General features: G+C 60.9%; 49 protein-coding genes (2 of these 49 cut by a window edge). 41 read left to right on the top strand and 8 right to left on the bottom strand.

Annotated elements, in window-relative coordinates; genetic code table 11:
- Nucleotides 1-936: the 3' portion of a protein kinase domain-containing protein gene (locus tag HBJ55_RS03310; RefSeq protein WP_422674165.1), read on the top strand. Its footprint begins 720 nt before the window's first position; 936 of the gene's 1656 nt are visible here — the last part of the coding sequence; the start codon falls outside the window, past its left edge; its stop codon occupies nucleotides 934-936.
- Between the two features lie 80 nt (nucleotides 937-1016).
- Here the strand turns inward: HBJ55_RS03310 and HBJ55_RS03305 are convergent, their stop codons facing one another.
- Nucleotides 1017-2276, bottom strand: coding sequence for a 6-phosphofructokinase (locus tag HBJ55_RS03305; RefSeq protein ID WP_167111015.1), 1260 nt, complete (start codon nucleotides 2274-2276; stop codon nucleotides 1017-1019).
- 185 nt (nucleotides 2277-2461) lie between these two features.
- Between HBJ55_RS03305 and mpl the strand changes: the two genes are divergently transcribed.
- The 3 genes from mpl to HBJ55_RS03290 all read left to right on the top strand — a co-directional run bounded on the left by mpl (nucleotide 2462) and on the right by HBJ55_RS03290 (nucleotide 5159).
- Nucleotides 2462-3841, top strand: coding sequence for a UDP-N-acetylmuramate:L-alanyl-gamma-D-glutamyl-meso-diaminopimelate ligase (gene mpl / locus HBJ55_RS03300; protein ID WP_167111013.1), 1380 nt, complete (start codon nucleotides 2462-2464; stop codon nucleotides 3839-3841).
- A complete protein-coding gene (locus HBJ55_RS03295) occupies nucleotides 3834-4451 on the top strand; it encodes a flavin prenyltransferase UbiX (RefSeq protein WP_167111011.1) in 618 nt (205 codons plus the stop codon). The genes mpl and HBJ55_RS03295 overlap by 8 nt, the downstream gene beginning before the upstream one ends.
- An 84-nt stretch (nucleotides 4452-4535) precedes the next feature.
- Complete coding sequence (locus HBJ55_RS03290) at nucleotides 4536-5159, top strand: LysE family translocator (protein WP_206022173.1); 624 nt, start codon at nucleotides 4536-4538, stop codon at nucleotides 5157-5159.
- Between the two features lie 18 nt (nucleotides 5160-5177).
- On the opposite strand, the gene HBJ55_RS03285 is transcribed toward HBJ55_RS03290, so the two are convergent.
- From HBJ55_RS03285 to HBJ55_RS03275, 3 genes are read right to left on the bottom strand one after another with little or no spacing between them, the layout of a single operon-like run.
- Nucleotides 5178-6575 carry a bifunctional DedA family/phosphatase PAP2 family protein gene (locus tag HBJ55_RS03285; RefSeq protein ID WP_167111009.1) on the bottom strand — a complete coding sequence of 466 codons (1398 nt, stop codon included), beginning with the start codon at nucleotides 6573-6575 and terminating at the stop codon, nucleotides 5178-5180.
- Nucleotides 6576-6618: 43 nt separating this feature from the next.
- Nucleotides 6619-7551 carry a diguanylate cyclase domain-containing protein gene (locus HBJ55_RS03280; RefSeq protein ID WP_167111007.1) on the bottom strand — a complete coding sequence of 311 codons (933 nt, stop codon included), beginning with the start codon at nucleotides 7549-7551 and terminating at the stop codon, nucleotides 6619-6621.
- The gene (locus tag HBJ55_RS03275; protein ID WP_167111005.1) at nucleotides 7544-8413 is read right to left on the bottom strand and encodes a hypothetical protein; all 870 of its coding nucleotides are present in this window, start codon (nucleotides 8411-8413) and stop codon (nucleotides 7544-7546) included. Before HBJ55_RS03275 ends, HBJ55_RS03280 begins: the two co-directional genes overlap by 8 nt.
- An 89-nt stretch (nucleotides 8414-8502) precedes the next feature.
- Between HBJ55_RS03275 and HBJ55_RS03270 the strand changes: the two genes are divergently transcribed.
- The 11 genes from HBJ55_RS03270 (at nucleotide 8503) to lipB (ending at nucleotide 18934) form a co-directional block, all read left to right on the top strand.
- On the top strand, nucleotides 8503-9804 hold the full coding sequence (locus HBJ55_RS03270; protein ID WP_167111003.1) for a glutamate-5-semialdehyde dehydrogenase: 1302 nt from the start codon (nucleotides 8503-8505) through the stop codon (nucleotides 9802-9804).
- Between the two features lie 68 nt (nucleotides 9805-9872).
- Nucleotides 9873-10502 (top strand): nicotinate-nucleotide adenylyltransferase, encoded by a 630-nt coding sequence (gene nadD / locus HBJ55_RS03265; RefSeq protein WP_167111001.1) that lies wholly within the window; start codon nucleotides 9873-9875, stop codon nucleotides 10500-10502.
- A 66-nt stretch (nucleotides 10503-10568) separates the two neighbouring features.
- Entirely contained in the window at nucleotides 10569-10931 is a 363-nt protein-coding gene (rsfS, locus tag HBJ55_RS03260) for a ribosome silencing factor (protein ID WP_167110998.1), read from the top strand.
- On the top strand, nucleotides 10928-11395 hold the full coding sequence (gene rlmH / locus HBJ55_RS03255) for a 23S rRNA (pseudouridine(1915)-N(3))-methyltransferase RlmH (protein WP_167110996.1): 468 nt from the start codon (nucleotides 10928-10930) through the stop codon (nucleotides 11393-11395). The genes rsfS and rlmH overlap by 4 nt, the downstream gene beginning before the upstream one ends.
- A gap of 41 nt (nucleotides 11396-11436) precedes the next feature.
- On the top strand, nucleotides 11437-13344 hold the full coding sequence (gene mrdA / locus HBJ55_RS03250) for a penicillin-binding protein 2 (protein ID WP_167110994.1): 1908 nt from the start codon (nucleotides 11437-11439) through the stop codon (nucleotides 13342-13344).
- 3 nt (nucleotides 13345-13347) lie between these two features.
- Nucleotides 13348-14508: a rod shape-determining protein RodA gene (gene rodA / locus HBJ55_RS03245; protein WP_167110992.1), complete on the top strand. Its 1161-nt coding sequence runs from the start codon at nucleotides 13348-13350 to the stop codon at nucleotides 14506-14508.
- Between the two features lie 61 nt (nucleotides 14509-14569).
- Nucleotides 14570-15634 carry a lytic murein transglycosylase B gene (gene mltB, locus HBJ55_RS03240; RefSeq protein ID WP_167110990.1) on the top strand — a complete coding sequence of 355 codons (1065 nt, stop codon included), beginning with the start codon at nucleotides 14570-14572 and terminating at the stop codon, nucleotides 15632-15634.
- Entirely contained in the window at nucleotides 15631-16608 is a 978-nt protein-coding gene (locus HBJ55_RS03235; protein ID WP_167110988.1) for a septal ring lytic transglycosylase RlpA family protein, read from the top strand. Before mltB ends, HBJ55_RS03235 begins: the two co-directional genes overlap by 4 nt.
- A 51-nt stretch (nucleotides 16609-16659) precedes the next feature.
- Nucleotides 16660-17865 (top strand): D-alanyl-D-alanine carboxypeptidase family protein, encoded by a 1206-nt coding sequence (locus tag HBJ55_RS03230; protein ID WP_167110986.1) that lies wholly within the window; start codon nucleotides 16660-16662, stop codon nucleotides 17863-17865.
- A 67-nt stretch (nucleotides 17866-17932) separates the two neighbouring features.
- Nucleotides 17933-18241 (top strand): HP0495 family protein, encoded by a 309-nt coding sequence (locus HBJ55_RS03225; RefSeq protein ID WP_167110984.1) that lies wholly within the window; start codon nucleotides 17933-17935, stop codon nucleotides 18239-18241.
- Nucleotides 18242-18934, top strand: coding sequence for a lipoyl(octanoyl) transferase LipB (gene lipB, locus HBJ55_RS03220; protein WP_167110982.1), 693 nt, complete (start codon nucleotides 18242-18244; stop codon nucleotides 18932-18934).
- 95 nt (nucleotides 18935-19029) lie between these two features.
- On the opposite strand, the gene lipA is transcribed toward lipB, so the two are convergent.
- Nucleotides 19030-20082: a lipoyl synthase gene (gene lipA, locus HBJ55_RS03215; RefSeq protein ID WP_167110980.1), complete on the bottom strand. Its 1053-nt coding sequence runs from the start codon at nucleotides 20080-20082 to the stop codon at nucleotides 19030-19032.
- Nucleotides 20083-20265: 183 nt separating this feature from the next.
- A complete protein-coding gene (locus HBJ55_RS03210) occupies nucleotides 20266-21255 on the bottom strand; it encodes a LysR family transcriptional regulator (protein ID WP_167110978.1) in 990 nt (329 codons plus the stop codon).
- Nucleotides 21256-21288: 33 nt separating this feature from the next.
- On the opposite strand from HBJ55_RS03210, the gene HBJ55_RS03205 reads away from it, so the two are divergent.
- The 8 genes from HBJ55_RS03205 to HBJ55_RS03170 all read left to right on the top strand — a co-directional run bounded on the left by HBJ55_RS03205 (nucleotide 21289) and on the right by HBJ55_RS03170 (nucleotide 31782).
- Nucleotides 21289-22317, top strand: a complete 1029-nt coding sequence (locus HBJ55_RS03205; RefSeq protein ID WP_167110976.1) for an ATP-binding protein — start codon at nucleotides 21289-21291, stop codon at nucleotides 22315-22317.
- Between the two features lie 141 nt (nucleotides 22318-22458).
- The gene (locus HBJ55_RS03200) at nucleotides 22459-24957 is read left to right on the top strand and encodes a DUF3141 domain-containing protein (RefSeq protein ID WP_167110974.1); all 2499 of its coding nucleotides are present in this window, start codon (nucleotides 22459-22461) and stop codon (nucleotides 24955-24957) included.
- A 277-nt stretch (nucleotides 24958-25234) separates the two neighbouring features.
- On the top strand, nucleotides 25235-27862 hold the full coding sequence (gene topA, locus HBJ55_RS03195; RefSeq protein ID WP_167110972.1) for a type I DNA topoisomerase: 2628 nt from the start codon (nucleotides 25235-25237) through the stop codon (nucleotides 27860-27862).
- Nucleotides 27859-28323 carry a DUF6586 family protein gene (locus HBJ55_RS03190; RefSeq protein ID WP_167110970.1) on the top strand — a complete coding sequence of 155 codons (465 nt, stop codon included), beginning with the start codon at nucleotides 27859-27861 and terminating at the stop codon, nucleotides 28321-28323. Before topA ends, HBJ55_RS03190 begins: the two co-directional genes overlap by 4 nt.
- Nucleotides 28324-28565: 242 nt before the next feature.
- Complete coding sequence (locus HBJ55_RS03185) at nucleotides 28566-29024, top strand: GIY-YIG nuclease family protein (RefSeq protein ID WP_167110968.1); 459 nt, start codon at nucleotides 28566-28568, stop codon at nucleotides 29022-29024.
- Nucleotides 29025-29213: 189 nt separating this feature from the next.
- Nucleotides 29214-30455 carry an ATPase, T2SS/T4P/T4SS family gene (locus HBJ55_RS03180; RefSeq protein WP_167110967.1) on the top strand — a complete coding sequence of 414 codons (1242 nt, stop codon included), beginning with the start codon at nucleotides 29214-29216 and terminating at the stop codon, nucleotides 30453-30455.
- A 255-nt stretch (nucleotides 30456-30710) separates the two neighbouring features.
- Nucleotides 30711-31325 (top strand): L,D-transpeptidase family protein, encoded by a 615-nt coding sequence (locus tag HBJ55_RS03175; protein ID WP_167110965.1) that lies wholly within the window; start codon nucleotides 30711-30713, stop codon nucleotides 31323-31325.
- A 193-nt stretch (nucleotides 31326-31518) separates the two neighbouring features.
- Nucleotides 31519-31782, top strand: coding sequence for an Lpp/OprI family alanine-zipper lipoprotein (locus HBJ55_RS03170; protein WP_167110963.1), 264 nt, complete (start codon nucleotides 31519-31521; stop codon nucleotides 31780-31782).
- A 137-nt stretch (nucleotides 31783-31919) separates the two neighbouring features.
- On the opposite strand, the gene HBJ55_RS03165 is transcribed toward HBJ55_RS03170, so the two are convergent.
- The gene (locus HBJ55_RS03165; RefSeq protein ID WP_167110961.1) at nucleotides 31920-32996 is read right to left on the bottom strand and encodes a L,D-transpeptidase family protein; all 1077 of its coding nucleotides are present in this window, start codon (nucleotides 32994-32996) and stop codon (nucleotides 31920-31922) included.
- A gap of 192 nt (nucleotides 32997-33188) precedes the next feature.
- Nucleotides 33189-36638, bottom strand: coding sequence for a transcription-repair coupling factor (gene mfd / locus HBJ55_RS03160; RefSeq protein ID WP_167110959.1), 3450 nt, complete (start codon nucleotides 36636-36638; stop codon nucleotides 33189-33191).
- 235 nt (nucleotides 36639-36873) lie between these two features.
- Here mfd and HBJ55_RS03155 point away from each other — a divergent pair, with 235 nt between their 5' ends.
- The 18 genes from HBJ55_RS03155 to HBJ55_RS03070 form a co-directional block, all read left to right on the top strand.
- Complete coding sequence (locus HBJ55_RS03155; protein WP_167110956.1) at nucleotides 36874-38337, top strand: glyceraldehyde-3-phosphate dehydrogenase; 1464 nt, start codon at nucleotides 36874-36876, stop codon at nucleotides 38335-38337.
- A 367-nt stretch (nucleotides 38338-38704) separates the two neighbouring features.
- Entirely contained in the window at nucleotides 38705-40054 is a 1350-nt protein-coding gene (locus HBJ55_RS03150; RefSeq protein WP_167110953.1) for a Na(+)-translocating NADH-quinone reductase subunit A, read from the top strand.
- Nucleotides 40054-41280, top strand: coding sequence for an NADH:ubiquinone reductase (Na(+)-transporting) subunit B (locus tag HBJ55_RS03145; RefSeq protein ID WP_206022171.1), 1227 nt, complete (start codon nucleotides 40054-40056; stop codon nucleotides 41278-41280). Before HBJ55_RS03150 ends, HBJ55_RS03145 begins: the two co-directional genes overlap by 1 nt.
- Entirely contained in the window at nucleotides 41280-42092 is an 813-nt protein-coding gene (locus tag HBJ55_RS03140; RefSeq protein WP_167110951.1) for a Na(+)-translocating NADH-quinone reductase subunit C, read from the top strand. Before HBJ55_RS03145 ends, HBJ55_RS03140 begins: the two co-directional genes overlap by 1 nt.
- Before the next feature lie 11 nt (nucleotides 42093-42103).
- Nucleotides 42104-42772 (top strand): NADH:ubiquinone reductase (Na(+)-transporting) subunit D, encoded by a 669-nt coding sequence (locus tag HBJ55_RS03135; protein ID WP_167110949.1) that lies wholly within the window; start codon nucleotides 42104-42106, stop codon nucleotides 42770-42772.
- 1 nt (nucleotide 42773) lies between these two features.
- On the top strand, nucleotides 42774-43391 hold the full coding sequence (gene nqrE / locus HBJ55_RS03130; protein WP_167110947.1) for an NADH:ubiquinone reductase (Na(+)-transporting) subunit E: 618 nt from the start codon (nucleotides 42774-42776) through the stop codon (nucleotides 43389-43391).
- A gap of 69 nt (nucleotides 43392-43460) precedes the next feature.
- The gene (gene nqrF / locus HBJ55_RS03125) at nucleotides 43461-44693 is read left to right on the top strand and encodes an NADH:ubiquinone reductase (Na(+)-transporting) subunit F (RefSeq protein WP_167110945.1); all 1233 of its coding nucleotides are present in this window, start codon (nucleotides 43461-43463) and stop codon (nucleotides 44691-44693) included.
- Between the two features lie 65 nt (nucleotides 44694-44758).
- On the top strand, nucleotides 44759-45466 hold the full coding sequence (locus HBJ55_RS03120) for a hypothetical protein (RefSeq protein WP_167110942.1): 708 nt from the start codon (nucleotides 44759-44761) through the stop codon (nucleotides 45464-45466).
- 19 nt (nucleotides 45467-45485) lie between these two features.
- The gene (gene nqrM, locus HBJ55_RS03115; protein ID WP_167110940.1) at nucleotides 45486-45752 is read left to right on the top strand and encodes a (Na+)-NQR maturation NqrM; all 267 of its coding nucleotides are present in this window, start codon (nucleotides 45486-45488) and stop codon (nucleotides 45750-45752) included.
- Nucleotides 45753-45841: 89 nt separating this feature from the next.
- The gene (gene sthA / locus HBJ55_RS03110; protein WP_167110938.1) at nucleotides 45842-47233 is read left to right on the top strand and encodes a Si-specific NAD(P)(+) transhydrogenase; all 1392 of its coding nucleotides are present in this window, start codon (nucleotides 45842-45844) and stop codon (nucleotides 47231-47233) included.
- A 421-nt stretch (nucleotides 47234-47654) separates the two neighbouring features.
- On the top strand, nucleotides 47655-49757 hold the full coding sequence (locus HBJ55_RS03105; protein ID WP_167110935.1) for an acyltransferase family protein: 2103 nt from the start codon (nucleotides 47655-47657) through the stop codon (nucleotides 49755-49757).
- On the top strand, nucleotides 49757-50806 hold the full coding sequence (locus HBJ55_RS03100) for an NAD-dependent epimerase/dehydratase family protein (protein WP_167110933.1): 1050 nt from the start codon (nucleotides 49757-49759) through the stop codon (nucleotides 50804-50806). Before HBJ55_RS03105 ends, HBJ55_RS03100 begins: the two co-directional genes overlap by 1 nt.
- A gap of 54 nt (nucleotides 50807-50860) precedes the next feature.
- Nucleotides 50861-51637, top strand: a complete 777-nt coding sequence (gene rfbF, locus HBJ55_RS03095) for a glucose-1-phosphate cytidylyltransferase (RefSeq protein WP_167110931.1) — start codon at nucleotides 50861-50863, stop codon at nucleotides 51635-51637.
- 52 nt (nucleotides 51638-51689) lie between these two features.
- Nucleotides 51690-53024, top strand: coding sequence for an NAD(P)H-dependent oxidoreductase (locus tag HBJ55_RS03090; RefSeq protein WP_167110929.1), 1335 nt, complete (start codon nucleotides 51690-51692; stop codon nucleotides 53022-53024).
- On the top strand, nucleotides 53021-53569 hold the full coding sequence (rfbC, locus tag HBJ55_RS03085) for a dTDP-4-dehydrorhamnose 3,5-epimerase (protein WP_167110927.1): 549 nt from the start codon (nucleotides 53021-53023) through the stop codon (nucleotides 53567-53569). The genes HBJ55_RS03090 and rfbC overlap by 4 nt, the downstream gene beginning before the upstream one ends.
- A gap of 38 nt (nucleotides 53570-53607) precedes the next feature.
- Entirely contained in the window at nucleotides 53608-54636 is a 1029-nt protein-coding gene (locus tag HBJ55_RS03080) for a glycosyltransferase family 2 protein (protein WP_167110925.1), read from the top strand.
- Between the two features lie 149 nt (nucleotides 54637-54785).
- Nucleotides 54786-56549 (top strand): ABC transporter ATP-binding protein, encoded by a 1764-nt coding sequence (locus tag HBJ55_RS03075; RefSeq protein WP_240935964.1) that lies wholly within the window; start codon nucleotides 54786-54788, stop codon nucleotides 56547-56549.
- A gap of 148 nt (nucleotides 56550-56697) precedes the next feature.
- A protein-coding gene (locus tag HBJ55_RS03070) for a right-handed parallel beta-helix repeat-containing protein (protein ID WP_167110921.1) crosses the window boundary here: on the top strand, nucleotides 56698-57671 show its 5' portion. The gene runs 109 nt beyond the window's last position; only the first 974 of its 1083 coding nucleotides appear in the window; the start codon lies at nucleotides 56698-56700; its stop codon lies beyond the right edge, outside the window.

The raw sequence follows: 57671 nt of genomic DNA, 5'->3' as shown, positions 1-57671 counted from the left end.
CCGGGAGAGCGTATCGACGGCCTGGAGGTGCAGGAAGTGCTGTCGCGGACCGCCCAGTCGCGTGTCTACCGGGTTCGCGATAGCCGCACCGAGCGCGAGATGGTAATGAAGGCACCGAGCCCCGAACTGTCCAATCGCAATGCCTATCTGGAGCACTTCCTGCTCCAGCAATGGGTCGTGGAGCGGGTCAAGTCACCGTTCCTGGCTCGGGTCATGGAGTCCTCTCGCCCGCGGCGCTACCTCTACTACCTGATGGCTTATGTGGAGGGCATGACGTTGACCGAGTGGGCCCGGCGCCACCCCCAGGCCAGCCTGGCCCAGCGACTCGATATCGCGGCGCAACTGGGCAAGGCGGTCCAGGCCCTGCATCATCGCGAGGTGCTTCACCAGCGCATCCATCCCGACAATGTCCTGATCGACGCCCATGGCCAAGTGGTACTGACCGACTTCAGTGCCTGCCACATGCGCGACCTCGACGGTCATCGACGCTCACGCGAACTGGCCCGGCAGACCGGCTTGTCCGAACACAGTGCACCGGAATATGCGCTGGACGATAACGTCGGCCGGCGCAGCGACCAGTATTCGCTGGCCTCGACGGTTTACTGGCTGCTGACCGGGGAGCTCCCCTATGAGCTGAGCCCGGATCGCTTGCGCAGTCATACCGATCTCGAGCGTCTCAGCTATCGCAGCTCCAGGCTGTACAATCCCGAAATCACCGCTCAGCTCGACGATACCCTGCGGCGCGCGCTTGATCCCCAGCGCTCCTTGCGCTTCCGGCGCATGTCCGAACTGCTCTATGCGTTGCGGCACCAGAATGGCAGAGGCGAGCCACAGCGCCGCGACCCGCGCCGCTTGTTGCGCGAGCCGGCCAACTTCTGGCAGGGCGTGGCCGGGATTCTGCTGCTGTTGCTGGTGCTCTCCTGGTTGCTGCGATAACTAAGTGGTTGCGCCGAGTGCTACCCGAAACGACGAAGCCCCCGCCGATGCGGGGGCTTCGTCGTTAGCTGGGCTGCAACTCAGAGCTTGAATTCGGGCAGCTTGCGCTCGGCCTTGGCCAGCTTGAGACTTGCCACCTTGGGCAACCCATTCTCGAAGGGCGGGTAGTCTTCGCCCTGGATCAGCGGCGACAGGTAGCGGCGACAAGCGTCGGTGATACCGAAGCCGTCTTCGCGGATGTACTCGCGCGGCATGAACTTCTCGCGATTGGCCACCTCGGCCAGGGGGGCGGGTTCGATGCGCCATTCATAGGGCTCTTCGCTGACCCGCTTGATGGCCGGCATCATCGCATTCTTGCCGGCAACGGCCAGTTCCACTGCCTGCTGGCCCACGGCATAGGCCTGTTCCACGTCGGTGCGCGAGGCCAGGTGGCGTGCCGCCCGCTGCAGGTAGTCGGCCACCGCCCAGTGGTACTTGTAGCCGAGGTCCTGCTTGACCATGCCGGCCAGCGTCGGCGCCACGCCGCCCAGTTGACGATGGCCGAAGGCGTCGGTATTGCCTGAATCGGCCAGGAAGGTGCCGTCTTCGTAGCGCGCGCCCTCGGAAACCACGATCACGCAGTAGCCGTACTTCTTCACGCACTCCTCGACGCGGGCCATGACCTTGCCGCGCTCGAAGGGCACTTCGGGAAAGATCACCAGGTGAGGAGGCTGGCCTTCGCCTTCACCGGCCAGTGCGCCTGCGGCGGCGATCCAGCCGGCGTGGCGGCCCATCACCTCGAGCACGAACACCTTGGTCGAGGTGGCGCACATCGAGGCGATATCGAGAGAGGCCTCCAGCGTGGAGGTGGCGATGTACTTGGCCACGCTGCCGAAACCTGGCGAGTTGTCGGTGATCGGCAGGTCGTTGTCCACGGTCTTGGGCACGTGGATGGCAGTCAGCGGATAGCCCATCTTCTCGGAGAGCTGCGAGACCTTGAGGCAGGTGTCGGCACTGTCGCCGCCGCCGTTGTAAAAGAAGTAGCGAATGTCGTGGGCCTTGAAGACTTCGATCAGGCGCTCGTACTGGGCGCGATGGCTCTCGATGTCCTTGAGTTTGTAGCGGCATGAGCCAAAGGCGCCGCCGGGCGTATGGCGCAGCGCGGCAATCTCCTCGACCGACTCCTGGCTCACGTCGATCAGGTCTTCGGTCAGGGCACCGATGATGCCGTTGTGTCCGGCATAGACCTTGCCGATGTGGTCGGAGTGTTGGCGGCAGGCTTCGATCACGCCGCAGGCGCTGGCGTTGATCACGGCGGTGACACCGCCTGACTGGGCATAGAAGGCGTTATGCTGGGCCATGGGGCTTATGTGCTCCTGGGGAATGTCCATTTCATGCTTCATTCACGACAAGGCGAAACATTTTAGACGAAAGGCGGCGAACCTGCACGCCGCTGGAGGGGGGCCATCAGGCCGTGCTAGTCTGCCGGTTCCTTTCCGGCGGGCGCTGCCTGCCAGCTCTACCAGGTGATTAAGGTCGGAACTCCATGCACCTTCATATTCTCGGTATCTGCGGCACCTTCATGGGTAGTCTGGCCCTGCTGGCGCGCGACCTGGGGCATACCGTCACCGGTTCGGATACGGGCGTTTATCCGCCGATGAGCACTCAGCTCGAAGAGGCCGGCATCGGCCTGTATGAAGGCTATGCCGAGGCCAATCTGACGCCGCGCCCCGATCTTGTGGTGGTGGGCAACGCGCTGTCGCGAGGCAATCCCGAGGTCGAGGCACTGCTCGACCAGGGCATCCCCTACACCTCCGGACCGCAATGGCTGGCGGAGCATGTGCTGTGCGGACGTCGTGTCATCGCCGTGGCCGGTACCCATGGCAAGACCACCACGGCGAGCCTGGCCGCCTGGTTGTTGGAGTCGGCCGGGCTCGAGCCGGGTTTCTTGATCGGCGGTGTGCCGCGCAACTTCGGTGTGTCGGCCCGCCTCGGCGCTGCGGGATCTCCCTTCGTGGTCGAGGCCGACGAGTACGATACCGCCTTCTTCGACAAGCGCTCCAAGTTCGTCCATTACCGCCCGGAAATCGCTATCCTCGGTAACCTGGAGTTCGACCACGCCGACATTTTTGCCGATCTGGCCGCTATCGAGCGTCAGTTTCACCATCTGGTGCGTACCGTCCCGGGTCGCGGCCGGCTGCTGGTTGCCGATGGCGAGCCAGCACTCGACCGCGTGCTGGGCATGGGCTGCTGGACGCCGGTGGAGCGTTTCGGCGATGGTGCCGCGAGCCCCTGGCGGCTGGTGCTGGAGCGCGATGACGCCTCGCGCTTCCGGGTGGTGCACCAGCAGGGGGAGGTGAACGAGGACGCCGTGGTCGACTGGTCGCTGACCGGCACCCACAACGCACGTAATGCCTTGGCGGCACTGGCTGCAGCCCACGCCTGCGGCGTCGATCTGGCGCGAGGCTGCGCCGCGCTGTCTCGCTTCGAGACGCCGCGTCGACGTCAGGAGGTGCGCGGTGAGGTCGCCGGGATTCAGATCATCGACGATTTCGCCCATCACCCCACGGCTTTCGCTGCCACCCTCGAAGGGTTGCGTGCCGCCACGCCGCGCGGACGCCTGCTGGCGGTGATCGAGCCACGTTCCAATACCATGCGCCTGGGTACCATGCGCGCGCGCCTGGCGGCGAGCGTCGCCGCCGCCGACCTGGCTTTCTGGTACCAGCCGCCGGGTCTCGACTGGTCGCTGGCTCCGGTGGTGGAGGCCAGTCCCGTGCCGGCACGGATCGAGGAGGATATCGACGTCCTGGTAACGGCGCTGGTGGCCGAGGCGCGCCCACTCGATCGGATCGTGGTGATGTCCAACGGCAGCTTCGGCGGCATTCACGAGAAACTGCTCGCAGCGCTCGAGGTGGCCCATGGCTGAGCAGGCGCTGCGCCGACCGGTCACGGTGGCGATCACCGGAGCTTCGGGCGCCCAGTACGGCCTGCGCCTGGTCGAGGCGCTGGTGGCGGCCGGCCACGAGGTGTGGGTGATGATCTCCAAGGCCGCCCACCTGGTCATCGAGACCGAAACCGACGTTACCTTGCCGGCGAGACCCGAGCGGATGGCCCAGGCGCTCATCGAGCGCAGCGGGGCCGCCGAGGGTCAGATTCGTTGCTTCGGACGCGAGGACTGGATGGCGCCGGTGGCGTCGGGCTCAGGCGCGCCTTCTGCGATGGTGATCTGCCCCTGTTCCACCGGCACGCTCTCGGCAGTGGCTACCGGCGCCAGCAACAACCTGATCGAGCGCGCCGCCGACGTGGCGCTCAAGGAGCGCCGTCAACTGATCCTGGTGCCGCGCGAGACGCCGCTGTCGGCGATTCATCTCGAGCACATGCTGAGCCTGACCCGCATGGGGGCGGTGATCCTGCCGGCGGCACCTGGTTTCTATCACCGACCAGCGACGGTCGACGACCTGGTCGACTTCATCGTGGCTCGGATCCTCAACCAGCTTGGTATCGAGCATCGCTTGCTGCCGCGCTGGGGGGAGTGAGCGTCGCACCCGCACTGACGCCACCCGAGTGTCATCGAATCCTGGCAGGCTGGGTGCACAAGGACGAGACCTGAGACCCTTCTCATGATCAAGCTATCGCTGCTGACGGTGTTCGTGCCGACCTTTCTGTTCGTCTCGCTGACGCCGGGCATGTGCATGACCCTGTCGATGGTGCTGGGCATGACCCAGGGAGTGAAACGCACGTTGTGGATGATGAGCGGCGAGCTCGTCGGCGTCGGCCTGGTGGCGGCCGCGGCCGGCGCCGGCGTGGCTACCCTGATGCTGCGTCAGCCCGGGCTCTTTGCCGTGTTCAAGTGGGTCGGCGGCGCTTACCTCTGTTATCTGGGAGTGATGATGTGGCGCTCGCGCGGTCGCATGGCCATTCCGCTCGAGAGCATCGAGCTGGCGCCGGCCACGCGTGGCCAGCTGGCACTGCAAGGCTTCGTCACCGCGGTGGCCAATCCAAAGGGCTGGGCTTTCTTCGTCGCCCTGTTGCCACCCTTCCTCGACGCCTCGCGCCCGCTGGTAGGCCAGCTGAGCGCGCTGATTGCAGTGATCCTCACCATCGAGTTCCTGAGTCTGTTGCTGTATGCCGCTGGCGGCCGCGGCCTGAGGCGCGTGCTTGGCGAGAGCGGCAACATAAGGCTGCTCAATCGCATTGCCGGCACGCTGATGGTTGGCGTCGGCCTCTGGCTGGCGTTTGGCTGAGATCCGCGGCGGCGCTCGTCACACGGCCGGCAGCAGCGCCACCCGGGCGCTGAGCAATACCAGCGAGGCGACTGTCAGCCAGGGCCACGGACAGGGTGAGAGCGGAGCGTGAGGCTTGCGCTGCCAGGCCAGCCGCACCAGCGCGCAGACCACCAGCCCCAGCAGGCCGCCGCCGATCAGATCGGTCAGCCAGTGCACGCCGATGACCAGGCGCGACAGCGCCATGGGCAAGGTCAGGGCAATGGCCAGCCAGTAAGCCCAGAAGCGTCGCTGTGGTGGCAGCTCCTGGGCGATGAAGGCGGCAGCCAGGCCATACAGCACCACGGCGGACGAGGCGTGGGCGCTGGGGTAGGCCAACGAGCCGGTCAGGTAGTCGGGCGTATCCGGGCGTGGACGGCCGATCAGCGCTTTGCCCAGAATATTCAGCACGGCGATACCGCCGAGCCCGGCGCCGACATGGGCCAGGGCGGCCAGGTGTCGGCGGGCCAGCAGCCAGGCGCCCCAGGGCAGTACCAGGGCCAGAATGCCGACGATATCGCCGACGCGTGCCAGCAATTGACCCGCTTCGGGCAGCATCGGTACCACCAGGGCGTCGAAGAAAGCGTACACCTGTAGGTCGATGGGGAAGGGGCCGCGCTGGCGAATGACCGCAATGGTCAGGCCTGAAAGCCCACCGAGCGAGAAGATCAGCAGCAGCCAGCTGGCCAGCGGTATCTCGCCCTGCCAGCTACGTTTCAGCCAGGTCCGGCGCAGCAGGGGATGGCGCCTTGCACCGCGCGCCAGCATTCGGTAAATGCGTCCGGAACGGCTCACCTGATGACGCAGCCACGAGAAGGCTACTACCATCACCACGACGATCACGGCCAGTGTGATCAGCAACGCCTCCAGCCCCGCCGGGATCGTCAGCAACTGCTGCCAGGTCTGCCCGAGCAGATACCCGGGCAGCACATAGGCCGGCGCCCACAGGGCCGCCGAGGCCAGGTTGGCCCACAGGAAGGCCCGCGGAGACATGTGCAGCATGCCGGCGATCAGCGGAATGATGGGGCGAACCGGGCCGACGAAACGCCCGAAGAACACCGACAGGCTACCGTAGCGCTGAAAGAAGCGTGCGCCTCGAGCCAGCCACTCTGGATGGCGCGAAAGCGGCCACATTCGGGTGACCCGCTCGCGCTGGGTATAGCCCAGGGTAAAGCTGAGCCCGTCGCCGAGTATGGCACCGCCGAAGGCTGCCAGCAGTAGCGATGCCACGGACATGTCCTGATGGCCGGCCAGCGAGGCCGTTGCCGTGATCAGAACCACGCCGGGCAGCAGCAGGCCGATCAGGGCCAGCGACTCGAGCAAAGCGATGGCGCCCATGATGAACAGCAAAATTTCGGGAGAAGGGGCGAGTTGCAGCAGGGTTTCGGTCAGGCTCAAGCATCGGCTCCTTGGTTACCAGCTCCTGTACACAGCGATCGCTTCAGTTGTTGCTGAGATGTCGCGTCATGGTCAGCAGGCGCTGCTCAAAGCGCGGCCAGCTTTCCCCCGGAAGGCGCTGGCAGTGGGCAATTCTCACCTGCAGCGGCCCGGTATCCACCAGTACCGTGGTTTCAAGTGCTTGACCGACGCGTTGCTGCACCATCTGGACACCGCTCTGGCTGGTGTCCGGCAGTACCAGCCAGAAAGTGGAGGCGCTCTGCCGGCCGAGGAAGTCGTGGCGCCGCGAAAAGCGATTGACGACCAGACAAAGCGCATCGAGCAGAGCCTGACGCGCCCGGTTGCCGAACTGCTCGCTGGCCATCTCCAACTGAGGCAAGTGAAGCGTAAGTACGGCAAAGGGCTGGCCGAGGAACTGGGTGCGCTTGTATTCACTGGCCAACAGCTCATGCATGGCCTCGCGAGCCAGGGCGTTACAATGAGGGTCGCGGGGGTTGGTGGCATCCAGTAGCGCCTGCTGGCGGCGCTGCTCCCAGGGTACCAGAGCTGCCACCAGTGCCATGGCGACATAACTCAATGCCAGGTGAACATCCAACTGCGTGTCGCTGAGCAGGAGCCAGACCGGAGCCAGCAGAAGGTTGAGCAGCATGGCGGAGGCAAGGGGCAGCAGCAGCACCGTGAGCAAGGGGGCGAACCCTAGCCACATGATTCCCGCCTCGTCCAGCTGTGGCAGTTCCAGGGCCAGCATCAGATAGCCGGCTATCAATGCCAGATAGGCTGACAGCCGGGCCTGGCTGGCGCTGGCGATGCACATCAGGCAGGCCACCAGCATGACCAGGGCAAGCGATGCCGGCAGCAGGATGCGATTGTAATCGCCCATGAGATAACGCCAGATCGAATAGCCGCCCAGCAAGAGAGTGGCAATGGCATAGGCAACGACGATACGTGTCATATGGGTGCGGTTGTCGTCAGCCATGAGAGCTCTCCGTCTCGATCTGGAGGTCTTCGCGCTGGCGCTCGAAACGCTGCACCGCTTCCTCCAGCGTACCCAGGTCGCTCAACGGGGCGAAGCGGACCTTGGCGCTGGGGCGTAGCCCCTTGAGTAGCGCATGGCGCCGTTCGCTCGCCTGTTTGCCGTCCCGGCTGAGCAATAGCGTGGCCAGGGTGCGGTGATCGAGGCGGTAGCAGTTCTCGAATTCGTGAGTCAGGCGGCACAGGTCCTGGGCCAGCGGCCAGAGCTGGCGTCGCGAAGTGCGTAGCAGCATCAGTTCGGCGTGCACCCCTTCGCGCCTGCAGCGTGCGCGCTCACGACGCAAGTCGGTGGAAAGCTGCTGGCCGCTCCACAAGGGGAGCCCCGGCACCAGGCGCATACGTTGTCGTGCGGTGGAGCGTGTCGGCAACAAGTGACGGTTACGCGCCAGCCCAAGCAGCATCAGTGGCAGCAGTACCAGACCGGAGAACAGCGTCTGCTCGATCCCCAGCAAATCCGCCAGCATCCACCATGTCAGTACCGCCAGCGTACAGGTAAGGGTCAGCACCCAGCCGGGCTGTGGCAGCATCAGCAGGGCGGGCCAGACCCACAGCCACAGCGCGTGCCGTTCCGGATCGGCGGCGAGCAGGCCGGCCAGCAGCAGGCTGGGCAGCAGCTGCCAGGGCACGGTGGCGGGACGCCGGTGGCTCATTTCGAGCAGGCTGGCGGTCACCATCAGCCAGACGCTGGCCAGGACCAGCAACAAGGCGCTGGACAGCCGTTCCGACAGGTACGCCAGCAGGATCAACAGTAGCGCTGCGGCCCACAGGTTCAGGCGCATCAGCCCGACTTTGTACTTGCTCTGCATGGTGCCTTACTATGGAGGTCGACGTGGAGTCGCGCCAGTATAACGCCCGCAGCGCCATGTGGCGCTCTGCCAGGAGAACTTCGTTCAGCATGTCCGCTCACGCCTCCCAAACCGAACGTACCGAAGCCGCTATCGGTGATGTCACCGCCTACATGACTCGCCTTGGCCAGGCGGCACGTATTGCTGCCACCCACATGCGCCGTGCCGTCACGGGCGACAAGAACCGCGCCCTGCTGGCCATGGCCGAGCAGCTCCAGCATCGCCGCAGCGACGTGCTGGCTGCCAACGCCGCGGACATCGCACGTGGGCGTGACAACGGTCTGGAGCCTGCGCTGCTGGATCGCCTGGCACTGGATGAGGGCCGGCTCGACGCCATGGTGGAGGGGTTGCAGCAGGTGGCGGCACTGCCCGACCCCGTCGGAGAGATCGAAGGATTGCGCTTTCGCCCCAGCGGTATTCAGGTGGGTCAGATGCGAGTACCGCTCGGCGTGATTGGAATCATTTACGAGTCAAGGCCTAACGTGACCCTGGAGGCCGCCAGCCTGTGCCTGAAATCAGGCAACGCCAGCATTCTGCGTGGAGGCTCCGAGGCGTGCGACTCCAATGCCGCGATTGCCGTCTGCATACGCGAGGGGCTGCGTGTGGCCGGTTTGCCGGAGGATGCCGTACAGGTGGTGGCTACCACCGACCGTGCGGCGGTAGGGCAACTGATCGCCATGCCGGAATATGTCGACGTCATCATTCCCCGCGGTGGCAAGTCGCTGATCGAGCGTATCTCGCGCGAAGCGCGGGTGCCGGTGATCAAGCACCTGGACGGGGTATGCCATGTCTATGTCGACGCCACGGCGGATCCCGAGAAGGCCTTGGCGATAGCCGTCAATGCCAAGACGCAACGCTACGGCACCTGCAATACCATGGAGACGCTGCTCATCGATGCGCCCGTCGCCGCAGCGTTGTTGCCGCAGTTGGCCGACGCCTATGCCGAGCACGGCGTCGAGCTGCGCGGCTGCGATCGCACCCGGGCGATTCTGCCTGGTATGGCCGCCGCGGGCGAGGATGATTGGCATGCCGAATATCTAGCGCCGATCCTGGCGGTTCGCGTAGTCGACGGTATCGATGCCGCCATCGAGCATATCGAGCGCTACGGCTCGCACCACACCGATGCCATCGTCACGGAAGATTACGGACTGGCGCGTCGCTTCATGGCCGAGGTCGATTCCAGTTCGGTGATCGTCAATGCCTCGACCCGTTTCGCCGACGGCTTCGAGTACGGCCTGGGGGCCGAAATCGGCATTTCCACCGATAAGTTGCACGCCCGCGGGCCGGTGGGGCTCGAGGGCCTGACCACGCGCAAGTACGTGGTGCTGGGCGACGGCCAGGTTCGCCGGTGACTTCGCACCAGACCAGTACGCTACCTGCCCAACGTGCCGCGGTTCCTCTGGAACCGCCGCGAGTGGCCATGCTGGGGGGTACCTTCGATCCCGTGCACCTGGGGCACCTGCGTAGCGCCTTGGAGCTGCTCGAAGTCCTGCAACTGGATCGGGTGCACATGGTGCCGGCCAAGGTGCCGCCCCTACGTGACACGCCCCAGGTTACGCCCGAGGAACGCCTGACGCTGCTGCAACTGGGTATCGGCGACACGCCGGGGCTGGTCGCCGACCCCCGGGAGCTCGAGCGCGACGGGCCATCGTACAGCGCCGATACCCTGGCCAGCCTGCGCCGCGAATATGGCGATCAGGCAAGACTCGTCATGGCGCTGGGCCATGACGCCTTCCTGCGCCTGGCAGACTGGCACTCACCGCAGCGCCTCTTCGAGTTGGCCCACTTGGTGGTGATAGATCGTCCCGGCTGCGAAGCGCCGTTGACGACTGCCTTGGCCGAGCTGATCGAGGGGCGAGAAGTCTTTAGCCCCGGCGCATTGATGCGGCGCCCCGCGGGCGGCCTGTTGCGCCTTGCGTTGCCTACACGCTTGTCGATCTCGGCGACCGAGATTCGTCGGCGCCTCGCGTCGAATAGGAGCGTCCGCTTTCTGCTGCCAGAGGCCGTTGAAGGGAGAATTCTCGACAACTTGCTTTATCGACGTCGTTGAGCGCTGCCAGCGGCTTCCCAAGACGCTACAATGGCGGCGACCAAGACTTCCCGTTGATGAGGGGCTATGCAGAACGATTCGCTCAAGACTCTGGTGGTAGAGGCGTTGGATGACCTGAAGGCCAAGGACGTTGCGCAGCTGGACGTATCCCGGCTGACCAGCGTTACCGACCTGATGATCGTGGCCAGCGGTACTTCCACGCGTCACGTTGCTGCGCTTGCAGAGCACGTGGTCCATCAGGCCAAGGCCAACGGTGTCCAGCCGCTGGGAGTGGAGGGGCAGGCCGGGTCCGACTGGGTCCTGGTTGACCTGGGCGATCTGGTCGTCCATGTCATGCTCCCCGAGACCCGCCAGTTGTACGACCTGGAACGGCTGTGGGCCGATTTGCCGAGCGACTCGGAGCAGCAGCAGGAACACGGTGGCGCATGAGGATCCGCCTGCTGGCGGTCGGCACACGCATGCCTGGCTGGGTCACCGAAGGTGTCGAGGAGTATCGCAAGCGTCTGCCTCGCGATTTTGCAATGGAGGTCGAGGAGATCGCTCCCGGTCAGCGTGGCAAGAACGCCGACACGGCCAGAGCCGTGGCGCTCGAAGCCAAGCGTATTCGCGAGCGGCTGCGTGGTGATGAACTCACGGTCGCGCTCGAGGTCGATGGAAAGAGCTGGAGCACCGAGCAATTGGCCCGGGAAGCCGAAACCTGGCGCCATGAGGGACGCGATGTGGTGTTACTGGTCGGTGGGCCGGACGGGTTGGCCCCGGAACTTTCGGCGGCGGCCGACCGACGCTGGTCGCTGTCACCGCTGACCCTTCCCCATCCGCTGGTCAGGGTGATTTTGGCCGAACAGCTCTACCGCGCCTGGACCCTGATGGTAGGGCACCCCTACCACCGCTGAACGGCGGCTTTACGACAACCTGAGTCGAGACAATTTTCGGCATGCGCGACCGCCGTGACACTTTGAAGAACCCCGAACAAGAGCTACGCATCTTTCGTGTGCGGGCGTTTCTTGCCGTATTGACGATCCTGCTCTTGACGGGATTGTTGATGGGGCGGCTGGTGTATCTGCAGGTGGTCCAGCACGAGGTCTACAGTACCCGTTCCGAGAAGAATCGCGTAAGGGTGGAGCCGCTACCGCCCACTCGTGGATTGATCTACGACCGCAACGGCATACTGCTGGCCGAGAATCGCCCCACCTATAACCTGACCCTGACGCGCGAACGGGTCGAGGATCTCGATGCTACCCTCGATCGGCTGGAGGAGTTGCTGGCGCTGACCCCCGAAGAGGCCGAGGGCTTTCGCATTCGCGCACGTCAACGTCAGCGGCCGTTCCAGCCAGCCCTGCTGATGAGCGATCTCGACGAGGCGCAGATCGCCCGGCTGGCAGTCAACCGGCATCGCCTCCCCGGGGTCGAGGTCGAGGCCCAGCTACTGCGCTACTACCCCGATGCCCAAGTCATGGCGCATGCCCTGGGCTATGTCGGTCGCATCAACGCCGACGAACTCAAGGAGCTCGATCCCGGGCGTTACGCCGGTACCCATTTCATCGGCAAGACCGGGGTGGAGCGCTTCTACGAGGACGTGCTTCACGGTCAGGCCGGGCTGCGTCAAGTGGAGACCAATGCCCGTGGCAGGGTGCTGCGCGAACTGGGCCGTACCGACCCGGTCCCGGGGCAGAACCTGACGTTGACGTTGGACAAGGAGTTGCAGCTGCTGGCCTACGAGCTGCTCGACAACCGCCGCGGTTCGATCGTCGCCATCGCCCCCCAAACCGGCGAGATCCTGGCCATGGTGTCGGCGCCCGGGTTCGACAGCAACCAGTTCGTCACCGGGATCGATTTCGCCTCCTACCGCGCGCTGCAGGAGGATATCGACCTGCCGCTGTTCAACCGAGCCATTCGCGGCCAGTATCCGCCAGGCTCGACGATCAAGCCATTCCTGGCGCTGGCCGGTCTGGCCGAGGGGGTCATCACCCCGGAGAAGACCATCAACGACCCGGGGTTCTACCAGTTGCCCAATGACAGCCGTCGCTACCGCAACTGGTTGCGCTGGGGACATGGGCGCGTCGACATGGAGCGCGCCATTGCCGTCTCCAACAACACCTACTATTACTCGCTGGCGCATGAGCTGGGCATCGACCGCCTGCACGAGCAGATGAGCGCCTTTGGCTTCGGCCAGCGCGTCGGCCATGACGTTTTCGGAGAGAGCAGTGCGCTGATGCCGTCGCGGGATTGGAAGCGGGCTCGCTTCAACCAGCCCTGGTACCCCGGGGAAACGCTCTCGGTCGGCATCGGCCAGGGCTATTGGCAGGTCACTCCGCTGCAACTGGCAACGGCCACCGCGGTGCTCGCCAATCGCGGCCAATGGGTGAGGCCGCGTCTGGCGAGGCGGATCGGTGACGATGAGGTGCCGACGGAGCTACCGGACACCCCCGACGATATCGTGATCAGCAATGAAGGCTGGTGGGACCGAATCTTCACCGGCATGGAGAAGGTTCTCAGCGGGCAAGAGGGAACGGCCAGGCGCACCGGTGTGGATCTCGAATACAGGATGGGTGGCAAGTCCGGCACCGCCCAGGTCTTTTCGCTGGGGCAGGACCAGCGCTACAACGCCGAAGAGCTGGCGGAGCGACTACGCGACCATGCGCTGTTCATGGCCTTTGCCCCGCTGGAGAATCCGCAGATCGCCGTTGCCGTGATCGTGGAGAATGCCGGCGGGGGAAGTACTCATGCTGCACACCTGGCACGGGCCATGACCGACGCCTGGTTACTGGAAGAGGAGGCCCCGGACGTCGAGGAGGTGCGTGAGGTGATGGAAAACGACACCGGCAGCGTGGCGGGGAACTGACAGATGACGTTGATGGGATTGACACGGGGGCTGCGGGCCCGGCCGGTGCGGGCTCCGGAAAGTGGTATTTCGCGGCGCAAGAGCATCTGGGAACGGACGCACCTCGACCCCTGGCTGCTGCTGCTGCTGCTGGTACTGCTGGTCGCTGGGCTGGGGGTTCTCTACAGTGCCAGCGGTCAGCGCATCGAAGTGGTCATGGCGCAGGGAACGCGCTTTCTGGTCGCGGTCGTGGTGATGCTGGTATTGGCACAACTGCCGCCTGGTACATTGTTGCGCTGGGCACCGCTGGTCTACGGCGGCGGCCTGCTGATGCTGGTGGCCGTCGAGCTGGTGGGGGATATGGGCATGGGGGCGCAGCGCTGGCTGGAAATCCCCGGTGTGATCCGCTTCCAGCCCTCCGAGCTGATGAAGTTGGCCATGCCTCTGATGCTGGCGGCATGGCTGGGCCGGCGCGCACTGCCCCCGCGCTGGAAGGACCTGTTGGTCTGTGCGGTGATACTCGGCGTGCCCATCGTGCTGATCGCCAAGCAGCCGGACCTGGGCACCTCGCTGCTGGTGGGGTGTGCCGGGATCTTCGTCGTGTTGATGGCGGGGCTCTCGTGGCGCTTTATCGGTCTGCTCTGCGTCGCGGCGGCGGCGGCGCTGCCGCTGCTGTGGATCAATCTGCACAACTACCAGCGCCAGCGGGTATTGACCTTTCTCAATCCCGAAAGCGACCCTCTCGGAGCCGGTTGGAACATCATTCAATCGACCACGGCCATCGGTAGCGGTGGACTGTGGGGCAAGGGGTGGTTGCAGGGGACCCAGTCCCAGCTCGAGTTCCTGCCCGAGCGGCACACCGACTTCATCGTGGCAGTGCTAGGCGAAGAGTTCGGTCTGGTGGGTATGCTGCTCATACTGCTGCTCTATCTTTTGATCGTGGTCCGCGGACTGTGGCTTGCCACCGCCGCGCACGATACCTTCGGGCGCTTACTGGGTGGCAGTATCATTCTCACCTTCTTCATCTACATCTTCGTCAACGTGGGCATGGTCAGCGGAATTCTACCCGTGGTCGGGGTGCCTCTTCCGCTGGTCAGTTACGGTGGGACCTCCAGCGTGACCTTGATGGCGGGATTCGGTATTCTCATGTCCATTCATGGGCATCGCCGCCTGCTGCCGCGATAATGGCTGGGTGCAGAGTGTGCGAGCCCGGACGATGTGGCCCCGATCAGGGAGTGGCGCAAGCATGAAGCCATCGAGAAAGTGGAAAGGGGCTGGCGGTGTGCTGGTGGCCACGACGCTATGGATGCTGGCGCCGGCCTTGCATGCCGCGGATTTTGCCCCTGCGCAGCACGAGGGGGCGAGGGGGCTGGTCAGCGAGCTCACTGAGCGCGGTATCGAGCGCGACTGGTTGGAGGCGGCACTGCAGGATGCCGTCTTCCAGCAGGGCGTGCTCGATGCCATGGCAGGCGCGGCAGAGCGTCGGCTACGCTGGGACGAATACCGCGAGATCTTCCTTCAGCCGGAACGAATCGCCCGTGGTGTCGCCTTCATCGAGGCTCATGACGACGCCTTTTCCCGCGCCCGAGCAGAGTACGGCGTGCCGCCGGAAATCATTGCCGCCATCATCGGCGTCGAAACCAGCTACGGCCGCTTCACCGGACGTCATCGCGTACTCGATTCCCTGGCCACGCTGGCCTTCCATCACCCGGCTCGCGGCAATTTCTTTCGCGGCGAACTGGCCGCTTTCCTCGAGATCAGCCACGAACAGGGTGTCGACCCCGCTAGCCTCATGGGCTCTTATGCCGGCGCTATGGGCTACCCCCAGTTCATTCCCACCAGCTACCGCGCCTACGCGGTGGATTTCGATGGCGACGGCCAGCGTGACCTGTGGACCAACCCGGTCGATGCCATCGGCAGTGTGGGCAACTATTTCGCTGAGCATGGCTGGCGTCGCGACGAACCCATCTATGCCGAAGCCGAGGGGCCCGATATGCCTCCCGAGGCGGTCGAGTTCAACCGCACCCAACGGCCTTACCTCGACCTGAGCGAGTTGGAGCAGGCCGGCATCGTGCCTCGAGCAGAACTCGACGCCGCGACGACGGTCATTCCGCTGGCGTTGGAAGCTGACGATACGGCCTGGCGTTATCGCCTGGGGTACGAGAATTTCTATGTCATTACCCGCTACAACCATAGTCATTTGTATGCCATGGCCGTGACCGAGCTGGCCGAAGCGATAGCGGATCAGCGCGCCCTCGAGCCCTTTCCGCTGTCCGCGTCCGTAGCCGCCGAGCAGGAGGAGTCGCTGTGAGAAAGGTGTGGGCGGCATTGATCGTGACGACGCTGGTGGCTGGCTGTGCCGGCAGCGGTTCGAACGCCCCGGCGCAGCGCAGCGGCGTGTCGCAGGGGCCCGCCGCAACGTCGGCGGAAGGGGAGCGCTACGCCATGAGTGGCGATGCCTACCCGGAGGACCCGCCGGACGTGAGCCAGATTCCCGATGCCGTACCGCGTGTCGAAGCGCCCTCGCGAGGAGGCAACCGTCCGGTCTACGAGGTGTGGGGCAAGACCTATCGTGTGCTCCCGGATGCCCGCGGCTATGCGCGGCAGGGCACGGCATCGTGGTATGGCGAGAAGTTCCACGGTTATGCCACGTCCAACGGCGAGATCTATGACATGTACAAGATGAGCGCGGCGCACCGCTCACTGCCGTTGCCGACCTACGCCCGGGTCACGAGTCTCGACAATGGCCGTTCGGTGATCGTGCGTGTCAACGATCGTGGCCCCTTTCACAGCGATCGCGAAATCGACCTTTCCTATGCCGCTGCGGCAAGACTCGATATCCTTGACCGTGGCACCGGCCGGGTGAAGGTCGAGGCCATCGATCCTGTTGTCTGGCTGGCTGAAAATGGCGGCGGTGAAGCGAACCGATCAGCAGCGGCTCCAGCCCGACCGGAGAGCGTTACGACGCCACGCAGCGACACGGCAGCGACGACGGCGAGTACCGATACGGTCTCGGAGACCGCTGCTGGCGACAAACCCGACGAGGCAGGCGGCTCGGTGCCGATCTATCTGCAGATCGCAGCGCTGGGCTCGGCCGACAATGCCCAGGCGCTCAAGGCTCGTCTCGAGCGTGAATTGTCGCATCCGGTGCGTGTCGCGGATGGCACCGGTATGTACCGGGTCCAGGTGGGTCCTCTGGCCCATGCCGGGCAGGTCGAGCCCGTTCGCGATGAACTGAGACGTGCCGGCTTCGACCAGGCCTTTATCGTCAACGGCGCCAATTGATTGGCGCACTTTCCCTTGATACTTCTCGACGCAGCAATGAGATCCATGCCCATGCGAGTACTGCTTTCCCGTTTCCGCTCACGGCTCCTGCCGTTGACGCTGCTGAGCCTGCTATTGGTCGTTTCCCAGGTCCTGGCCCAGACGGTGCCGACACCACAACCTCAAACCTTGATACCCGCACCACCGCAGGTTGCGGCCAAGTCGTGGATATTGATGGATGCCGATAGCGGCAGGGTACTGGCGGAGCACAACGCCGACGAGCGCCTGCCGCCGGCGAGCCTGACCAAGTTGATGACCGCTTATCTGGTCGAGCGCGAGCTGAATCGCGGTAACATCAGCATGGACGATAGCGTGCGTATCAGCGAGAACGCCTGGCGTACGGGCGGCTCCAAGATGTTCATCGAAGTCAATACCGACGTCTCGATCCGTGACCTGCTGTACGGAATCATCATTCAGTCCGGCAACGATGCCAGCATCGCCGTAGCAGAACACCTGGCTGGTGGCGAGGCGCCCTTCGCCGACATGATGAATCAGCACGCGTCGCGGCTTGGCCTGAGCAACACCCATTTCGTCAATGCCACGGGGCTTCCTCACCCCGAGCACTACTCCTCGGCTCGCGATCTGGCGCTGCTGTCCCAGTACATCATCGACGACTATCCCGAGCATTACGCCATCTACGCCGAGAAGTACTTCACCTACAACGATATTCGTCAGCCCAATCGCAATCGGTTGCTGTGGCGCGACCCGACGGTGGATGGACTGAAGACGGGCCATACCGAAGAGGCCGGATATTGTCTGGTGGCTTCGGCCGTACGCGATGACATGCGCCTGATCGCGGTAGTGATGGGCACCAGCTCCGAGGAGGCCCGTGCACAGGAGACCCAGAAGCTGCTCAGCTACGGATTTCGCTACTTCGAGACCCTCAAGCTCTATGAACAGGGGGCGGTATTGAATACGCCGCGAATCTGGGGGGGCGAGAAGGATGAGCTGCGCGTTGGCGTCGACAGCGATGTCGCCATGACACTGCCGCGCTCGCGTAACCATGAACTAAGCGCTCGCCTGGACATACGTCCGGACCTCACCGCACCGATCAGTCTCGGCGATCGAGTCGGGACCCTCGAGGTGCGTCTCGGCGAGGAGGTCGTGGGCGAACAGGAGCTGGTGGCTCTCGAGTCGATCGAGGAGGGCGGACTGTTCAAGCGACTTTTCGACCAGGTACGGCGCTTCTTCAGCAACCTGCTCAGCGGCTGGCTCTAGGGACGGCTTGGTCGACGGGAAATAGTTGAGTAAAATGCTCGGAAATTGTCTTCGAGACCTTAGAGCCATGACAGACAACAAACTGCGTGATTTGCGTCAGCCAGCGGCAGCAAATGTCGCTGCACCGACGATCACCTTCCCCTGCGATTACCCGATCAAGGTGGTGGGGGACGCTGCCGAGGATTTCACTGCTAGCGTGTGTCAGGTGGTGCTGCGTCATGACGCCAGCTTCGATGCGTCAAGCATCGAAGTGGTGGAGAGTCGCAATGCTCGCTTCCTGTCGGTGAGACTGACTCTGCGCGCCACCGGCGAGGCCCAGCTCAAGGCGCTTTTCGCCGATCTCAAGGCTACCGGCCGCGTGCACATGGTGGTGTGAATGACCGAGGATGGCCGTGCCTCACCAATCGCTCTGCTGGACTTGGGGCGGCGCCCCTATCTGCCAGTGTGGCAGGCCATGCGCGAGCTTACTGACAACCGCGGCGAAGCGACGCCGGATCAGTTCTGGCTGGTGGAGCATGAACCGGTTTTCACCCAGGGCCAGGCGGGTAAGCCCGAGCATCTGCTGATGCCGGGCGATATTCCGGTGGTGCAGACGGATCGTGGCGGGCAGGTGACCTACCACGGCCCGGGTCAGGTGGTGCTCTATCCGCTGCTCGACGTACGTCGGGCACGGCTCGGCGTGCGCGAACTCGTCTCGGCGCTCGAGAATGCCGTCATTGCCGTGCTGGCCGAACAGGGTGTCGTGGCACGGGCGCGCCCGGACGCGCCTGGGGTCTACGTCGGCGAGGCCAAGATCGCCTCGCTGGGCCTGCGTATCCGGCGTGGTGCGAGCTATCATGGCGTGGCGCTGAACGTCGAGGCCGACCTGGCGCCGTTCCAGCGCATCAACCCCTGCGGCTATGCCGGCATGGCCATGACCCGCCTGGCCGACCTGATCCCCGAGCCGCCCTCCACCCAACGGGTCGGCGTGCGGTTGGCCGAGTGCCTGGCACACCAGCTGGGGCGCAGCCTGATGCGGGTCGATGCAGAGGAACTGTCTGGGTGGCCGGCTACTGCCGGCGTCGATTGAAATGCCGCCGTAATACGTAGCTACCAGGCAGCGACGACGAAGGCGACCGAATAAGGTCGCCTTTGTCATGTTGGGCTATCCGGTTGCGGCGTGTTTCAGCCGACATTGACCGCCTGAATGCGATCGGGGTCGGGTGCCTGACCCGGCACTTTGGCCGGTGCGGCCAGTCCCAGATTGTTCTTCTCGAATACCCGATCGGCACGGTAGCTGGAGCGCACCAAGGGGCCGGAAGCCACCTCCATGAAACCTTTCTCCAGGCCGAGCCGGCGATAGCGTTCGAACTCGTCCGGCGTGACCCAGCGCTCGACCGGCAGGTGGTTGCGGGTGGGACGCAGATACTGGCCGAGGGTGACGATATCCACATCGATGGCGCGCAGGTCGTCGAAGGTTGCGAGTATTTCTTCGTCCGTCTCTCCGAGTCCCAGCATCAGGCTGGTCTTGGTCAGCACATCGGGGCGATAGCGCTTGGCATGGGCCAGCACGTCGAGAGTCTTGCGATAGCCGGCCCGTGGGTCTCGCACATAGTGTGTGAGCCGCTCCACGGTTTCGACGTTCTGGGCGAACACCTCGAGGCCGGAATCGACCACTCGCTCGATGGCGGCAGGGTCACCGTCGAAGTCGGGCGTCAGCGCCTCGACCACCACCGCCGGCGTATTGGTCTTGATCGCCCGGACGCACTCGGCATAGTGGGCAGCGCCGCCGTCTGTCAGGTCGTCGCGGTCGACCGAGGTCAGTACCACGTAGCGCAGCCCCATCAGCTCCACCGACTTGGCGGTGTTGGCCGGTTCCTCGCTATCCAGCCAACCACGGGGGTTGCCGGTATCGACGGCACAGAAGCGGCAGGCGCGGGTGCACACCGAGCCCATCAGCATGATGGTGGCGGTGCCGTTGCTCCAGCACTCGCCCATGTTGGGGCAGTGCGACTCGGCGCACACGGTGCTCAGGCGATGCTCGTTGACATTGCGCTTCACCGCCTCGAAGCGGCCGCCGCCGGGAATCTGGGCGCGCAACCATTGCGGCTTGCGTCCCGGTTCGGGGCGCTCCTCGGCCTGGTCGCGCTGCTTCATGCCGTCCTTGATGGCGGCAAAGCCATGCTCGGTGCGGAACTTCGCGCCGCTTGGCACGCGTTTTGAGGTGTTGTCGCTCATAGGGTGTGAGCCCCTCCACTCGGCGGCTGCCACAACCATGCCTGGGTGCCGCGGTACGTCGTGTACCGGGGCAGCACCAGCCCGCATGGCCGGCAATTGATACGATGGTCGCAGGCCCGTAATCTATCATATTCGCGCCTGCCTGGCACAGCGGCCGGAGTCGCCGCTCGGCCAGTCAAGCCTTCAGCCGGGAGGTATCGGCAGGCAGACCACGCCATGATCGGGCATCGGCTGCGGTGTCGCCTTGAAATGCGCCTCGATCTCGCCCAGTCGCTCGCGTACGAAGCGCAGGAACAGCTCGGTCACCGGGGTGGGAAAGCGATCTCTGGGGTAGACCGTGCACCAGGAGCGGCGCAGGGGAAAACCCGGCAGGGACAGCTCGGCCAGTAGTCCCGCGCCGAGTTCCAGGCGTACGGACAGCCGCGGCAGCACCGTCACGCCCAAGTGCGCCATCACCCCTTGCTTGATCGCCTCGTTGGTCCCCAGCTCCATGGTATGCTGAAGCGCAACGTCCTGTTCGGCGGCGAGCTCTTCGAAGGCGGTGCGCACCCCCGAGCCTGACTCACGCATCAGTAGATAGTGTCGGGCCAGATCCTCCAGAGTGGGGGAGTGAGCCTCGAGCAATGGGTGGCCGGGCCAGACGATGGGAATCAGCTCATTTTCCAGGAACGGCATGAAAACCAGGTTGTCGTCATCCTCGGGAACCATCGCCATGATCACCAGGTCGTCGCGGCGAGCCGCCAGCCGCTCCAGTGCCTGGCTGCGGTTGCACACCTGCAACCGAACCTGAACGTTGGGATAGTGGGCGCGGAAGCGGGCGATCAGGTGCGGCACCACGTACTGGGCCGTCGAGACGGCTGCCAGGTTGAGTTCGCCGGAAATCGTACCGTCCATGTCCGACAGCGCCATCTGCAAGCGCGAGACCTGGCCAAAGATAGCCTGTGTCGATGCCGCCAGTGCATCGGCGGCCGGCAACACATGTAGGGTCTTGCCGGAATACTTGAACAGCGGTTGGCCCAGGGCTTGCTCGAGCTGGCGGATCTGCGCGCTGACTGCCGGTTGGGTCAAGCCCAGCCGTTCGGCAGCCCGCGAATAGGACTGTTGGCCATGCACGGCCTGGAACACCTGCAACTGGCGAAAGGTCAGGCGGTTCAGCAGGCTAGGCGTCGTCATCGATCAATCCGCTAGAAGGGTCGGGGAGGCCCGTTGAAGAAGCTTATCCATGCTATCACTGCCGGCGACCAGGGTCATGCCGATAGCCTCGGCCGGCAACGGCAGTTGCCAACCGCCCCTTATCTCGATGCTCTGCGCCAGGGGGGCTGGCGCGGTGTCTTGCTGGCGGGTAGCGGGCTGGCTGCGCTGCGTGCCGGCCAGGCCTGCGCTGAACTCGAGCTGGCCTGGTGCGACAGCGCTGGTGCGACCGGCGATACCTTGGTGGAGCGAGCCCAGCGGCTGGGCTGCGACGCTGTGCATCCCGGGGAAGCGACCGCCGAGGAGCAGTGGCGTCTCGCCCGTGGTTGTTCGCGTGCCGGACTGGCCTTCATCGGTCCGCCCGAAAGCCTTGTCGCCGTCATGTGCGACGACGGTGCCTCCCGGCAGCTGATGCGTGAAGCGGGGCTGCCCTTGGGCGAGGCGTCGGCGCCGCGGGTACACCTGCCGGTACTGGCTGATTGTCGCGGCCAGGCACTGGCTCTGGTCGAGCATGAGCTGCTCGGCGAAGGGTTCGCCATGGCACCCAGTGAGCGACTGACCCCGGAGCAGCGCGCCTATCTCGGGCAGCTTGCCGTGCAGGGTGCTCGCTCGCTCGGCCTGGTCGGCCTGGCAACGCTGAGTTTCTCGCTGACCGACAATCGGCTGGGTTTTGTTGGCATGCGCCCTGGCCTGACGGGCTACGAGGGTCTGGCCGAGGTCCTGACCGGTCTCGACTTGGCGGTGGAGCAAATTCGGCTGGTGGCGGGTGAACGCCTCAGGCGTCCGCGGGTCGGGCACATGGGGCATGGCCCGGGGCGGCCAGGCCAGGCACGCTGGCGCCTGCTCTCTTCGATAACGGGCCAGTTGTGCGGTGGGCCGGGGGTCAGGCTCGATCGGTCCTCCCAATCTATTGCCGAGACTGAAGTGCGGCTGTTGACCTGGGGGCGAGATGGGCCGGAGGCTGGCCGTCGCGAGCGACGCGCGCTGGCCGAGTGGCGTGGCGATCCAGGGGGCGTGGGGGGCGCTGCCGGTGAACAGGGCTGAGCGAAACCACCGTCCAGTCACAAAAAATCGACAAAACGGCTGCGTCGAGACGGCGCAGGGGGTACTATGCTTGTTGCACCGCAGCATATTTACTCCTCCCGATGTCGATGCGTTTGCCATCGGAGAAACCTGGAGCCGAACATGAACTCACTCTTGCCGACACCCTCCAAAGAAGCCTTCAGCTTCCTGGACCCATTCGGTTTCGGCCGTGCCGCCTTCGACTACTGGCGAGACGCCGTCGAACGCAGCGTGCTGTACATGGACGTGATGCGCGAGCGTGGCAATCAGTACCTTGAACATATCGAGAAGACCAAGCCCAACGTGCTTGGCTTCGACGCCGAAGTCGTGATGGATGGCCGCAGCCTGCCGCGGCCGGTGAACTACGAGCTGATGCGCATCCTGCCTCCGCCCGACGTCGAGATCGATCTCCAGTCGCGGCCCTTCGTGGTCGTCGACCCGCGAGCCGGACACGGTCCCGGTATCGGCGGCTTCAAGCCGGACAGTGAAATCGGCGTTGCCCTGCGTGCCGGCCATCCCTGCTATTTCATCGGCTTTCTGCCTTATCCCGAGCCTGGCCAGACGGTCGAGGACGTGGTGGAGGCGGAGATCGCCTTCCTGCGTCGGGTGATCGAGGATCATCCGCAATCGTGCGAAAAGCCCATGGTGGTGGGCAATTGCCAGGCGGGTTGGCAGATCATGATGGCAGCTTCGCTCGAACCCGACTGTTTCGGGCCGATCCTGATCGCCGGTGCGCCTCTCTCCTACTGGGCTGGCGAGCGGGGCAAGGCTCCCATGCGCTACACCGGTGGCATGACCGGCGGCAGCTGGATGACGACCCTGGCCAGCGACCTGGGCGACGGCCTGTTCGATGGCGCCCTGCTGGTGCAGAACTTCGAACGTCTCAACCCGGCCAACACCTGGTGGGGCAAGCAGTATCGACTCTACGCCAACGTCGATACCGAGGCCGAACGCTATCTCAACTTCGAGCGCTGGTGGGGTGGCCACGTGGTACTGGGCGGTGAGGAGATCCAGTACATCGTTGACAACCTGTTCGTGGGCAACCGGCTCTCCACCGCGCAACTGGTCACCTCGGACGGACGCCGCATCGACCTGCGCAACGTGCGCTCGCCGGTGGTGGTGTTCTGCTCCCAGGGCGACGACATCACCCCGCCGCCGCAGGCGCTGGGCTGGGTGCGGGATCTCTACGGCGATACCGACGATATCGTTGCCAGCGAGCAGACCATTGTTTATTGCGTGCATGACAGTACCGGCCACCTGGGCATCTTCGTGTCGAGCAGCGTGTCACGCAAGGAGCATGCCGAGTTTACCGCCAACATCGACTATATCGACGTGCTGCCGCCGGGCCTCTACGAGACCACGGTGACTAGTGCTGCCGAGCGCGATGATGCCGAGCTGATCGAGCGCGACTACCTGCTCGAGTTCAAGGCGCGCTCCATCGAGGGGCTCAATCGGGACGTATTGCATCATCGCGAGGACGACGACGCGCGCTTTGCCACCGTGGCGCGCATCTCGGAGATCAATCTTGGGCTCTATCGCCAGTTCATCCAGCCCTGGATTCGTGCGGTAATCACGCCGGAAGCGGCACGCCTGATGCGCCGCATGCACCCGATCCGCCTGGGCTACAAGCTGCTGTCGGATCGCAACCCCCTGTCGGTGCCGCTCCCGGTGCTCGCCGAGTGGGTGCGCGAGGATCGCCATCCCGTCTCCGAAGACAACGTCCTGCGTACCATGGAGAGGGCCGTTTCCGAGCAGATTACCCGTGGGTTGGACACTTGGCGCGAGATTCGCGACCAGAGCACCGAGCACCTTTTCCTGGCGGTCTATGGCCAACCACTGCTGCAGGCCATGGTCGGACTGGGCGGCGACGCCCATGTGCATCGTCGCCAGCCCGGCAGCGAACCCGAGCATCGTCGCTTCCTCGAACGGCGCCAGGACGAACTGCGCCAGCGGGTAGCCGAGGGTGGCATCCATGAGGCCGTGATGCGCTCGGTGATTCACGTGCTGGGCGGCGCCCCCACGACCGACGAGCGCAACTTCAAGCGTCTGCGGGCCTCGCGCGCCGAGCTGGAGCCGGGCAGCAGTCTCTCCGACTTCAAGCATCTCGTGCGCGAGCAGTTCTTCATTCTCAAGCTGGATCGCGACGCTGCACTGGCAGCAATCCCCCAGTTGCTGGCTGGCGAACGGGCCGAAGCGATTCGTGCTTCCCTTGAGCATATCGACCACGTGCTGGCAGCCAGCGGTGAGCTTTCCGAACACGCACGCAAGCGCTACGAGCACATTCGTGAACTGTTCGGCGAGGCGCTGGAGCGTGTCGACCCGGTTGAGCATCGCCAGGCGCTGGCCGAGCTTCACGACGAGGTGGCGATGGGCGCCAAGGCCGAGACTGCAGCCCGCAGCGAGGTAGCGAAACTGCTCAAGGCGGAACCCGCACCACCCAAGCCCGAACCCGCGGCACCCAGGTCCGAACCCGCGACACCGAAGCCCGAACAGCCCAGGCAATCCGCTGGCGAAAAGGCGCGGAAGCAGGCTTCCAGGCCCAAAGCCGTTAGCCAATCCGACGCTAGCAGTAGCGAGGCAAGCAACAAGCCGGGCGCTTCGCGCAAGCCGCGCAAGCGCTGAGCGAGAGGTTTGCCAGCACGTTTCAGCGCCCCTGCCGCAAGCGGCAGGGGCGCTGGTCGTTTGGCAATCGTGAAGTTGCGGCAACGGTATGACCGACTTGATGCTACTTTCACATTGCTGCTTTACTGCCGCCATGGCGGAAGCGACTGGCGTGAAACGGGTTGCTGGGGTAGGGTAAGCGGATTTTTCACCCCGCGAGGATCGTCCGCCGAGGACAGGCGGGCCGGAACCGTTCAGGTGGGGCTCCAGAACCCCGCCGTGCAGAATGTGGAGCACTATGGGCAAGTCATTGGTCATCGTCGAGTCGCCGGCCAAGGCCAAGACGATCAACAAGTATCTCGGCAGCGAGTTCATCGTGAAGTCGAGCGTGGGTCATATCCGTGACCTGCCGACCAGCGGCTCGGGCAAGGCGGCTTCCGATCCCAAGGAGCGCGCGCGCCAGGCAGCGGCAACGCGCAAGATGTCGCCCGAGGAGAAGGCCGAGTACAAGAAGCACAAGGCCAAGGATCAACTCGTTCGACGCATGGGCATCGATCCGGAGCATGGCTGGAAGGCCCACTACGAGATTCTGCCCGGCAAGGAAAAGGTCGTCTCCGAGCTGCAGAAGCTCGCCGAGAAGGCCGATACCGTCTATCTCGCTACCGATCTCGATCGCGAAGGGGAGGCCATTGCCTGGCACCTCAAGGAGACCATTGGCGGCGCCGACGAGCGTTATCGCCGTGTTGTCTTCAACGAGATCACCAAGAACGCCATCAAGGAGGCGTTCAAGGAGCCCGGCACACTCAACATTCCCCGCGTCGAGGCTCAGCAGGCCAGGCGCTTCCTAGACCGCGTGGTGGGCTTCATGCTGTCGCCGCTGCTGTGGGCGAAGATCGCCCGCGGCCTCTCGGCCGGCCGGGTACAGTCGGTGGCGGTGCGCCTGATCGTCGAGCGCGAGCGCGAGATACGGGCCTTCGTTCCTGAAGAGTTCTGGGACGTGCATGCCGATCTCGTCTCGAAGGATGGCGAGCCGGTGCGTTTCGAGCTGGTACGCCAGGAGGGCAAGGCCTTCCGGCCCACTTCGGAAGCCGAGACGCTCGAGCGTATCGAGCGCCTGCGCAAGGCAAGCCTCTCCATTACGGCGCGGGAGGACAAGCCCACCCGTTCGAAGCCGAATGCGCCCTTCATCACCTCGACCCTTCAGCAGGCCGCCAGCGGGCGACTCGGCTTCTCGGTGAAGAAGACCATGACGTTGGCCCAGCGCCTCTACGAGGCGGGCTACATCACCTACATGCGTACCGACTCCACCAACCTGTCGCAGGATGCGGTGGCCATGGCACGCGAGCACATCGAGCAGGAGTACGGCAAGCGCTACCTGCCCGAGTCGCCCAACCGCTACTCGAGCAAGGAGGGTGCTCAGGAAGCGCACGAGGCGATCCGCCCCTCCGATGTCAATCGCATGGCTCCCGACTTGGCCGGTATGGAGCGTGACGCAGAGCGCCTTTACGAGCTGATCTGGCGTCAGTTCGTGGCTTGCCAGATGACCCCCGCCGAATACCTCTCCAGCACCCTGACCGTGGAGGCCGACGGCTATGAGCTCAAGGCCAAGGGGCGGGTACTCAAGTTCGACGGCTACACCCGGGTGATGAAGCCGGCCGGCAAGAACGAGGACCAGGCGCTGCCGGACCTCGCCGAGGGTACGCCCATGCGGCTCGAGGCACTCGACCCCCAGCAGCACTTCACCAAGCCGCCGGCCCGCTATACCGAGGCGAGTCTGGTCAAGGAGCTGGAGAAGCGGGGTATCGGCCGCCCCTCGACCTATGCCTCGATCATCTCCACCATTCAGGATCGCGGCTACGTCAAGCTGGAGAGCCGGCGTTTCTATGCCGAGAAACTCGGTGATATCGTCACCGAGCGGCTCAAGGAATCCTTTCCCGACCTGATGGATTTCTCCTTCACCGCGCGCATGGAAGATAGCCTCGACGAGGTCGCCGAGGGCGAGCGCAACTGGCGTGAACTGCTGGATGCATTCTACGCCGAGTTTCGCGAGGAACTCGAAGCGGCCGAGAGCGAGGAGGGCATGCGGCCCAACCAGCCGGTGCCCACCGATATCGACTGCCCAACCTGTGGGCGCAAGATGCAGATCCGTACGGCATCCACCGGCGTGTTCCTGGGCTGCTCCGGCTACAACCTGCCGCCCAAGGAGCGCTGCAAGACCACCATCGACCTGCTGCCCGGCGATGAGGCGGTACCCGCCGATGCCGGCGAAGAGGCCGAGACCCAAGCGCTGCGCGCCAAGCATCGCTGTCCCAAGTGCGGCACGGCCATGGACAGCTACCTGATCGACGAAAACCGCAAGCTGCACATTTGCGGCAATAGCCCCGACTGCGATGGCTATGAGATCGAACAGGGCAAGTTTCGTATCAAGGGCTATGAAGGTCCCACCATCGAATGTGACAAGTGCGGCAGCGAGATGCAGCTCAAGTCGGGCCGCTTCGGCAAGTATTTCGGCTGCAGCAACGAGTCGTGCAAGAACACTCGCAAGCTGCTGAGAAGCGGCGAGGTGGCCCCGCCCAAGATGGACCCCATTCCGATGCCGGAGCTGGCATGCCAGAAGGTAGACGATCATTACGTGCTGCGTGATGGCGCCAGCGGCCTGTTCCTGGCAGCGAGCAAGTTCCCGCGCAACCGCGAAACGCGTCCTCCGCTGGTACAGGAACTGAAGGCCCATGCCGAAGAGCTGCCGGAGAAGTACCACTATCTGCTCGAGGCGCCGAGCGAGGATCCCGAGGGGCGTCCGGCCCAGATCCGCTATTCGCGCAAGAGCAAGGAGCAGTTCGTCATGACCGAGGAGGAGGGTAAGGCGACCGGCTGGCGGGCGACCTATGATAACGGTAGGTGGCAAGTGGAGGACAAGCGCAAGTGAGCCCACGAGCCCGTACCAATCAGCTGCTCTATCAGGCCGAGCTGATTCTGGACATCCCACCGGGTAACGACGAGCACGGTGAAGCGCGGCGCATGGCTTCCGAGGAGGCCGCACTGGCGCTGACCGAGCTGGCGCTGGAGTCGCTGCTGCGTGAGGTTACCGAGCATGCTCAGCTGGAGCGTCATGACTGGCGCGAGCTGTTGGATGCCGAGGGGAGTGGAATTGCCGAACTGCATCGCTTGCGTGAGCTGGCGATGCGTCCCGAAAGCTGGCTTTGCTGGCTGTTGCAGCGCTTCGATGCGCTACATGACAGTGCCGGCGTAGCGCGTCGGCGTAACCCTGCTCAGCAGGGACTCATCGCGGTGGGCAGCAGTGCTGCGCTAGGCGACGAATTGCGCGCTTGCCTGCGTGAGGCCAAGCGGGAGATAGCGTCGCTGCGCGAAACCAGTGAAGAGTGGTAGTTCCATTGTGCGTGGCCTTTCGTAGGGCGGCAACGCCGTCAACCCGACCGACTGACTGGCGGATCGCCTTCCGTTGATATATGTCAAGCGCCGGCGACTGGCTTTGGCTAGGATGAAGGCAAGAAGCCCTGATCAAAGGACACGAGGGGAGGTGCGCCGCCTCGTGATGAGATGCAGCGGCTCGTAGATAGTTGAGTTTATGTGCCAGACTGCAGATAGGCCTCACGATCAAGGAGACCGCCATGCCGGAACGATTCATGTTGAGCTCCATCTCGAACGATCTTCTTTCCCCCCAGATGCTCGGTTACTGGAACGATGAGTCGCTGCGTGAAGTGCCGGACGACTCCGGCATCTATTGCGTCTTTCGTGCGGCTGCGGATCCGGAGACGAACGTCATGGAGGTCCAGCAATTGCTCTATGTGGGCGAGCATCGCAACGTGCGTTACGGCTTGCAGCACCATCCCGACAAGGAGAAATGGCGTGCCATCCTGCAGCCCGGCGAGGAGTTATGGTACTCGATGGGGTTGAGTGGCTACGTGAATCGAGAGCGTCTGGCTGCTGCCATGATTCATGCCCACAAGCCCCGTTTCAACGGTGAGAGCGAGTACCTGGATCGCTATCCGTTCCCCGAGACCACGGTGCATATCTATGGCAAGAAGGACAAGCTGCAGAGCATTTTCACCGTGGAGCATCGCGCCTAGTTCGGTGGGTGAAAAACATCCGAGGACCCGGTAAGTGAGCGCCCCCGACAGGCTTGTCTGTCGGGGGCGCTGTGCTTGAGGGCGTCGTGACGGCCGCCGAGCTGCGGTGTGTCACTCTTGGACTAGACTGCTTCCATCGGCAGGCTCCCACCGTTAGCGTGCCGGGGAACAATCAGGGAGGAGCAGATCGTGTCCGAGGAGTCCTACAATCGCCACTTGCTTCCCGCACTGTGGCCGTTGCTTGAAGCGGAGCAGTCGACGAGGGGCGCGACCCTCGAGGCATTCGCGTTACTCGGTGATGCCCTGCGGTCCAGGGCCACCGACGTGCACCTGGATCCCGAGCATGAGGCCTATCGAATCCGTCTGCGTATCGATGGGCGTATCATCGATGCGCTGCGAATCGATGCGGCGCAAGGTGCGCGCCTGGTGAACCAGTTCAAGGTGCTGGCCAAGCTCAATCCGGTACCTTCCCTGCTCACCGCAGAAGGCAGTTTCCACTGGTCGGAGGAGGGCGACGAAGAGGAGATCTTCCTGCGCGTCACGGCGGTGCACTGCGTGGCGGGTGAGAAGCTTGCAGTTCGCTTCCTGGCGCCGCCGCAGACCTTCGACGACATCGTGGCACTGGGTATCGGCGAAGAGGGAGCGCTGGGCATAAGGCGCTGGATGGATGCTACTGGGAGCATGCTGCTGGTGGCCGGGCCAACCGGTGCAGGCAAGACCACTACGCTCTATACCCTGCTTGGCCAGTTGCAGTTGACCGACAGTCACGTCGTCACTCTGGAGAATCCCGTCGAGTACAGCATCCCCGGCATCAACCAGATTCAGGTGGATCTCGACCATGGACTGGATTTCGCCAATGGTACCCGCTCGCTCCTGCGGCTCGACCCCGATTATGTGCTGATTGGTGAGATCCGCGACCGCGAGTCGGCACTTGCGGCGCTCAGCGTAACCAGTAGCGGGCGTTCGCTGATGGGTACCCTGCATAGTCGCGATGCAGTGGGAGTGGTGACCTCGATGCGTCAGCTTGGCCTTACCGATGGAGAAATCAGCGCCAACCTGGGGCTGATCATCGCCCAGCGGCTGGTACGTCGGCTGTGTCAGCACTGCCGCGAGCAGGTGCCGCCTGAGCGGAGCGACTGCGAATGGCTGGAGGCGATCGGTCATGCTCCGCCAGCGCTGACCTGGAGCGCCAGGGGCTGTCCGCAATGCGATGGTCTTGGCTTCCGCGGTCGCATTGGCGTGTTCGAAATCTGGCAACTTTCTCCCGAGGACCATGCCCGGATTCTGCGTCATGCCGATGAATCCGAGCTGCGCCGCAGCCTGCTCGAGCGAGGCGTCGAGCTGATGCTGGCCGATGGGCTGGCCAAGGCTGAAGCGGGCGTCACCAGCCTGCGAGAAGTGTTCCGCATGGGGGCCATTCTATCGGCTTGAGTCATGGCGTTTCTCGCAGGCATTGCTTTACATATCCAGCAAGAAACTTGTGCACAATAAACTCTTGCGCCTTCAAAAGGCGGCAAAGTCATACTGGCTGGTTTCTCTCGAATTTCCTGCGATAGCCTGCCGCTTGGGTAACGTTCATCCTGGCTGCCACTCGCGCCAAGGCTCGGTTACGTTAAGCGAACTGACAGTCGTCAAGCGATACGTTATAAAGCACCTGTAGCGTACCAATCTGTCCGTGAGGAGCCGATGAGATCCGTTTCCCGCCGTCGCTTCGGCCAGCTTGCCTTGCTGGCGCCCTTCACTCTGTTGATGGGACATGAAGCCCAGGCCAACCTGATAGAGACCATGCTGGCGCGCGCTCATCTGCCTCGTCATGCTGACGAAGTGTGGATCCTGGTCGACGATCGTGAGACCGCGTTGAGCCTCTATCGCGGTGACAGGCTTCTCGAGCGCTTCGCTCCCATCTCGCTGGGACGGTCCGGTGCAAGCATAATGCGGACTCAGGGGGGCAACATGACGCCGAAAGGTGAGTTTCGCGTCAATCGGTTCAATTGGGAGAGCGATTGGCACATTTTCATCGGGCTTGACTACCCAACCCCTTCCCATGCACGCATGGCATTGGAATCAGGGCTTTACACGGAGCAGGATTACGCCGATTATTTCGCCTACTATCGGCACCACGGTTACCCACCCCAGCGAACCGTGCTTGGCGGCTTCATCGGTATCCATGGTGTCGGTAAGGGGGACCCAGAGGTTCATGCCAGCTATCACTGGACTCAGGGATGTGTGGCGGTGACCGACAGGCAGATCGAAAGGCTTTCTGAGCTAATCGACATTGGCACTCGCGTCGTCATCCGCTAGGCTCAAGATACGCAAGGGACGTTTCGAGCTATAGACAAGCGCCGTGTGTTATTATAAAACAGCGTTTGACTCTTGTGCTTGGCAGCAGTCGCTGCAAGAATCCTGCACTGAGCAGGGGAGCCTGGACCACAGGCAACATCAACGCCGCTGTACTTAACTCGTGCAGTACCAAGGAAGACTCAAGGAGAACATCATGACTCTGAAGACCACCCTGAAGCTGACCGCCGCTGCTGCTTCTATGGCCATTCTGGCTGGTTGTGCCAGCAACGCCGCTCTGGATGAGGTTCGCCAGACTGCTGAAGCCGCCCAGGCCGACGCTGCAGAAGCTCGCAGCATTGCCACTCAGGCTCAGAACACTGCCAACCAGGCGCAGCGTGACGCCCAGGCGGCTCTGCAGATGTCCGAGCAGAACCGCGAGGAAATGAACCGCATGTTCCAGCGTTCCATGCAGAAGTAATTCTGCCGGAGCGCCGCGTCGCCTTCGGGCGATGGTGGTTCTGCAACGAGAAAACCCCGCCTCGGCGGGGTTTTCTCGTTGCTCGGATTGAAAACCGCAACGGAGAGGCACGTGGCGCCTCCCCGTTGTGGGTCAGGCTAGAGATGGCTGACTTCCAGCTCCGAGAACAGGCCAGTCTGCTGGCTGATTTCCAGCTCGGAGAACAGTCCGCCGTCGAGCGACTCTTCCTGACGCTCCGAGGCCGGTTCTTCCTCGGCGACCCGGAGCAGCGAAACCAGGCGGCCGTCGGGCTGCTCCACGACTTGACGCAGTTGGGCATAATCGATCGGTGCGGGCTCCTCGCCGAAGGCGCCGGCTACGGTTTCCATGGCGTTGAGAATCGGCTCGAAGGTACCGAGATTTTCCTCGAGCTGAGGGAACGATTGCGCGTAGAGAACCCCGTCGGCGGACCAGGCGACCTTGAACGGCTGATCGATGATGTTGACCTGAGTGCCGCTGGGGACGCGCTCGTAGAGCGACTCGATGTCCTCGGGGAACATGCGGATACAGCCTCGGCTGGCGCGCATGCCGACGCCATCGGGTCTGTTGGTGCCATGGATCAGATAGCTGGGCAAGCCGAGCAGGATGGCGTGGCGGCCCAGTGGGTTGTCAGGGCCAGGTGGAACGATGGCGGGTGCCGGTTCGCCGCGAGCGGCCGCTTCTTCACGCATGGAGCGCGGTGGCGACCAGTGGGGATCCTTTACCTTGACGGTGGTGCGGGTTACGCCTACGGGAGTCGCAAAGCCGTCGCGGCCGATGCTGATGGGGTAGGTCTCGACGATACCGGGGCGCGAATAATAATACAGGCGCAGCTCCGAGAGGTTGACCACGATACCTTCCCGCGGTGCGTCCGGGAGAATGTACTGGGCCGGAATTACCACCTCGGTACCGGGGCGAGGTGCCCAGACGCTGACCTCTGGGTTGGCCATGCGCATCCCCTCGTAGCCCACGTTGTGGCGGCGTCCGATATCGAGCAGGGTCTCGCCTTCCTCGACGGTCACGGTATAAGCCTCGCCGATCACGTTGCCCTCGTCGGGCAGATGGAAGTGGCCTCGGGGCAGCTCCTGGGGAGCTTCTGAGCCGTCTTCGGCAAGGGTCGTCGTCGCCAGCATGGCGGCTATGCCGAACAGGGCAGCGCCAAGGCCGATACGCCTGGCCAGTGTCGGGTTCTTCATCTACGTCAGGATCTCGTCTCAAGGTCGCCTGAAGGACGCATATCGACATGCGTGATCACTCGGCGACGGTCATGCGCCCTCCGGTTCGGGGGACGCCAGGTTCGTGAAAGGCTGCGATAAGACATGTGTATAGTATAGCGTTCCCGGTCATTGCGGGAGTCCCGCCGCACCTTGCGGGGGAGCCCTCTCCGCTCAGGCGGCCTGAGCCTTGAGATTGAGCGTATCGAGCAATTGCTCCACGGCTTGAAAGCGGGCCTCTTCCTTTTCCATCTCCGCTTCGAAGCGCAGGGTATCGGCGCCGTCGAGGCGATAACGCTGTGGCTCTGCCTGGATCATCTTGACCAGCGTCAGTGGATCGACCCGGGTCTGGCCGCCAAAAATGACCCGGCCGCGTGCGGCGCCAGCCTCCAGACGTACGATGCCGAGACGCTCTGCGCGCTGACGCAGGCGTGTCTGGCGAATCAGGGTTTTGACCGGTGCCGGCAGCAGGCCGAAGCGGTCTATCATCTCTACCTGCAGCTCCTTGAGCTCGGCTTCGTCGGCGGCGCTTGCGATGCGCTTGTACATCACCAAGCGCTGCTGGACGTCGGGCAGATAATCGTCGGGGATCAGTGCCGGCAGGTTGAGACTGATCTCGACGCCGTCGCTGAGCGGGGATTCGATATTGGGCGTCTTGCCGGCGCGTATGGCGGCTACCGCGCGGTCGAGCATCTCCATGTAGAGGGTGTAGCCGATGGCTTCCATCTGGCCACTCTGCTCCTCGCCGAGCAGCTCGCCGGCGCCGCGGATCTCCATGTCATGGCTGGCCAGCGTGAAGCCGGCACCGAGATCCTCCGCGGCGCCAATGGCCTCCAGGCGCTTGACGGCGTCCTTGGTGATCGCCCGCGGCGGCGGCGCGAGCAGGTAGGCATAGGCCTGGTGGTGGCTGCGGCCCACGCGGCCGCGCAACTGGTGCAGCTGGGCCAGACCGAACTTGTCGGCGCGTTCGATGACGATGGTGTTGGCGCTGGGCACGTCGATGCCGGTTTCGATGATGGTGGAGCACACCAGCACGTTGTAGCGCTTGTGGTAAAAGTCCGACATGACCCGCTCCAGGGCGCGCTCGGGCAATTGGCCGTGGGCCACCGCCACGCGTGCCTCCGGCACCAGCGAGCGGATCGTCTCGGCGGCGGTCTCGATGGTCCTGACCTCGTTGTGCAGGTAATAGACCTGCCCGCCGCGCAGGATCTCGCGCAGGATGGCTTCCTTGATGATCGAGTCGTCGCGCTGCTGGACGAAGGTCTTCACCGACAGTCGGCGCGCCGGGGGGGTGGCGATGATCGACAGATCGCGGATGCCGCTCATGGCCATGTTGAGGGTTCGCGGTATCGGTGTGGCGGTGAGAGTGAGGATGTCGACCTCGGCACGCAACTCCTTGAGTCGCTCCTTCTGGGCGACACCGAAGCGGTGTTCCTCGTCGATGATGAGCAGCCCCATATTGGGCAATTTCATCGACTTCGACAGCAGCTTGTGAGTGCCGATCACGATGTCGGCCTGGCCGTTTTCGATACGCTTGAGCGAGGCCGCCTGGCCCTTGCCTGCGGTGAAACGGGAGACTAGTTCAATTTGCACAGCGGTATCGGCGAAGCGGTCGCGGAAGTTCTCGTAATGCTGGCGCGCGAGCAGGGTGGTGGGCACCAGCACCACTACCTGACGCTCCGAGTGCACGGCGAGGAAGGCGGCACGCATGGCGACCTCTGTCTTGCCGAAGCCGACATCGCCGCAGACCACGCGGTCCATGGGGCGTGGTGCAGTCATGTCACCGATCACTGCACTGATGGCAGCGCGCTGATCCGGGGTCTCTTCGAAGGGGAAGCTGGCCGCAAAGCGGGCGTACTCCTCGTCGGGAAGAGCGCAGGCGAAACCTTCGCGCGCCTCGCGACGGGCATAAACGTCGAGCAGCTCGGCGGCCGTATCACGAATCTTCTCCGCCGCTTTGCGGCGCGCCTTGTCCCACTGTTCTGAGCCGAGCCGGTGCAGCGGGGCAAGCTCGTCGTCGGCGCCGGCGTAGCGCGAGATGAGATGCAGGTTATCCACCGGTACGTAGAGCTTGGCCTCATCGGCGTATTCCAGGGCGACGAACTCTGCCGCCTGGCCGCCGGCCTCCAGCCGCTCCAGGCCACGATAGCGCCCCACGCCATGGGTCTGGTGCACCACCGGGGCGCCCGGGCGTAGCTCGGCAAGGTGGCGAATGGCCAGCTCGCCCATATCGGTGGCCTTCTCGCGGCGCCGGCTCTGGCGCACCACATCACCGAACAGTTCCGTCTCGCTGATCACGGCAAGGCTGGGCTGTTCGAGCCATAGCCCGCTGCTGACCTCGCCCTCGGTAAGGGCCAGTCGCGAGCCGCCTTGGCAAAAGACGTCGAATCCCTCGGCGTGGGGGAGTTCGAGGTGCAGCGGCGCCAGCATCTCTTCCAGCGCCTCGCGTCGACCGCGCGATTCGGCGACGAATAGCACCCGCGTGTCGCGGTGCTCATCGAGGAACCTCTCCAGTGCCGCCAGCGGCTGCTTGGCACGGGCATTGATCGCTATTTCAGGCAGTGCCCTCGCAGCGGCTTGATGGGCATGGCGGTGCTCTGGATCGGCGGTCAATTCCACGCGTGGATGACGCTTGATGGCGGCGAAAACTTCGGCGACGGGCACGAAGGCACGGTGGGGAGGCAGTAGCGGCCGGGTAGGATCGACGCCGAGGTTCTCGTAGCGGCTCTCGATGGCTTGCCAATGGTGCTCGGCTGCCGCAAAGGTGTCAGGCAGCAGCGCCACGCGTGTGCCTTCGGCCAAGTGCTCGAACAGCGTCGCCGTCTCCTCGAAGAAGAGTGGCAGGTACTGCTCCAGGCCCGGGGAGGGAATTCCCTTGAGCGCATCGACATACAGCGGGCACTGGCGCGGGTCGACGTCGAACAGCGTCTCGAAGCCTTCGCGGAAGCAAGCGATCGCCGAGCGTGACAGAGAATATTCGTGAGCTGGCAGCAGCTCGACCCGCTCGACCTTGTCCTCGCTGCGTTGGGTGTCGGGGTCGAAGCGCCGCAGGGTGTCGACCTCGTCATCGAACAGGTCGATGCGAAGCGGGCTTTCACTGCCCATGGGGTAGAGGTCGATCAACGCACCGCGCAGGGCATACTCGCCCGGTTCGTAGACGGTCTCCACGGCCCGGTAGCCGGCGCGGGACAGGCTTTCGCGGAAGCCCTCGCGATCCAGGCGCATGCCCACCTCGAGGGTGAGTACGCGCCCGGCGATGTACTCCACCGGGGGGAGTCTTTGCATCAGGGTATTGACCGGCACCAGCACGATGCCATGCTCACCGTTCTGGAGGCGGCGCAGGGTCCTCAGGCGCTCCGAGACGATGTCCTGATGCGGCGAGAAGCTGTCGTAGGGCAGGGTTTCCCAGTCGGGAAAGGGCAGTACCGGTACCTTGGCGAAGAAGTTCAGGTCGTTTTCCAGCCGCTGGGCGCTGGCGGTGTCCGGCGTAACGACAAGTAGCGGCGCGTCGCCGGCAAGGTGAGCCAGCGCCAGGGCAGCCGAACTGCCCGGCGGTGTCTGCCAGTAGAGGGTATCGCGAGTCCCCGTAGGGCGGGGCGGATCGAGCGGCGAGAATTTGGGCATGATGTCGTCGGACGTTTCGTCGGTCGTGGGTGCTGGTCGTCGAGGCCGCATGCAATGCCTGATTGGAAGTCACTGCATCCGCTAGGTGAGCGATCATACCAGCCCGACGCGGCGCTTGTAGTCAACCATCGATTTCTGTAATCCCCCTACATCGCCTGCGACCATCCTGCGATTGCCCCAGCGAAGCGCGGACGGGATAATGACGACGAATTTACGACTATTAGAGAGGCTTCACGTGAGTCAGCAACCCCTCGAGACCGTCTTCCAGGAATGGCACGACAATCAGGCGTTTGCCGAACAAATGATCCCGCTGATCGGCAGCCTCTACCGCCACAACAACGTGGTCACCACCCTCTATGGACGCTCGCTGTTCAACCGCTCGGTGATCCGTATCCTGAAGGATCATCGTTTCGTCAGGAAGGTTGAGGGCACCGAGCTCTCGGTGCAGGATACCCTGCCCTTGGTCCAGGCCATGACCGAGCTCAATCTGGGGCCGGCTCATGTCGACGTAGGCAAGCTGGGCGTGGCCTTCAAGAAGCGTGGTGGGGGCGACGCCAAGGCTTTCCTGCGCGAGGAGCTGGCCGAGATCGTCGATACCCACGATCCCAGCGGCAGCAACGGTCAGTCCAAGGACGTGGTGCTGTACGGCTTCGGTCGCATCGGTCGCTTGCTGGCGCGGGTACTGGTAGAAAAAGCCGGTGGCGGCAACCTGCTGCGTCTGCGTGCCATTGTCGTGCGTGGCCGGGGTGACATCGCCAAGGATCTGGAGAAGCGCGCGAGTCTGCTGCGCCGTGATTCGGTCCATGGCCCGTTCGACGGCACCATCAGCGTCGACTACGAAGCCCGCACCATTACGGCAAACGGCAACGTGATCCAGGTGATCTACGCCGACAAACCGAGCGATATCGATTACACCGCCTACGGCATCGACAATGCCGTCGTGGTCGACAACACCGGCATCTGGCGCGACGAAGAGGGCCTCGGCCAACACCTCGAATGCAAGGGTGTCTCCAAAGCGCTGCTCACGGCACCGGGCAAGGGCGATATCAAGAACATCGTCTTCGGTATCAACCATGGCGATATCGTGGCGGAGGACAATATCCTGTCGGCGGCCTCCTGTACCACCAATGCCATCGTGCCGGTGCTCAAGGTGCTCAACGACGAGTACGGCATCGAGTGTGGCCACGTCGAGACGGTGCACGCCTATACCAACGACCAGAACCTGATCGACAACTATCACAAGGGCGACCGCCGCGGGCGCAGTGCACCGCTCAATATGGTGCTGACCGAGACCGGTGCAGCCAAGGCGGTGGCCAAGGCATTACCGGAGCTGTCCGGCAAGTTGACCGGCAATGCCATCCGTGTGCCGATCCCCAACGTTTCCATGGCCATCCTCAACCTGACCCTGGGGCGCGAGACCGATGCCGAGGCGCTCAACGACTACCTGCGCCGCATGTCGATCGATTCCTCCTACCAGAAACAGATCGATTACGTCGATTCGCCCGAAGTGGTGTCGTCCGACTTCGTCGGCAATCGCCATGCCGGAATCGTCGATGCCAAGGCGACCATCGCCAGTGGCAAGCAAGCGGTACTCTATGTGTGGTACGACAACGAGTTCGGCTACAGCTGCCAGGTGGTGCGCATCTTGCAGCATATCTCCAACGTGCATTTCCTGAAGTTACCCCGCGCTCAGGGCTGACCTCGTGCCGCCGGCCATTTCCGACCCACGGGGTCGGGAATGGCTGATCCAGGTCATCTTCATGCCATTCCGAGCGACACCTGCGTACTGTCGACCTGCTCCATCAGGGCCTGTCCAACCCTTGATACGAGTGCCTTTCAACGCCTGTTGAACCCTGTCGAAGCCAAGCGCAGAGCGGTTTTATGCCCCCTTTTGCGACCTTAGGCCGTGTGGTCTTTGGTCGCGCTTGTCTTTATAATACTGTGGATTTTTTCGGGGTGGTCCGAAGTGCCTTCGGGCCTGACTGGTAACGTACTGACCCAACAAGAATTCGAATCCATTCGAACCCCTTTCCTTCGCATTTCCGATCCATCAACTGGGCGAGACTATGATCGAAGTCAAGAAAGGCCTGGATCTCCCCATCATGGGGACGCCCGAGCCGCGCATCGAGGATGCGCGAGCCGTGCGTCACGTGGCTGTCCTGGGCACCGATTACGTCGGCATGAAGCCGACCATGGAGGTCCGGGAAGGGGACAAGGTGAAACTAGGCCAACTCCTCTTCACCGACAAGAAGAACCCCGGCGTGCGCTTCACGGCACCGGCTGCCGGCGAAGTCGTCGCCATCAACCGTGGCGAGAAGCGCAAGCTGCTCTCGGTCGTGATCCAGGTCGACGAGAACGAGGACGCGGTCGAGTTCACGGCCCATGGGCGCGACAAGCTCGAGTCCCTCGAACGCCAGGTCGTCGTCGATCAACTGGTCGAATCGGGGCTGTGGACGGCGCTGCGCACGCGCCCCTTCTCACGCAGCCCGGCCATCGACAGCGAGCCGGCTGACATCTTCGTCACCGCCATCGACACGCACCCCCTGTGCGCGAATCCTGTCGACGTCATCTCCGAGCAGGCCGAAGCCTTCGAGGATGGGCTCAAGGTTCTGTCCAATCTAACCCAGGGCAAGGTTTTCCTGTGTACTGCGCCCGACGCGCAGATTCCTGGCGGCGACGTGGCGGGTGTGCAGGTCGAGACCTTCGGCGGCCCGCATCCGGCCGGCCTAGTCGGTACGCATATCCACTTCCTTTCTCCGGTCGCTCTGCACAAGCGTGTCTGGCACATCGGCTATCAGGACGTGATCGCTTTCGGCAAGCTGTTCGCCGAAGGCAGGCTCGACATGGCGCGGATCGTCGCCGTGGGTGGGCCGCGTGCCGAGAAGCCACGCCTGCTGCGCACGCGAATTGGTGCCAGCACCGAGGAACTGTTGGCGGGAGAAATCCTCCAACCCGAAGATACGCGCGTGATCTCCGGCTCGGTGTTCTCCGGCTTCACCGCTGAGGGCAGCCTGCGCTACCTGGGCCGCTTCCACAATCAGCTCACTCTGCTCGAAGAGGGCAACAAGCGTGCCTTCCTGGGTTGGCTGTCGCCGGGCAACAACCGGCACTCGGTGCTGGGGATCTACCTGTCGAAGTTCAAGGGGCTCACCAACTATGCGCCCAATACCTCTACCAACGGTTCCGAGCGGGCCATGGTGCCGGTAGGTGTCTACGAGGAAGTGATGCCGTTGGACATTCTGCCGACCCAGCTGCTGCGTACGCTGATCGTCGGGGACATCGAGGCGGGTATGCAGCTTGGGTGTCTGGAGCTGGATGAAGAGGACCTGGCGCTGTGCACCTACGTGTGCCCGGGCAAGTACGAGTACGGTCCCATCCTGCGTGACAACCTCACCATGATCGAGAAAGAGGCCTGATGATGGGTATCCGACAGACGCTCGACAATCTCGAACCGCACTTCCACAAGGGTGGCAAGTACGAGAAGTGGTACCCGCTGTACGAGGCGGTTGATACCATCTTCTATTCTCCGCCCAGTGTCACCAAGACCACGGCCCACGTGCGCGACGGTATCGATCTCAAGCGCATCATGATCACCGTGTGGTTGTGTACCTTCCCGGCGATGTTCTTCGGTATGTGGAACGCCGGCTGGCTGGCCAACAGTGCCATTGCCGACGGTTATGCCTCAATGGACGGCTGGCGCGAAGCCATCCTCATGGTGCTTGCCTCCGGCCACGACCCGGACAGCTTGTGGGCCAACTTCGTACTCGGTGCCACCTACTTCCTGCCGATCTACCTGGTGACCTTCATCGTCGGGGGGTTCTGGGAAGTGCTGTTCGCCGTCAAGCGCGGCCATGAGGTCAATGAAGGCTTCTTCGTGACTTCCGTGCTCTATGCCCTGGTCCTGCCGGCTACCATTCCGCTGTGGCAGGTGGCACTGGGTATCACCTTCGGTGTGGTGATCGGCAAGGAGATCTTCGGCGGCACCGGCAAGAACTTCCTCAATCCGGCACTGACCGGCCGTGCCTTCCTGTATTTCGCCTACCCGGCGCAGATTTCGGGTGACGCAGTATGGGTCGCGGCCGATGGCTATACCGGTGCGACGCCGCTCTCCATCGCCTTCCAGGAAGGCATGGTAGAGCTGACCTCGCAGTACAGCTGGTGGGATGCCTTCATCGGTTATCTACCCGGCTCCGTCGGTGAGGTCTCGACGTTGGCCATCTTCATCGGGGCCGCAGTACTGCTATGGACCAAAATCGCCTCCTGGCGAATCATGCTGGGCTGCATGATCGGCATGGCGGGTACCAGTGTGCTGTTCAATCTGGTCGGCTCCGAGAGCAATCCGATGTTCGCCATGCCCTGGTACTGGCACTTGGTGATCGGCGGCTTCGCCTTCGGCATGGTATTCATGGCGACCGATCCGGTGTCCGCTTCGATGACCAACCCGGGCCGCCTGATCTTCGGCATCCTGATCGGCGTGATGACCGTGCTGATCCGCGTGGTCAACCCAGCGTTCCCTGAGGGGATCATGCTGGCGATCCTGTTCGCCAACCTGTTCGCGCCGTTGATCGATCACTTCTTTGTTCAGGCCAACATCAAGCGCCGTATGCGGCGTGTCGGTGCACCGGCCGAGGAGACTGCCTGATGGCACAGAGCAATAACTCCATCAAGAAGATCCTCACGGTGGCGTTCGCACTCTGTATCGTGTGTTCGGTCATCGTGTCGACCGCGGCGGTGGCGCTGCGGCCCAAGCAACAGCTCAACCAGGAGCTCGATCGCAAGACCAACATCCTGAGCGTAGCCAACCTCTACGAACCGGGCATGGACGTCGAGTCGGCTTTCGGCGAAGTGACCCCGCGCGTCGTGGACATGCGCAGCGGCGAGTATACCGACGAGTTCGATCCCGAAACCTTCGACCACTTCCAGGCGGCGCGCGATCCGGCCATGGGGCGTACCCTGTCGGGCGATCGTGACATCGCCGGTCTGAGCCGCGTGGAGAACTTCGCTACGGTCTATCTGGTCGGCGACCCCGAAGACCCGGACCAGATCATCCTGCCGATTCGTGGCCAGGGCCTGTGGGGTCTGATGCGTGGCTTCATGTCGGTGGAAGGTGATGGCAATACGATCGTCGGCATCACCTACTACGAGCACAGTGAAACCCCGGGACTGGGTGCCGAGGTCAACAACCCGCGCTGGCAGGCTCAGTGGGAAGGCAAGAAGATCTTCTCCGACGAGGCGGACCTGGCCCCGGCCATCCATCTGACCAAGGGCGGCGCCAACGACGAGACCGAAATCGATGCTCTGTCAGGCGCTACCTTGACCAGCAACGGCGTCACCAACATGCTGCAGTTCTGGTTGAGTCCGGAAGGATTCGGTACCTACTTGGCGCGCTTCCGTAGCGGAGTCGACCATGAAGAGGTACAGGAAGCCGACGTCGAACTCGAAGCTGAAGCTTAAGGAGCCTGAAAATGTCCGCTGTGACTCCCAAGGGCGTCCTGACGACCCCGATCTTCAACAACAACCCCATCGCCCTGCAGGTACTCGGTATCTGCTCGGCGCTGGCGGTGACGACCAGCATGAGCGTCTCGTTGGTCATGGCGCTGGCCGTTATCTCGGTAACGGCCTTCTCCAACCTGTTCGTGTCGCTCATTCGTCACCATATCCCGTCATCGATCCGCATCATCGTGCAGATGACCATCATCGCCTCGCTGGTGATCGTGGTGGATCAGGTGCTCAAGGCGTACGCCTACGAGATGTCCAAGCAGCTCTCGGTATTCGTCGGCCTGATCATCACCAACTGTATCGTGATGGGGCGTGCCGAAGGCTTCGCCATGCAGAACTCGCCGGGGCTGTCGTTCCTGGACGGCATCGGAAATGGTCTGGGCTACGGTTTCATCCTGATGACCGTTGGCTTCGTCCGCGAGCTGCTCGGTTCCGGTAGCGTGTTCGGCTTTACCATACTGCCGACCGTGCAGGATGGTGGCTGGTACGTGCCCAACGGCCTGCTGCTGCTGCCCCCGTCGGCTTTCTTCATCATTGGCCTGATCATCTGGGCGCTGCGCTCAACTCATCCGGAGCAGGTCGAGGCGAACGAGTTCAAGATGAAGGAAAACACTCAACCGAAGGAGGCCGTGTAACATGGAGCACTATATCAGCCTGTTCGTTGCCTCGGTCTTCGTCGAGAATCTGGCCCTGGCGTTCTTCCTGGGCATGTGTACCTTCCTGGCGGTATCCAAGAAGGTGTCGGCTGCCATTGGCCTCGGTATCGCGGTGATCGTGGTGTTGACCATCTCCGTTCCGGTCAACAACGTCATCTACAACGCGCTGTTGGCAGAGGGCGCCCTGACCTGGACCGGTATCGAAGGTGCCGAGAACATCGATCTGTCGTTCCTGGGTCTGCTCTCCTACATCGGCGTCATCGCCGCCTTGGTGCAGATCCTCGAGATGTTCCTCGACAAGTACGTGCCGGCGCTCTACAACGCGCTGGGGGTGTTCTTGCCGCTGATCACCGTGAACTGCGCCATCCTCGGCGGCGTACTGTTCATGGTCGAGCGTAACTACGGCTTCGGTGAATCCGTAGTCTACGGCTTGGGTTCCGGCGTCGGTTGGGCGCTGGCCATCACCGCTCTGGCGGGGATTCGCGAGAAGCTCAAGTACAGCGACGTACCGGCCGGCCTGCAGGGCCTGGGCATCACCTTCATCACCGTGGGTCTGATGTCGCTGGGTTTCATGTCGTTCTCCGGCATCCAGCTCTGAGCCAAGGCGCGTTTCCGGCGGTGCGCGTCATCGCCGGACAACAGGTCACACAGTAAATAGGAAACCGACATGGTTGGAACATCTATCATCTTGCTCGGTGTGTTCATGTTCACCGTGGTCGTCATCGGCCTCGTCGTGGTGATCCTGGCGGCCCGCAGCAAGCTCGTCAGCACCGGTGACGTTTCCATCGAGATCAACGGCGACCCGGAACACACCATCACTACCCAGGCCGGCGGCAAGCTGCTCAACACCCTGGCAGCCAATGGCATCTTTCTCTCCTCCGCCTGTGGCGGTGGTGGCTCCTGTGCCCAGTGCAAGTGCCGGGTAGAGGAGGGAGGCGGTTCCATCCTGCCCACCGAGGAGTCCCACTTCACCTTGCGTGAGAAGAAGGAGGGCTGGCGTCTCTCCTGTCAGGTGCCGGTGAAGCAGGACATGAAGATCGAGGTGCCCGAGGAGGTCTTCGGCGTCAAGAAGTGGGAGTGCGAGGTCATCGCCAATCCCAACGTGGCGACCTTCATCAAGGAGCTCAATCTCAAGCTGCCCGAGGGCGAGAACGTCGACTTCCGTGCCGGCGGTTATGTGCAGCTGGTCGCGCCACCCTACGATATCAAGTTCTCCGACTTCGATATCGAGGAGGAGTACCGAGGTGACTGGGAGAAATTCGATCTGTTCAAGATCTCCCACAAGAACACCGAGGAAGTCATCCGTGCCTACTCCATGGCGAACTACCCCGAAGAGCGAGGCATCCTCAAGTTCAACATCCGTATCGCCACGCCGCCTCCCGGTAGCAGCCATCCGCCAGGCTTGATGTCGACCTACGTCTTCAGCCTGAAGCCGGGCGACAGGGTGACCGTGATGGGCCCCTTCGGTGAATTCTTCGCCAAGGATACCGACGCCGAAATGGTCTTCGTCGGCGGTGGTGCGGGCATGGCACCGATGCGCAGCCACATCTTCGACCAGCTCAAGCGCCTCAAGAGCGACCGCAAGATCTCGTTCTGGTACGGCGCGCGCTCCTGGCGTGAAACCTTCTATAACGATGAGTATGACCAGTTGGCCGAGGAGTTCCCCAACTTCGAATGGCACCTGGCGCTGTCGGATCCGCTGCCCGAGGACAACTGGACCGGCCCCACCGGGTTCATCCACAACGTGCTGTACGAAAACTACCTCAAGGACCATCCGGCTCCCGAGGATTGCGAGTACTACATGTGCGGACCGCCCATGATGAACGCCTCCGTCATCAAGATGCTGCTCGACCTGGGCGTCGAGCCCGAGAACATCATGCTGGATGACTTTGGCGGATGATCCCACTCGCCCATGGGCGACTCCCCGGGCTGGTTCTCTCTGGGCCAGCCCGGCTCCTTCTTCCGATGTTTGTGGTCATGGTGCTCGGCGCTTGCCGTGATCAGACACAGGAGCATTTCATCCAGGGCACGGCTCTGGGAACGGGCTACCACATTACCCTCTATGCCGACCTCGATCATGATCAGGTCGCTGAACTCGAAGCCGGCATAGAAGGTGAACTGGCAAGTCTCGAACGGCAGCGAAGTGGCTTCACCCGAGCCCTGGATGCTGCCTTTGGCTGGTTTCGGCTGTCTTCATCAGCACTACGGCATGAAGCGGATCGTACGGTACATGCGCTTGCCGTCGATCGGTTGGCGCTGTGGCTTGACGGCCATCGCTTCGCTCCCTCCGCCGTGATGGTGGAGGTAGGGGGAGTGATGCGTGGCCAGGGTGTTCCACCCCGGGGGAGCTGGCGGCTGTCGCTTGAACGAACCGGGCTGCCCGGTCCCGATGGCGCGCGGCACGTCCGGATTCAGAATGCCGCGCTGGTACACCGCTTTGCGCGCCAGGACGTGGTGCCACTGGTGACATTGTCGACCCCGCTAGCGGTAAGCGTCATGGCACCGAGCGCCAGCGAGGCCATGCGTCAGGCAACGCAGCTGATGCTTGCCTCTCCAGGTGACGCGGTCAAACTGGCCGAGGCCATGGATAGCGCCGCCAGGGTTGTTGTCAAGACACCACAGGATGTCGAAATCCATCATACCGCGGCCCTCGAGCCTTGGCTCGAGCCCTAGCCGCCTGGAGGGTAACCCAATGACCACTTTCCTCGTCGTACTGGGCTTCATGCTACTGATCATGGCTGCCATGGCCATCGGCGTGATCATGGGGCGCAAGCCCATTGCCGGCTCCTGCGGTGGCCTCAACAAGCTGGGCCTCAAGGAGGGCTGCGATATCTGTGGTGGCAAGGACGAGATATGCGAGGAGGAGAACCGCAAACGCAAGGGTGAGCCGGTCAGTGCGCGTCGCTCCAGCGACGAGAGTCGTGGCGCAGATCTGGGCTATGACGCCACTCGTCGCTAGGTCTATGCAATATCTGGCGCGACAAATGCAGTGCTAACCCCGGGGAGCCGAAAACCAACATCGACAAGGGAAAGGAGACGCAAGAGCCAATGGCAGTCCATAACTACGACGTCGTGGTGATCGGTACCGGGCCCGCCGGCGAAAGTGCCGCCATCAACGCCGCCAAGCACGGCAAGCGGGTTGCGGTAGTCGAGAAGCAGCCGGTCCTGGGAGGCAATTGCACCCACTGGGGCACCATTCCTTCCAAGGCGCTGCGGCACCAGGTCAAGCAGATCATGCAGTTCAATACCAACCGCATGTTCCGCGATATCGGCGAGCCGCGCTGGTTCTCCTTTCCCAGGGTCATGGAGCGATCGCGTATCACCATCGACCAGCAGGTCGAGATGCGCACCAAGTTCTATGCGCGCAATCGCATCGATCTCTTCAGTGGTGTGGCACGCTTCAAGGATGAGCATACCCTGCTGGTGCGTGACCGGCAGGAGGCGCTGGAAGAGTTGGTCGCGCAGAAGATCGTCATTGCCACGGGCTCACGTCCCTATCGTCCCGCCGATATCAATTTCCGTCATCCGCGGATCTACGATTCCGATACCATTCTGAGCCTGTCGCATACGCCGCGCACACTGGTAATCTTCGGGGCGGGCGTGATTGGTTGTGAGTATGCCTCGATCTTCTCCGGGCTCGGGGTCAAGGTCGATTTGATCAACAACAGGGACAGTCTTCTCTCATTCCTCGATGACGAGATTTCCGATGCGCTCTCCTACCATCTACGCAAGCACGGCGTGCTGATTCGCCACAATGAAGAGTACGAGCGAGTCGAAGGCGACGAGTCGGGCGTCGTGGTTTATCTCAAGTCCGGCAAGAAGCTGCGTGCCGACGCCTTCCTATGGGCCAACGGGCGGACCGGTAACACCGACGAGCTGGGCCTCGAGAACATCGGCCTCGAGGCCAACGGCCGCGGCCAGCTTCAGGTCGACAATCATTACCGCACGGCCATTCCCCACATCTATGCTGCCGGTGACGTCATCGGTTGGCCGAGTCTGGCGAGCGCCGCCTACGATCAGGGACTCAATGCCTGCGACGAATTGCTCGAGCGGGACTACCGCTTCGTCAATGAAGTCCCAACGGGGATTTACACTATTCCCGAGATCAGTTCTTTTGGGCGGACCGAGCGCGAACTCACGGAAGCCAGGATTCCCTACGAGGTGGCCCAGGCCTTCTTCAAGGATACTGCTCGTGCCCAGATCACCGGCGACACCGTAGGTATGCTCAAGATCCTGTTCCATCAGGACACCCTGGAAATTTACGGCATTCACTGCTTCGGCGATCAGGCCTCGGAGATCGTCCATATCGGCCAGGCGATCATGCAGCAGAAGGGCGAGGCCAATACTCTCAACTACTTCGTCAATACCACATTCAACTACCCCACCATGGCCGAAGCCTACCGGGTGGCGGCCCAGAACGGGTTGAATCGGGTTTTCTAGCCGCACGTCCTTTTATCCCCTCGCTATTTAACTAGTCAACTGCTCTCGTAGGAGGGCAGTTTTTTTGGCGTATGAATTTTACTATAAACACCTTCACTGCTTTGCTTAGTGAAGTCTATCTCTAGTAGAAAAGTACCAAATTTTTAATCAGGTCAGAAAAACCCTTCCAATAGGATGACGAAAGCTTGGTGCCAAGTATGGCAAAAACCAACTACGCAAAACTCAAGTACGTTTAGTAACATTCTGTAGGAAAATATAACAATGCAAACTGTCCGGTAGGAATGGAAAGGGAGGTCCACTATGAACTCCTCTGGCGGTAGCGTGGCCTGGGATAATCCACCCTAAAATTAAATTCTTGTAAATACAGAATGGAGAACGAAATGACACGTTGCTGGCATAGATAAGTCGCGTCGAGGACACAATGACGACTCACTACAGGCCTGAGATTGATGGGCTAAGAGCCGTGGCCGTTATACCCGTTATATTGTTTCACGCTGGTTTCGAAACCTTTAGCGGCGGGTATGTCGGGGTTGATATATTTTTCGTCATAAGTGGTTATCTGATCACAGGGATTATTTACAATGAAATAGTAGAAAGAAAATTTTCAATTGCGCACTTCTACGAGCGGCGGGCAAGACGAATTCTTCCGGCACTTTTTTTTGTCAGCATAGTTTGCATGGCTGTGGCATGGGTGTGGATGCTACCGGAAGAGTTCGAGAGTCTGAGCAAGAGCTTGGTAGCCGTTAATTTATTTATCTCCAATATTCATTTCTGGCAGGACATGGATTACTTCGCCGGTCCAGCAGAGATGAAGCCTTTTCTGCACACTTGGAGCCTGGCCGTAGAAGAGCAGTTCTATCTGTTCTTTCCATTGTTCATGTTATTGGTAGGCTGGGTTAGAAAATGGCTGCTCCTAGGTGTTTTGACGCTGTGCTTCCTCGTCAGCCTGGCCTTGTCGGATTACGCTTCAACGCATCATCCCTCAGCTAATTTCTATTTGCTGCCCACACGCGCCTGGGAGCTTCTGGCTGGGGCTATCGTAGCAGTCTTTCTTCATCGGCACAGAGCTAAGCCTCCCCTCTGGGTAAGCAATCTGGGAGGGGGGGTCGGGATAGTGATGCTCCTTTATGCGATATTGATATTCGATCAGAGCGTTCCTTTCCCCGGTCGGTGGGCTTTGATCCCCGTTCTAGGGACCACTCTAATCATACTCTTCGCCAGCGAGAAAGACATTACAGGAAAAGTACTTTCCTTCAAGCCCATGGTAGGTATCGGCCTGATCAGCTACAGCGCCTACCTATGGCATCAGCCGGTGTTCGCGTTCGCCAGAGAACGCAGCTTGGGCCCCATCTCCCATATCGACTTCATTCTGTTGAGCATACTCTCCCTGCTGCTGGCTTGGTTTTCCTGGCACTATGTCGAATTACCCTTCCGTAATCGCAGTAAATATACACGAACACAGATTTTCAGAGCGGCCCTGGTAATGTCGTGCCTGATGATCGGTGTGGGTTTCTACGGTACCTACTCACAGGGTATCCCCTGGCGCTTCAACGGAGAGCTTGAAAATCTAGTAATGGTGCGTTCACAAAAGGAAATTAACGCAAACTGTCAGAGCACTCCGGGAAACTTGCTGCCACTCGATGAGACTTGTGTGTACAACGAGGACGGAGATAGGACGGTCGTGATATGGGGTGATAGCCAAGCGACGCCGTTAGTCGGACCGGTAGCTGAACGAGTCGATGCGCTTGGCATGAAGGTAAGACAATTCGTTTATACAAACTGCCTGCCAATAGCGGGTTATACCAGAAGCGATGAACCGGAATGTGGTCGCCATAACGAGCAAGTGCTGAAGTACGTCCTGGCAGACGACAGCGTCGAACTGGTCATCATGCTGGGACGATATCCTCTTCAATTTGAGGGTGTGTCATTCAATAACGGCGAAGGGGGAATCGAGCACGATGAAGCTGTGCGTGCCGTACCCATGAACCGTCTCGATATAAGTGATGAAGAACTTCGCATTGAACAGGTTGGGTCTCTGCTCCAGGAAACTGTCGAGAGAATGGCTCGCGCCGGGAAACGGGTCGTCCTGATCTATCCGGTACCTGAGGTGGGCTGGGATGTGCCTTACTTGCTGGTCAAGGAAAGATTGTTCGGCATTGAACGGTTTGCTCCCCTCTCTACCAGTTACGACATTTTCAAGCAGCGTACAGCATCAGCTTACGAGCAAATGGCTAAAGTCGTGGAACATGACAACCTGCTAAAAATCGAGCCGGCCAGGATATTCTGTGATACCTACCTGCCCAGTCGCTGCGCTACCCAGCTCGAAGAAGAACTTCTTTATTACGATAACAATCATTTGAGCGTAGCCGGTGCTTCGATGTTGGTAGCACAGATATTTGAAGAAATGAAAAGCAAGGGTTGGGTGAGCGAAGAGGAGCTCAAGCTGAGCATGCTGAACGGTGGCTCAACTGGTGGAGCCTTGCAGCAAGGCGACTCTGAGTATCTGCAACGGGAGGCTAGGTAATGAAGGTATTGATACTGGGGAACATGGGTTACGTTGGGCCCGAAGTCACCAGGGAGCTAAAGCGACGGCATCCTGAGTCGGTGTTACATGGTTATGACAATGCCTATTTCGCACACTGCCTGACGGGAGTCGACCGAAGTCCTGAAAGTCATCTGGAAAGGCACTATTACGGGGATATACGCTATCTTCCAGAAGGGTTGCTGGAAGGCTATGACGCCGTGGTCCAGCTTGCCGCCGTTTCCAACGATCCCATGGGTAATCGCTTCGAAACCGTGACCCAAGAGATCAACCAGGAAGCTACCGTAAGGATTGCCAGACGGGCGGCGCAGGCCGGCGTGAGGCATTTCGTCTTTGCGTCGAGCTGTAGCGTCTACGGCCTGGCAAGCGGAGAGCCCCGCAAGGAGGCCGACCCGCTCGCGCCGATGACCGCATATGCCAAGTCCAAGATCGGTTCGGAGGATGCGCTTGCAGGTATCGAAGGAGACATGGTCATCACCAGCCTGAGGTTTGCGACTGCCTGTGGTATGTCGGCACGCCTTCGCCTGGACCTGGTGCTGAATGACTTCGTTGCCTGCGCTCTTTCACAGAAGAAGATCACCGTGCTCAGCGATGGAACACCTTGGCGTCCCTTGATCGATGTCAGCGACATGGGGAGAGCGATCGACTGGGCCATTCAGCGTCAGGCGAATAACGGGGGACGCATTCTCAGCGTCAATACCGGTTCCAACCGTAGAAATCATCAGGTACGCGAACTGGCAGAGGCCGTCGCCGAAGCAATTCCAGGAACGACCGTGGATATCAATGAAAAAGAGGCCGTCGATAGCCGCTCCTACAAGGTAGATTTTGGCCTCTTCGAGAAGCTGGCTCCGGAGTATCAACCCCAGATGACCCTTCAAGATTCCATCCAAGGTTTGGTGGAGGGATTGTCTCGCATGAAATTCTCGGATGCTAAGTTCCGGGATTCACATCTGATGCGGTTGAAAGTCTTGCAAGACCATGTCGAGCTAGGGCGGCTGTCAGAAAAGCTTGAGTGGATAGCGGAATCCTAAAGAGATCCAACGTCAATCATAATAAGTAATTAAATTGAATAAGGGAGAATAGTCATGAAAGTCGTGATTCTTGCGGGTGGCTTTGGAACTCGCCTTAGTGAGGAGACCTCTATCCGTCCCAAGCCAATGGTGGAAGTGGGAGAGCGCCCCATACTGTGGCACATCATGAAGATTTATTCGCATTACGGCTTGAAGGATTTCGTAATACTTGGCGGGTACAAGGTCGACTACATTCGTAATTATTTCCTCAATTATCGGGGCAGGCAGACTGACTACACGATCGATCTTAAAACGGGGCGAGTCGAATGGCTGAATGGCGTAAGCGAGGACTGGAATGTGACGGTACTCGACACCGGTGCTGCGTCACTAACGGGGGGAAGGATAAAGCGAGCCAAACATCTCATCAACGATGAAACTTTCTGCTTGACGTATGGAGACGGGGTCAGTGATGTGGATATTGGTAAACTGATCGAAAGCCACAAGCAATCAGGATGCTGGTGCACGCTGACGGCAGTTACCCAGCCGGGACGCTATGGCGCACTCAGGCTGGACGAAAGCAGCAATCACGTCATGGCTTTTCGTGAAAAGGGCGCCGTCGACGGAGGTTTGATCAACGGCGGTTTCTTCGTCTGCGAGCCCGAAGTCCTTGATCTGATCGATGATGATCGTACGACTTGGGAGAACGAGCCCATGGAGCGCATGGTGCAGATGGGCAAGTTGGGTTATTACCATCATCAGGGCTACTGGCAAAGCATGGACTCGCTACGTGACAAGATGGTGCTCGAAGCGGCATGGGCGAATACGCCGCCATGGAAAGTCTGGAAAGACTGAGCCGTTAGTTCTCCATTCGCTTTCAACCAGAAGCCGGGATGAAAAAAGACCAATGATCATCGTAGATACGGCATTAGCCAAGCGAGAAGCGGACAACAAACCGATACGTGTGGGCATGATCGGCGCGGGTTTCCAGGGCAAAGGCATCGGCTTACAGATTATGACCGCAACACCAGGCATGACCCTTTGCGCCATTGCAAATCGCCATGTCGAATCGGCCGTCACGGTATTCGAGCAGGTGGGGGTCGCCCCCGAGCGTTGCGATACGATGGCGGCGATCGAATCGGCAATCGCCAGGGGGCAGCCCGTGGTGACGGAAGATGCCACGGCCATGGCCGCTTCCAACGGCCTGGATGCCATCATCGAGGTCACGGGGTCTATCGAATACGCGGCAGAGGCGGTGCTGACAGCCATCTCAAGCGGCAAACACGTCATCCAGATGAATGCGGAGCTAGATGGAACGATCGGACCAATCCTGAAGCGCAAGGCGGAACAAGCCGGCCTGATCTATACCTTCTCGGATGGTGATCAACCGGGTGTACAGATGAATCTGCTTCGGTTCGTTGAAGGATTGGGAATTAAACCTGTACTGAGCGGTAACATCAAGGGATTGCATGATCCTTACCGTAATCCTGAAACGCAACGAGCGTTCGCGGAGCGATGGGGCCAAAAGCCCGCCATGGTGGCCTCTTTCGCTGATGGTACGAAGATCTCATTCGAGCAGGCGATAGTGGCGAATGGTACGGGAATGCAAGTTGCCCGCCGCGGTATGCTCGGCCCTGATTTCTCGAACGGCGACCCCGGCTCACCGCTGGTGCCCATCGAAGAAACGCTATCCAGCTTCGAGCCTTACCTTGATGCCTCAGGGCCCGGTCTCGTCGACTACGTGGTGGGGGCACGGCCGGGCCCTGGCGTCTTCGCCATCGGGACAGTATCCGATCCGCGAAAGCAGCACTACCTCGAACTCTACAAGTTGGGAAAGGGACCTTACTATTGCTTCTACACACCCTATCATCTTTGCCATTTCGAAGTGCCGACTTCGGTCGCACGAGCCGTGTTGTTCAACGATCCTGTCCTGGCGCCTCGTGGCGCCCCGACGGTTGGTGTCGTCGCCATTGCCAAGAAGGATCTCGAAGAGGGAACAACCATTCGGGAGTTTGGCGGTTTCGAAGTGTACGGAGTCGCCGAGAATATGGAAGTCATTCGTAGAGAGAGGCTTTTGCCCATAGGCTTGGCACTCGATTGCGTAGTGAAAAAGCGTATTGAAAAGAATGTGCCGCTGACATTCGATGATGTTCGATTTCCTGAAGGACGCCAGATTGACCGATTGTATCGCGAGCAGGAAAACGTTTTCTTCGAGAAAATTGACGATAGGGGGGAAGTATGAAGTTCATCCAGACAGACCTCAAGGATGCCTACCTGGTGGAACTTGAGCCTCGAGGCGACGACAGAGGTTTCTTTGCAAGAACCATGTGTCGAGAAGAATTCTCCGCAATAGGCATTGAAAGCGACTTCGTTCAACAAAATACCTCTTTCTCGGCCCAGCGAGGCACACTACGTGGCTTACACTTTCAAAAGGCTCCGCATGGAGAAGACAAGCTGATTCGTTGCATCAGCGGAGCCATCATCGACGTCATCGTCGATATCCGTCAGGACTCACCCACTTACATGCAGCATCAAATATTCGAACTTACAAGCAGGAATAGAATGCAACTTTTTGTGCCCAAGGGATTTGCTCACTCGTTCATGACATTGACAGATAACGTCGAAGTCAGTTACCTCGTGACAGCACCCTACACACCGTCATCCGAAGATGGATTAAGATATGATGATGAAGTCCTCGGCATCGAATGGCCATTGCCTGTTTCGGTTATCTCGGATAAAGATGCCGGTTGGCCATTGATGAACGAACGCACCTCTCCACTTTATTGAGGTAGAATATTAAAAACGATTATCGCAGGGAGAACATCATGGCAAACAAGGTGATCTGCGTTATCCTTACGTACAATCGAAGGGAACTGCTCGAACGCTGCCTCAAGGCCGTTTACTCCCAGACTCGCCCCTGTCACATGGTCATGGTGATCAACAATGCCAGTACTGATGGAACGCTTGAGTATCTGAAAAGCGGTAAGTATCCGGATATAAAAGTCTATACAATGAAGAGAAACGTTGGCGCGGCAGGCGGCTTTAATGCTGGGTTTAGATTGGCCTACGATAACGGCGCAGACCATGTATGGATGATGGACGATGATGTCATTCCGGATCCGGAAGCCTTGGAAAAGCTACTGAAGGCCGATGAATTTCTTGAGAAGAGGGGTATGAGAAGAAGCTATCTTCTTTCGACCGCCTATACCGAGCATGGCCAGGTATGCAATACCCCCCAAGTCAGTAATGCCAGGAACGGGGCAGGATATTTCGATTGGCCTGAACAATTGGAACATGGCTTAGTGGCGATCGGAAGTGGTACGTTCGTCTCTATCTTGGTGCCTCGAACAACCCTGGAAAAATATGGTCTTCCCATTTCGTCCATGTATATTTGGGGAGAAGATGCCGAGTTCACCTTGCGAATTACCCGTGAACAACCAGGGTACTTGGTTGGTACAAGCCATGTTGTACACTTGCGGCATGGTGGTGGAACGATAAGTATCGTCGCTGAGTCTAACCCTACACGAATTGGTTATTATAAAAACTTCATAAGAAATAATTTGTACATATCGAAAGTTTATAAGACCAAGCGCAGAACCATGTCCATTATATTCAATAACGTAATTTTGGCGCTAAAAATGGTCGCCAAAAGGAAGTTTTACAAGGCATGGGTCATCATGTTGGGCTTGGCTCTAAGTATTGGTTATAAACCAAAGGTGGAGAAAGTAAATAGCGAGTACGATTATACATGTATCAGCGTTTCACTTCCCGAAGTAAATATTGACGACACTGAAACCAGAAAAAAAACAAACAGTGGTGAAGTTTATCAGCAGGGATTTGCGCGGCCAACATGAATAACCCAGAAAATACAAGTAAGAGGAGAAATTTCGACTGCCAGTATTCTAATATCTGGTTTAACTGATTACATTGCGATCGGCATAAGGAATATAACATGCTAAGGAAATTGAAGGATCTTTACGTTTTGCTGACCAGAGAGCAGCGCATGAAACTCTTGAAGCTGCAGGGTCTTATCATTGTAATGTCCTTTGCCGAGATAGCAGGCGTCATGTCCATTGGCCCGTTCATGGCACTGGTAGGTGACATGAGAATATTGGAGGAATCTGAAGGTGTTGCCTCGACCCTGTACCGTATGAGCGGTGTTGGAACTCCCAGCGATTTTCTTTTTTGGCTGGGGATCATGGTTCTGATAGTGCTGGCAGCGGCTTCCTTCATATCGATGTATACGGTATGGCGGTTATCGCTATACGGAGCAAAAGTAGGCGCAGAGTTGGGAAACAGGCTTTATCGGTACTATATGCACCAACCTTGGTTATATCATGCCACTACCAGCAGTAGTCATCTTACCAAACAGATTTCTCAAGAAACCTTGCGGATGACGAATTTCGTCATTAATCCTCTGTTGCACATGAATGCCAAGCTTGTCATGGCTTTTTTAATGTCCATTGTCATTTTTATTTATGATCCGATGGTGGCATTAATAGGTATTTCAATTTTCGTGGCTTCCTATTATCTTCTTTTCGTTACAGTGCGTCGTCGACTTGCCAAGAACGGCAAGACAATCTCCGAGACGCAGTCACAACGCTTCAAACTGATGGCGGAGGGTTTTGGAGGCATCAAGGACGCGCTGTTGTTGGGCCACCAAAATACCTTCATCGAACGATTCGAAAAGCCAAGCATGCAATTCGCACAAGCAGCAGGCAGCAATCAGGCCATCAGTCAGGTTCCTCGCTATGCAATGGAGCTCGTAGCCTTTTCCAGTGTGATATTTCTGGTTTTGTACCTGTTGGCTAGCCACAATGGTAATTTAGGAACCATTTTGCCGATACTATCGATATATGCGATGGCAGGGTTCAAGATATTGCCGGCGCTGCAAAAGGTTTATTCCAGCTTGTCTCAGATCAGGGGTAACCTGGCATCCTTCGAAGCGGTGAGAGACGATCTCTATGAAAGCTCGGAGCCTAGGGAGCAGGAGCGGCGCTTGGCAACAAGAAAAGATATAGCCGGGAATATCGTACCTCAAGAAACTATTCAGTTGGATAACATTGTGTTCAGCTATCCCGGTTCGCGTGAATTTGCGCTTAACGGAGTCAGCATGGAAATTCCGGCCAATCGTATGATCGGTGTTGTAGGCGCCTCGGGCTCAGGAAAATCTACGATCATTGATATTCTTCTTGGGCTCATCGAGCCGGATCAGGGCGAAATCAGCATCGACGGCGTTCGTATCGAAGCGCACAATAAGCGGCAGTGGCAAAATACACTCGGGTTCGTTCCACAAAGCATCTTTCTTGCGGATGCTAGTATACGAGAAAATATTGCTTTCGGGGTAGCACCTGAAGACATCGACGAAGAAGGATTGAAACGCGCTGCCGAGCTGGCAAACCTCCATGAGCTTCTTGAGGAGTTGCCCAATGGATTAGACACTTGCGTAGGAGAAAGGGGCGTACAGCTTTCTGGCGGGCAACGCCAACGCATTGGTATCGCCCGGGCACTGTACCACGATGCTGAAGTACTCATTTTGGACGAAGCAACCAGTGCTCTGGATGGAATTACAGAAAAAATTATCATGGAAGCCATCCACGAGATCATGGGCAAGAAGACCATTATCATGATTGCGCATAGACTCGCAACGGTTCGCCAATGCAACCGAATCTACCTCATGAAGGAGGGGCGGGTGATCGATTCAGGGAGCTATGGAGAGCTGTCCAGTCGCAATGAAATATTCCAGCGCATGGCGGCACATAGCTGATCACACAGAAAGGAGGCTGATCATGTCTCTAGGGTCGGTTGGAAGCTTGGCTAACGCTTCTCAAGCTAACTCGACAGTCAGTATGCGTGCTGCAGGTAATGGCCAAGTAGGCGATAGGTTACGAAAAAGAGGGTGCCGACCCGGCAGCATGACCACCAGCGAAATGGGCATGGCACCTACAGGCGATCCCATCCGTGACCAGCAGCAGCTGCAAACTTTCCTGGATAACGTAGCTACCGATGGAATAGTAGGTATTATCGAGGCGGGTCATTGGTATCTTTATCGAAAACTGCGCTTGCATGACGGTACACGCCTCAGTGGGCAGGGTATGGAAAGAACCATCCTTGAGGCTAGAGCGGAAGACTGGCGTCAGGATGATTATGTCGCAATGCACTTGGATGTTGGGGACAGCCTCCATCCGCATGGCATTTTTCTCTCAGACTTCTGCGTGGTTGGTGCTGACAAGCACGCAACGGACAATGGCCCTCTGATTCGTCTTGAGGGGATGTCAGACTTCCTGATTGAACGAGTCAGAACGGAAGATGCATCGAGCTATGGAATCTTCGTTACTGGCTACGGTATCGGCCGCTTCACCAACGATATACGTAGTAACTTCTGGAATTCGACTCATCGCGGCATAATACGTCAATGCCGTGCTCTGCGCGGACAAGTAGGAATAGGCTGCGAAGGTGGTGCTCAGAATATTCTGATCATGAGCAATCATACAGATGGCCAAGTCCTCCATGGATTCCGTCTCGCCTCGGCTTATGACACGCAGCTCATTGGCAATAGCGCAAAAAATACCAGGAACGCTTACTGGATCGATCGGCATCGAGGTATTCACGTACTGCATAACACTGCGGACCACGTTGAGCGAGGGTGCGTCTATGGTGGTTTTCACATGACGCGTGATGGTGAGATTTCGACTGGATTATGGATTACGGGAAACCAATTCAAGACATCTAGATCGGCAATAACAGATGCCTATCAGGGTAAGGCAGATAAATTTACCCGAATCGTCAAGATTAAGGACAACTATCTGCAGGGAGGAAATATTCGTCTTCTCTGGTCCAGACAGGTTGACATACAGGGTAACGATGGGGACGGGAGTAATGCCATCGT

Origin of the sequence: Billgrantia bachuensis (assembly GCF_011742165.1) — a bacterium.
Classification (GTDB): domain Bacteria; phylum Pseudomonadota; class Gammaproteobacteria; order Pseudomonadales; family Halomonadaceae; genus Halomonas; species Halomonas bachuensis.
This window is presented reverse-complemented; position numbering and strand designations above follow the sequence as displayed.

Bases quoted from the DNA above. Each gene is read 5' to 3' on its own strand.
- HBJ55_RS03135 (WP_167110949.1), top strand. From the start codon at position 42,104: ATGTCCGCTGTGACTCCCAAGGGCGTCCTGACGACCCCGATCTTCAAC.
- HBJ55_RS03305 (WP_167111015.1), bottom strand. From the start codon at position 2,276: ATGGCCCAGCATAACGCCTTCTATGCCCAGTCAGGCGGTGTCACCGCC.
- HBJ55_RS03200 (WP_167110974.1), top strand. From the start codon at position 22,459: ATGAACTCACTCTTGCCGACACCCTCCAAAGAAGCCTTCAGCTTCCTG.
- rsfS (WP_167110998.1), top strand. From the start codon at position 10,569: ATGCAGAACGATTCGCTCAAGACTCTGGTGGTAGAGGCGTTGGATGAC.
- HBJ55_RS03290 (WP_206022173.1), top strand. From the start codon at position 4,536: ATGATCAAGCTATCGCTGCTGACGGTGTTCGTGCCGACCTTTCTGTTC.
- HBJ55_RS03170 (WP_167110963.1), top strand. From the start codon at position 31,519: ATGACTCTGAAGACCACCCTGAAGCTGACCGCCGCTGCTGCTTCTATG.
- nadD (WP_167111001.1), top strand. From the start codon at position 9,873: ATGCTGGGGGGTACCTTCGATCCCGTGCACCTGGGGCACCTGCGTAGC.
- HBJ55_RS03230 (WP_167110986.1), top strand. From the start codon at position 16,660: ATGCGAGTACTGCTTTCCCGTTTCCGCTCACGGCTCCTGCCGTTGACG.
- HBJ55_RS03100 (WP_167110933.1), top strand. From the start codon at position 49,757: ATGAAGGTATTGATACTGGGGAACATGGGTTACGTTGGGCCCGAAGTC.
- HBJ55_RS03090 (WP_167110929.1), top strand. From the start codon at position 51,690: ATGATCATCGTAGATACGGCATTAGCCAAGCGAGAAGCGGACAACAAA.
- rfbF (WP_167110931.1), top strand. From the start codon at position 50,861: ATGAAAGTCGTGATTCTTGCGGGTGGCTTTGGAACTCGCCTTAGTGAG.
- lipB (WP_167110982.1), top strand. From the start codon at position 18,242: ATGACCGAGGATGGCCGTGCCTCACCAATCGCTCTGCTGGACTTGGGG.
- nqrF (WP_167110945.1), top strand. From the start codon at position 43,461: ATGGTTGGAACATCTATCATCTTGCTCGGTGTGTTCATGTTCACCGTG.
- HBJ55_RS03185 (WP_167110968.1), top strand. From the start codon at position 28,566: ATGCCGGAACGATTCATGTTGAGCTCCATCTCGAACGATCTTCTTTCC.
- mfd (WP_167110959.1), bottom strand. From the start codon at position 36,638: ATGCCCAAATTCTCGCCGCTCGATCCGCCCCGCCCTACGGGGACTCGC.
- HBJ55_RS03225 (WP_167110984.1), top strand. From the start codon at position 17,933: ATGACAGACAACAAACTGCGTGATTTGCGTCAGCCAGCGGCAGCAAAT.
- HBJ55_RS03165 (WP_167110961.1), bottom strand. From the start codon at position 32,996: ATGAAGAACCCGACACTGGCCAGGCGTATCGGCCTTGGCGCTGCCCTG.
- HBJ55_RS03120 (WP_167110942.1), top strand. From the start codon at position 44,759: ATGTTTGTGGTCATGGTGCTCGGCGCTTGCCGTGATCAGACACAGGAG.
- HBJ55_RS03210 (WP_167110978.1), bottom strand. From the start codon at position 21,255: ATGACGACGCCTAGCCTGCTGAACCGCCTGACCTTTCGCCAGTTGCAG.
- HBJ55_RS03295 (WP_167111011.1), top strand. From the start codon at position 3,834: ATGGCTGAGCAGGCGCTGCGCCGACCGGTCACGGTGGCGATCACCGGA.
- HBJ55_RS03150 (WP_167110953.1), top strand. From the start codon at position 38,705: ATGATCGAAGTCAAGAAAGGCCTGGATCTCCCCATCATGGGGACGCCC.
- rodA (WP_167110992.1), top strand. From the start codon at position 13,348: ATGACGTTGATGGGATTGACACGGGGGCTGCGGGCCCGGCCGGTGCGG.
- mltB (WP_167110990.1), top strand. From the start codon at position 14,570: ATGAAGCCATCGAGAAAGTGGAAAGGGGCTGGCGGTGTGCTGGTGGCC.
- topA (WP_167110972.1), top strand. From the start codon at position 25,235: ATGGGCAAGTCATTGGTCATCGTCGAGTCGCCGGCCAAGGCCAAGACG.
- HBJ55_RS03105 (WP_167110935.1), top strand. From the start codon at position 47,655: ATGACGACTCACTACAGGCCTGAGATTGATGGGCTAAGAGCCGTGGCC.
- HBJ55_RS03080 (WP_167110925.1), top strand. From the start codon at position 53,608: ATGGCAAACAAGGTGATCTGCGTTATCCTTACGTACAATCGAAGGGAA.
- sthA (WP_167110938.1), top strand. From the start codon at position 45,842: ATGGCAGTCCATAACTACGACGTCGTGGTGATCGGTACCGGGCCCGCC.
- mrdA (WP_167110994.1), top strand. From the start codon at position 11,437: ATGCGCGACCGCCGTGACACTTTGAAGAACCCCGAACAAGAGCTACGC.
- HBJ55_RS03270 (WP_167111003.1), top strand. From the start codon at position 8,503: ATGTCCGCTCACGCCTCCCAAACCGAACGTACCGAAGCCGCTATCGGT.
- HBJ55_RS03075 (WP_240935964.1), top strand. From the start codon at position 54,786: ATGAAACTCTTGAAGCTGCAGGGTCTTATCATTGTAATGTCCTTTGCC.
- rlmH (WP_167110996.1), top strand. From the start codon at position 10,928: ATGAGGATCCGCCTGCTGGCGGTCGGCACACGCATGCCTGGCTGGGTC.
- HBJ55_RS03275 (WP_167111005.1), bottom strand. From the start codon at position 8,413: ATGCAGAGCAAGTACAAAGTCGGGCTGATGCGCCTGAACCTGTGGGCC.
- HBJ55_RS03175 (WP_167110965.1), top strand. From the start codon at position 30,711: ATGAGATCCGTTTCCCGCCGTCGCTTCGGCCAGCTTGCCTTGCTGGCG.
- nqrE (WP_167110947.1), top strand. From the start codon at position 42,774: ATGGAGCACTATATCAGCCTGTTCGTTGCCTCGGTCTTCGTCGAGAAT.
- lipA (WP_167110980.1), bottom strand. From the start codon at position 20,082: ATGAGCGACAACACCTCAAAACGCGTGCCAAGCGGCGCGAAGTTCCGC.
- nqrM (WP_167110940.1), top strand. From the start codon at position 45,486: ATGACCACTTTCCTCGTCGTACTGGGCTTCATGCTACTGATCATGGCT.
- HBJ55_RS03280 (WP_167111007.1), bottom strand. From the start codon at position 7,551: ATGGCTGACGACAACCGCACCCATATGACACGTATCGTCGTTGCCTAT.
- rfbC (WP_167110927.1), top strand. From the start codon at position 53,021: ATGAAGTTCATCCAGACAGACCTCAAGGATGCCTACCTGGTGGAACTT.
- HBJ55_RS03140 (WP_167110951.1), top strand. From the start codon at position 41,280: ATGGCACAGAGCAATAACTCCATCAAGAAGATCCTCACGGTGGCGTTC.
- mpl (WP_167111013.1), top strand. From the start codon at position 2,462: ATGCACCTTCATATTCTCGGTATCTGCGGCACCTTCATGGGTAGTCTG.
- HBJ55_RS03145 (WP_206022171.1), top strand. From the start codon at position 40,054: ATGATGGGTATCCGACAGACGCTCGACAATCTCGAACCGCACTTCCAC.